At 56.1% G+C, this 55,610-nt stretch carries 55 protein-coding genes, 1 pseudogene and 1 riboswitch (1 of these 57 running past the window's edge); of the genes and pseudogenes, 29 read left to right on the forward strand and 27 right to left on the reverse strand.

Annotated features, from left to right (window positions below; genetic code table 11):
* The 4 genes and pseudogenes from Q4501_RS13810 to Q4501_RS13825 form a co-directional block, all read right to left on the reverse strand.
* Positions 1-329 (reverse strand): annotated as a pseudogene (locus Q4501_RS13810) (energy transducer TonB); the annotation flags it as partial.
* Positions 326-736 (reverse strand): biopolymer transporter ExbD, encoded by a 411-nt coding sequence (locus Q4501_RS13815; protein ID WP_303596850.1) that lies wholly within the window; start codon positions 734-736, stop codon positions 326-328. The pseudogene Q4501_RS13810 and the gene Q4501_RS13815, both read right to left, overlap by 4 nt.
* On the reverse strand, positions 733-1,128 hold the full coding sequence (locus Q4501_RS13820) for a biopolymer transporter ExbD (protein ID WP_303596851.1): 396 nt from the start codon (positions 1,126-1,128) through the stop codon (positions 733-735). Before Q4501_RS13820 ends, Q4501_RS13815 begins: the two co-directional genes overlap by 4 nt.
* Entirely contained in the window at positions 1,115-1,933 is an 819-nt protein-coding gene (locus Q4501_RS13825) for a MotA/TolQ/ExbB proton channel family protein (protein ID WP_303596852.1), read from the reverse strand. Before Q4501_RS13825 ends, Q4501_RS13820 begins: the two co-directional genes overlap by 14 nt.
* Positions 1,934-2,249: 316 nt before the next feature.
* Here Q4501_RS13825 and Q4501_RS13830 point away from each other — a divergent pair, with 316 nt between their 5' ends.
* Positions 2,250-4,484, forward strand: a complete 2,235-nt coding sequence (locus Q4501_RS13830) for a diguanylate cyclase (RefSeq protein WP_303596853.1) — start codon at positions 2,250-2,252, stop codon at positions 4,482-4,484.
* A 17-nt stretch (positions 4,485-4,501) separates the two neighbouring features.
* Here the strand turns inward: Q4501_RS13830 and Q4501_RS13835 are convergent, their stop codons facing one another.
* Both Q4501_RS13835 and Q4501_RS13840 read right to left on the reverse strand, forming a co-directional pair.
* On the reverse strand, positions 4,502-5,269 hold the full coding sequence (locus tag Q4501_RS13835; protein ID WP_303596854.1) for a TSUP family transporter: 768 nt from the start codon (positions 5,267-5,269) through the stop codon (positions 4,502-4,504).
* Positions 5,260-6,399 (reverse strand): transglycosylase SLT domain-containing protein, encoded by a 1,140-nt coding sequence (locus Q4501_RS13840; protein ID WP_303596855.1) that lies wholly within the window; start codon positions 6,397-6,399, stop codon positions 5,260-5,262. The genes Q4501_RS13835 and Q4501_RS13840 overlap by 10 nt, the downstream gene beginning before the upstream one ends.
* Before the next feature lie 52 nt (positions 6,400-6,451).
* On the opposite strand from Q4501_RS13840, the gene Q4501_RS13845 reads away from it, so the two are divergent.
* The 5 genes from Q4501_RS13845 (at position 6,452) to Q4501_RS13865 (ending at position 11,526) form a co-directional block, all read left to right on the forward strand.
* Entirely contained in the window at positions 6,452-7,939 is a 1,488-nt protein-coding gene (locus Q4501_RS13845) for an amidase (RefSeq protein ID WP_303596856.1), read from the forward strand.
* Between the two features lie 147 nt (positions 7,940-8,086).
* On the forward strand, positions 8,087-8,719 hold the full coding sequence (locus tag Q4501_RS13850; RefSeq protein WP_303596857.1) for a hypothetical protein: 633 nt from the start codon (positions 8,087-8,089) through the stop codon (positions 8,717-8,719).
* A gap of 124 nt (positions 8,720-8,843) precedes the next feature.
* Positions 8,844-9,851 carry a methionine ABC transporter ATP-binding protein gene (locus Q4501_RS13855; protein ID WP_303596858.1) on the forward strand — a complete coding sequence of 336 codons (1,008 nt, stop codon included), beginning with the start codon at positions 8,844-8,846 and terminating at the stop codon, positions 9,849-9,851.
* A complete protein-coding gene (locus Q4501_RS13860; protein ID WP_100687464.1) occupies positions 9,851-10,516 on the forward strand; it encodes a methionine ABC transporter permease in 666 nt (221 codons plus the stop codon). The genes Q4501_RS13855 and Q4501_RS13860 overlap by 1 nt, the downstream gene beginning before the upstream one ends.
* 227 nt (positions 10,517-10,743) lie before the next feature.
* Entirely contained in the window at positions 10,744-11,526 is a 783-nt protein-coding gene (locus tag Q4501_RS13865) for a MetQ/NlpA family ABC transporter substrate-binding protein (RefSeq protein ID WP_303596859.1), read from the forward strand.
* 75 nt (positions 11,527-11,601) lie between these two features.
* Here Q4501_RS13865 and Q4501_RS13870 read toward each other — a convergent pair whose 3' ends face one another.
* Together Q4501_RS13870 and Q4501_RS13875 are read right to left on the reverse strand one after the other, a co-directional pair.
* Positions 11,602-12,255, reverse strand: coding sequence for a peroxiredoxin (locus Q4501_RS13870; protein ID WP_303596860.1), 654 nt, complete (start codon positions 12,253-12,255; stop codon positions 11,602-11,604).
* A 181-nt stretch (positions 12,256-12,436) separates the two neighbouring features.
* Positions 12,437-13,798 (reverse strand): sodium:alanine symporter family protein, encoded by a 1,362-nt coding sequence (locus Q4501_RS13875; protein ID WP_303596861.1) that lies wholly within the window; start codon positions 13,796-13,798, stop codon positions 12,437-12,439.
* 208 nt (positions 13,799-14,006) lie between these two features.
* Here Q4501_RS13875 and Q4501_RS13880 point away from each other — a divergent pair, with 208 nt between their 5' ends.
* Both Q4501_RS13880 and fghA read left to right on the forward strand, forming a co-directional pair.
* Positions 14,007-14,438, forward strand: a complete 432-nt coding sequence (locus Q4501_RS13880; protein WP_303596862.1) for a CBS domain-containing protein — start codon at positions 14,007-14,009, stop codon at positions 14,436-14,438.
* 65 nt (positions 14,439-14,503) lie between these two features.
* The gene (fghA, locus tag Q4501_RS13885) at positions 14,504-15,349 is read left to right on the forward strand and encodes an S-formylglutathione hydrolase (RefSeq protein ID WP_303596863.1); all 846 of its coding nucleotides are present in this window, start codon (positions 14,504-14,506) and stop codon (positions 15,347-15,349) included.
* 32 nt (positions 15,350-15,381) lie between these two features.
* Here the strand turns inward: fghA and Q4501_RS13890 are convergent, their stop codons facing one another.
* Entirely contained in the window at positions 15,382-16,512 is a 1,131-nt protein-coding gene (locus tag Q4501_RS13890; protein WP_303596864.1) for an HD-GYP domain-containing protein, read from the reverse strand.
* A 139-nt stretch (positions 16,513-16,651) separates the two neighbouring features.
* Here Q4501_RS13890 and Q4501_RS18525 point away from each other — a divergent pair, with 139 nt between their 5' ends.
* Complete coding sequence (locus Q4501_RS18525) at positions 16,652-17,077, forward strand: hypothetical protein (protein WP_368497738.1); 426 nt, start codon at positions 16,652-16,654, stop codon at positions 17,075-17,077.
* Positions 17,053-17,685, forward strand: coding sequence for a GGDEF domain-containing protein (locus Q4501_RS18530; RefSeq protein WP_368497740.1), 633 nt, complete (start codon positions 17,053-17,055; stop codon positions 17,683-17,685). Before Q4501_RS18525 ends, Q4501_RS18530 begins: the two co-directional genes overlap by 25 nt.
* Here the strand turns inward: Q4501_RS18530 and Q4501_RS13900 are convergent.
* Positions 17,682-19,079: an MATE family efflux transporter gene (locus Q4501_RS13900; RefSeq protein ID WP_303596865.1), complete on the reverse strand. Its 1,398-nt coding sequence runs from the start codon at positions 19,077-19,079 to the stop codon at positions 17,682-17,684. The genes Q4501_RS18530 and Q4501_RS13900 overlap by 4 nt on opposite strands.
* Positions 19,080-19,251: 172 nt before the next feature.
* On the opposite strand from Q4501_RS13900, the gene Q4501_RS13905 reads away from it, so the two are divergent.
* Together Q4501_RS13905 and Q4501_RS13910 are read left to right on the forward strand one after the other, a co-directional pair.
* A complete protein-coding gene (locus Q4501_RS13905; RefSeq protein ID WP_303596866.1) occupies positions 19,252-20,169 on the forward strand; it encodes a carboxylate/amino acid/amine transporter in 918 nt (305 codons plus the stop codon).
* Between the two features lie 62 nt (positions 20,170-20,231).
* On the forward strand, positions 20,232-21,629 hold the full coding sequence (locus Q4501_RS13910; protein ID WP_303596867.1) for a sodium-dependent transporter: 1,398 nt from the start codon (positions 20,232-20,234) through the stop codon (positions 21,627-21,629).
* Positions 21,630-21,704: 75 nt separating this feature from the next.
* On the opposite strand, the gene Q4501_RS13915 is transcribed toward Q4501_RS13910, so the two are convergent.
* The gene (locus tag Q4501_RS13915) at positions 21,705-22,304 is read right to left on the reverse strand and encodes a hypothetical protein (protein WP_303596868.1); all 600 of its coding nucleotides are present in this window, start codon (positions 22,302-22,304) and stop codon (positions 21,705-21,707) included.
* Between the two features lie 210 nt (positions 22,305-22,514).
* Here Q4501_RS13915 and Q4501_RS13920 point away from each other — a divergent pair, with 210 nt between their 5' ends.
* From Q4501_RS13920 to msrB, 3 genes are all read left to right on the forward strand, one after another.
* Positions 22,515-23,216 (forward strand): response regulator transcription factor, encoded by a 702-nt coding sequence (locus Q4501_RS13920; RefSeq protein ID WP_303596869.1) that lies wholly within the window; start codon positions 22,515-22,517, stop codon positions 23,214-23,216.
* A 3-nt stretch (positions 23,217-23,219) separates the two neighbouring features.
* Positions 23,220-24,725, forward strand: a complete 1,506-nt coding sequence (locus Q4501_RS13925) for an ATP-binding protein (RefSeq protein WP_303596870.1) — start codon at positions 23,220-23,222, stop codon at positions 24,723-24,725.
* A 78-nt stretch (positions 24,726-24,803) separates the two neighbouring features.
* Positions 24,804-26,000: a peptide-methionine (R)-S-oxide reductase MsrB gene (gene msrB / locus Q4501_RS13930; RefSeq protein ID WP_303596871.1), complete on the forward strand. Its 1,197-nt coding sequence runs from the start codon at positions 24,804-24,806 to the stop codon at positions 25,998-26,000.
* A gap of 19 nt (positions 26,001-26,019) precedes the next feature.
* Here msrB and Q4501_RS13935 read toward each other — a convergent pair whose 3' ends face one another.
* Together Q4501_RS13935 and Q4501_RS13940 are read right to left on the reverse strand one after the other, a co-directional pair.
* The gene (locus Q4501_RS13935) at positions 26,020-26,748 is read right to left on the reverse strand and encodes a 3'-5' exonuclease (protein ID WP_303596872.1); all 729 of its coding nucleotides are present in this window, start codon (positions 26,746-26,748) and stop codon (positions 26,020-26,022) included.
* Entirely contained in the window at positions 26,741-28,615 is a 1,875-nt protein-coding gene (locus Q4501_RS13940) for a DUF294 nucleotidyltransferase-like domain-containing protein (protein ID WP_303596873.1), read from the reverse strand. Before Q4501_RS13940 ends, Q4501_RS13935 begins: the two co-directional genes overlap by 8 nt.
* A 225-nt stretch (positions 28,616-28,840) precedes the next feature.
* Here Q4501_RS13940 and cobU point away from each other — a divergent pair, with 225 nt between their 5' ends.
* Complete coding sequence (cobU, locus tag Q4501_RS13945; RefSeq protein ID WP_303596874.1) at positions 28,841-29,356, forward strand: bifunctional adenosylcobinamide kinase/adenosylcobinamide-phosphate guanylyltransferase; 516 nt, start codon at positions 28,841-28,843, stop codon at positions 29,354-29,356.
* On the opposite strand, the gene Q4501_RS13950 is transcribed toward cobU, so the two are convergent.
* Together Q4501_RS13950 and cobT are read right to left on the reverse strand one after the other, a co-directional pair.
* Entirely contained in the window at positions 29,337-29,960 is a 624-nt protein-coding gene (locus Q4501_RS13950; RefSeq protein ID WP_303596875.1) for a histidine phosphatase family protein, read from the reverse strand. The genes cobU and Q4501_RS13950 overlap by 20 nt on opposite strands.
* 14 nt (positions 29,961-29,974) lie before the next feature.
* The gene (gene cobT, locus Q4501_RS13955; protein WP_303596876.1) at positions 29,975-31,045 is read right to left on the reverse strand and encodes a nicotinate-nucleotide--dimethylbenzimidazole phosphoribosyltransferase; all 1,071 of its coding nucleotides are present in this window, start codon (positions 31,043-31,045) and stop codon (positions 29,975-29,977) included.
* 155 nt (positions 31,046-31,200) lie between these two features.
* On the opposite strand from cobT, the gene cbiB reads away from it, so the two are divergent.
* The 10 genes from cbiB to bluB all read left to right on the forward strand — a co-directional run bounded on the left by cbiB (position 31,201) and on the right by bluB (position 42,239).
* The gene (cbiB, locus tag Q4501_RS13960) at positions 31,201-32,154 is read left to right on the forward strand and encodes an adenosylcobinamide-phosphate synthase CbiB (RefSeq protein WP_303596877.1); all 954 of its coding nucleotides are present in this window, start codon (positions 31,201-31,203) and stop codon (positions 32,152-32,154) included.
* Positions 32,145-33,161: a threonine-phosphate decarboxylase CobD gene (gene cobD, locus Q4501_RS13965; protein ID WP_303596878.1), complete on the forward strand. Its 1,017-nt coding sequence runs from the start codon at positions 32,145-32,147 to the stop codon at positions 33,159-33,161. The genes cbiB and cobD overlap by 10 nt, the downstream gene beginning before the upstream one ends.
* A 35-nt stretch (positions 33,162-33,196) precedes the next feature.
* Positions 33,197-33,407: riboswitch (cobalamin riboswitch) on the forward strand.
* 162 nt (positions 33,408-33,569) lie between these two features.
* Positions 33,570-35,390 (forward strand): TonB-dependent receptor, encoded by a 1,821-nt coding sequence (locus Q4501_RS13970; RefSeq protein WP_303596879.1) that lies wholly within the window; start codon positions 33,570-33,572, stop codon positions 35,388-35,390.
* Positions 35,391-35,413: 23 nt separating this feature from the next.
* Entirely contained in the window at positions 35,414-36,313 is a 900-nt protein-coding gene (locus tag Q4501_RS13975; protein ID WP_303596880.1) for a cobalamin-binding protein, read from the forward strand.
* Between the two features lie 33 nt (positions 36,314-36,346).
* A complete protein-coding gene (locus Q4501_RS13980) occupies positions 36,347-37,306 on the forward strand; it encodes an iron ABC transporter permease (protein WP_303596881.1) in 960 nt (319 codons plus the stop codon).
* Positions 37,306-38,088, forward strand: coding sequence for an ABC transporter ATP-binding protein (locus Q4501_RS13985; RefSeq protein ID WP_303596882.1), 783 nt, complete (start codon positions 37,306-37,308; stop codon positions 38,086-38,088). Before Q4501_RS13980 ends, Q4501_RS13985 begins: the two co-directional genes overlap by 1 nt.
* Positions 38,089-38,100: 12 nt before the next feature.
* Entirely contained in the window at positions 38,101-39,429 is a 1,329-nt protein-coding gene (locus tag Q4501_RS13990; RefSeq protein ID WP_303596883.1) for a cobyrinate a,c-diamide synthase, read from the forward strand.
* On the forward strand, positions 39,422-40,033 hold the full coding sequence (cobO, locus tag Q4501_RS13995) for a cob(I)yrinic acid a,c-diamide adenosyltransferase (RefSeq protein WP_303596884.1): 612 nt from the start codon (positions 39,422-39,424) through the stop codon (positions 40,031-40,033). Before Q4501_RS13990 ends, cobO begins: the two co-directional genes overlap by 8 nt.
* Positions 40,034-40,035: 2 nt before the next feature.
* Positions 40,036-41,544 (forward strand): cobyric acid synthase, encoded by a 1,509-nt coding sequence (locus Q4501_RS14000; protein ID WP_303596885.1) that lies wholly within the window; start codon positions 40,036-40,038, stop codon positions 41,542-41,544.
* Positions 41,541-42,239 (forward strand): 5,6-dimethylbenzimidazole synthase, encoded by a 699-nt coding sequence (gene bluB, locus Q4501_RS14005; RefSeq protein WP_303596886.1) that lies wholly within the window; start codon positions 41,541-41,543, stop codon positions 42,237-42,239. Before Q4501_RS14000 ends, bluB begins: the two co-directional genes overlap by 4 nt.
* 13 nt (positions 42,240-42,252) lie before the next feature.
* Here bluB and Q4501_RS14010 read toward each other — a convergent pair whose 3' ends face one another.
* Positions 42,253-43,668 (reverse strand): ATP-binding protein, encoded by a 1,416-nt coding sequence (locus Q4501_RS14010; protein ID WP_303596887.1) that lies wholly within the window; start codon positions 43,666-43,668, stop codon positions 42,253-42,255.
* Positions 43,659-44,345 (reverse strand): response regulator transcription factor, encoded by a 687-nt coding sequence (locus Q4501_RS14015; RefSeq protein ID WP_303596888.1) that lies wholly within the window; start codon positions 44,343-44,345, stop codon positions 43,659-43,661. The genes Q4501_RS14010 and Q4501_RS14015 overlap by 10 nt, the downstream gene beginning before the upstream one ends.
* 233 nt (positions 44,346-44,578) lie before the next feature.
* Here Q4501_RS14015 and Q4501_RS14020 point away from each other — a divergent pair, with 233 nt between their 5' ends.
* The 3 genes from Q4501_RS14020 to Q4501_RS14030 are packed head-to-tail and all read left to right on the forward strand — an operon-like array spanning position 44,579 to position 48,213.
* Positions 44,579-45,289: a thermostable hemolysin gene (locus Q4501_RS14020; RefSeq protein ID WP_303596889.1), complete on the forward strand. Its 711-nt coding sequence runs from the start codon at positions 44,579-44,581 to the stop codon at positions 45,287-45,289.
* Entirely contained in the window at positions 45,273-47,444 is a 2,172-nt protein-coding gene (locus Q4501_RS14025; RefSeq protein ID WP_303596890.1) for an AMP-binding protein, read from the forward strand. The genes Q4501_RS14020 and Q4501_RS14025 overlap by 17 nt, the downstream gene beginning before the upstream one ends.
* Positions 47,431-48,213 carry an SDR family oxidoreductase gene (locus Q4501_RS14030; RefSeq protein WP_303596891.1) on the forward strand — a complete coding sequence of 261 codons (783 nt, stop codon included), beginning with the start codon at positions 47,431-47,433 and terminating at the stop codon, positions 48,211-48,213. Before Q4501_RS14025 ends, Q4501_RS14030 begins: the two co-directional genes overlap by 14 nt.
* Here the strand turns inward: Q4501_RS14030 and Q4501_RS14035 are convergent.
* The 10 genes in view from Q4501_RS14035 to arcC are tightly spaced (at most 19 nt apart) and all read right to left on the reverse strand, a layout consistent with a single transcriptional unit that may run on beyond the window.
* Positions 48,208-49,137, reverse strand: coding sequence for a F0F1 ATP synthase subunit gamma (locus Q4501_RS14035; RefSeq protein ID WP_303596892.1), 930 nt, complete (start codon positions 49,135-49,137; stop codon positions 48,208-48,210). The genes Q4501_RS14030 and Q4501_RS14035 overlap by 6 nt on opposite strands.
* Positions 49,121-50,644: a F0F1 ATP synthase subunit alpha gene (locus tag Q4501_RS14040; RefSeq protein ID WP_303596893.1), complete on the reverse strand. Its 1,524-nt coding sequence runs from the start codon at positions 50,642-50,644 to the stop codon at positions 49,121-49,123. The genes Q4501_RS14035 and Q4501_RS14040 overlap by 17 nt, the downstream gene beginning before the upstream one ends.
* A gap of 19 nt (positions 50,645-50,663) precedes the next feature.
* Positions 50,664-51,434, reverse strand: coding sequence for a F0F1 ATP synthase subunit B (locus Q4501_RS14045; protein WP_303596894.1), 771 nt, complete (start codon positions 51,432-51,434; stop codon positions 50,664-50,666).
* Between the two features lie 8 nt (positions 51,435-51,442).
* Positions 51,443-51,721 carry a F0F1 ATP synthase subunit C gene (locus Q4501_RS14050; protein WP_303596895.1) on the reverse strand — a complete coding sequence of 93 codons (279 nt, stop codon included), beginning with the start codon at positions 51,719-51,721 and terminating at the stop codon, positions 51,443-51,445.
* The gene (locus tag Q4501_RS14055) at positions 51,718-52,416 is read right to left on the reverse strand and encodes a F0F1 ATP synthase subunit A (RefSeq protein WP_303596896.1); all 699 of its coding nucleotides are present in this window, start codon (positions 52,414-52,416) and stop codon (positions 51,718-51,720) included. Before Q4501_RS14055 ends, Q4501_RS14050 begins: the two co-directional genes overlap by 4 nt.
* The gene (locus tag Q4501_RS14060) at positions 52,416-52,730 is read right to left on the reverse strand and encodes an ATP synthase subunit I (RefSeq protein ID WP_303596897.1); all 315 of its coding nucleotides are present in this window, start codon (positions 52,728-52,730) and stop codon (positions 52,416-52,418) included. Before Q4501_RS14060 ends, Q4501_RS14055 begins: the two co-directional genes overlap by 1 nt.
* Positions 52,727-53,023, reverse strand: coding sequence for an AtpZ/AtpI family protein (locus tag Q4501_RS14065; RefSeq protein ID WP_303597166.1), 297 nt, complete (start codon positions 53,021-53,023; stop codon positions 52,727-52,729). Before Q4501_RS14065 ends, Q4501_RS14060 begins: the two co-directional genes overlap by 4 nt.
* 2 nt (positions 53,024-53,025) lie before the next feature.
* On the reverse strand, positions 53,026-53,436 hold the full coding sequence (locus Q4501_RS14070; RefSeq protein ID WP_303596898.1) for an ATPase: 411 nt from the start codon (positions 53,434-53,436) through the stop codon (positions 53,026-53,028).
* Positions 53,433-54,845 carry a F0F1 ATP synthase subunit beta gene (gene atpD, locus Q4501_RS14075; protein WP_303596899.1) on the reverse strand — a complete coding sequence of 471 codons (1,413 nt, stop codon included), beginning with the start codon at positions 54,843-54,845 and terminating at the stop codon, positions 53,433-53,435. Before atpD ends, Q4501_RS14070 begins: the two co-directional genes overlap by 4 nt.
* Positions 54,846-54,863: 18 nt before the next feature.
* Positions 54,864-55,610, reverse strand: the 3' portion of a protein-coding gene (gene arcC, locus Q4501_RS14080) for a carbamate kinase (RefSeq protein WP_303596900.1). Its footprint extends 177 nt past the window's final position; the window shows 747 of its 924 coding nt (coding positions 178-924); its start codon lies off the right edge, out of view; it ends in the stop codon at positions 54,864-54,866.

Genomic DNA, 55,610 nt, shown 5'->3' on the forward strand with positions numbered 1-55,610 from the left:
TCTGGCTCTGGCTCTGGCTCTGGCTCTGGCTCTGGCTCTGGCTCTGGCTCTGGCTCTGGCTCTGGCTCTGGCTCTGGAGTGGGTGTTGGCTGGGTTTCAGGTTTTGGTTCTGGCTTTTTTTCCTGCACAGCTTCAGCTTTCTCTGCAGGCGCAGGCGCTGTTTTTCCTGCAAGCGAGATCTTGATAGCGGGCGCGGTATTGACTGCCGCATTGCCTAACTGGTGAATCTCCAGGGGTTTGTCGGGTATGGCGGCCAGAAGAATACCGGCACTGAGCACGATGGCGATTGCCAGCAGTCCCAGGCGCGCAGCGCGTCCGGTATCCTTCACGTTTCTGGCTCCGTAAGCAGCATTATTTCGTCGAAACCGCCCTGCTCCAACTTACGCAACAGAGCCTCAAGGTCGGCCATGGCAATGGTGCTGGCCGCAGCGATCTTCAGTGGGTTCTGTGCGTCTGGTTCTGGCAGATGTTGTAGCAGTGTTTGCGCATCCAGTGTTTCACCGCCTGCTCGCCAGCGGCCCTGTGCGTCCACGAACAGGTCGGCATGGGGCGATTGCTGCTCGGCACTCGCAGGCGTAGCCGGTAGGTCAGGCAAAGGATCGTCTGCAAGCTGCCCGGCAACTATGAAAAACATCAACAACAGGAAAACCAGATTGATGAGCGGCAGGAGAGCATCCTCCACCCGTTCCATCAAAGACTTGCCAGACGTGGAAGGCGGTGGAACCAGTTCGATCATGGTGTTTCTTCGGTCGCCCGTTTCCAGTGGGTTTGAATGCCATTGCGGGACAGCTCACCCAGCGTTGATGTGAACAGACTCAACTGAGTTCCGGGTGCGGTGGTGAGGTTTACCTCGGAGATGCCGGCGCTGCGAAGTTGAGGCAGTATTTGGCCAATTGGAAGCGCGAGCTCCTGCCACTCTATTTCGCCACCTTCTGTGACGATCAGCAGAGGTAAGGGTTCGCCTGTTACCGTGCTTCGACCATCTGTGTTATTGGCAAGTTCCAGGTGATCCACGGGTAGCAGCCGGCTGGTCAGCATAAAAAACACCAGCAGGATGAACACCACGTCAATCAGCGGTGTTATGCGAATGGGTATTGGCCTGTTGGGCCGAGGTTCAACCAGTTGCATGGGCGAAACGTTGACTGCTATGGGTTTCAAACTCTTTCTGGTCTTGTGATTCTGATCGTTGTCGTTTGGCTGTTGCCTGAACTGGCGCGCCGACTGCAGCTTCACCGGTAGGTTCTTGCTGGTCCATAAACGCTTCCGGTGCCGTACTCAGTACCGAAACCAGAGTGCTGTTGACGAGTTTGTGAATGCGCCGCAATCGAAACTCTATCCAGGCAGCCAGAGCCGCGAATGGAATGGCAACAACAAGGCCAGCTGCCGTTGTGGTCAGGGCTTCGTAGATACCACCACTCAATTGAGATGCGTTTGCCCGACCTTCTGTGGCGGCCATGGCACTAAAGGCTTCCATCATGCCCATCACGGTTCCCAAGAGGCCAAGCAAGGGAGCAAGGGCCGCGATCACTTCAATGATTTTCAGTGGAGCCTCGAAGGGTTCTAACCCGTGCTGGGCGTCCCGCGCTGAAGTCTCACGAACCTGCCGATCGTCCTGGTTGTTCTGTCGCGCCTCAATGGTATTGGTTACGAGATGATGAAGCGGATTCAGCCTTGCCCAGCGGCTGGCTTGCTGGCGAACCACTTTCGGGTTTACCTCAGTGGGGTTCTGTTGCCAAAGCGTAATGATATTTTTAAGTTTTTTTGACAATCTGGGTGCACAGAGGGCGCCTAAAAGCACCACGTAGACAAATGTGATAAGACCCAGTACTGCCATGACAAGCAGGACCATCATTACCGGGCCACCCATGGCTAACAGTTGGCTGAGGGGGCCATCCGTCACCGTGGGACCGAGAGGCGCCAGAATATCGCTCATGATAGGTATCGCTCTTACTGAAAGTAGATATAAATAATAACGATTATCATTGTGTTTGCAAGTGCGTAATTATTCCGGTCGCGGGCTTCTGGTAAAGTTCATATTTCTGTAAAGCGCACTTTGCAAAAGCATTTGACCAGAAATCGGAGGTCTTACCATTTACACCTTTTCCCTGCGAAACGGAGCAATCCTCTTGTGTTGATTAACCGTTGGCTTGGCAGTCTGGTTAACCGGGCTGTGCTGCTGGTTGTGGGTGTTGTTGTTCTGACCGCATTACTGGTTGCACTTGCAGGCTCGCTCCTCAGCAGATCGGAGCTTGAGCAGCAGGCAGCAGGCAGCAAACCAGGTAACCACGATTGCTCAGCTGGTTGCGGTAGAGTTGGACGACAAACTGTCGCAGCGACTCGAAGCACTCAGTCATGTGGCCGAGGGGTTCACCATGAGCGAGACGGCTTTCGGGACGCGAGCGAAAATACTGGTGCGTCGCCAGACAGCGCTGCAGCATCTGTTCGATGGTGTTTATCTGATTGATTCAAAGGGAAAAGTGATCGCGGAGTATCCGGAGATTTTCAACCTTGTCGGAACGGATGTCAGTAGTCGTCCATATTTCCTCAAGGCTTCCGGACAGCTTACCCCGATTATCAGTGAACCCTACCGTTCACACTATCAAGGCAAGCCCGCCGTGATGGTGGCCGCCCCTATATTCGATCACAATCAGCGCTTTATCGGAATGATCGGGGGAGCCATTGCGCTCGCCGGAGAGCACCTTATTGAGGAGTTTTCTGGTGTTCGCATTGGGAAAACCGGTTATCTGGCGATCGTGGCCCGTAATGGAACCGTTCTTGCCAATGGTCGCACAGGTGAAGTGATGCAACCGATAAGAAGCGCCAACCCGGTGCTCCAGGACGCTTTGGGTGGATTTGAGGGTACGGCCCAAACCCGCGACATTGACGGCGAAAGTATCATTCTGTCGGTGCAACAAATGGCAGAAGTACCCTGGTTCGTTGCAGCGGTCTGGCCGGCCCGCGAAGCCTATGCACCAGCGACTCGCACCAAAGATGCCTTTCTCTGGATTTTGCTGGCGGTAATTCTGCTCGTTGTCCCTGTTGTCATGTGGCGCTTTCGGCGCCTGCTGGCGCCGCTGCAAGAACTTGGGCAACAGGTGCATGAGCGGCATCTGGGTGTAAGAACCAGCCCGGTGGGTGGCTCAGGTGGTTCGGAGATCCGCCAGGTTGCTGACATATTCAACATGGTTATGGATGAGCGTGAGGATGTTCTGAGTTCTCTCGCCGAGCGAGAGGCATTTTTCCGTTCGCTCACCCGTGGTGCACCTATTGGTATCGTGCAGGCCGATGTTCTGGGCCGCATCGAGTTTGTAAATCCTGTTTTCGAACGTATTCTCGGGTTGAAAATGGCCGAGCTGAGTGGAACCCACCTGTTTGACTGTGTTTCGGATGTAGACCGTGATGCTGTTATAACAGGCTGGCAACACTCGCTTGAGCATCAGGAGGTATTTCGTGACCGTTTCAGGCTGCAGGGGCCAAATAGCCAAAGGCCAGTCTGGTGCCAAGTAATGACTGCGGCCCTTGAAACGCCGGAAAAAGTCATGGGTACCATCACTATTGTCCGCGATATTTCCCATGAGCTGGAAGTTGAAGAAGCGCTTCGTGACGAGCAGCAGAGAGCGGAAAACATACTGGGGGTGATGCAGGATGGTGTGTTGATGGCAGATACTGGAGGTGTTATCCGTTATGCCAACCACGCTGCGAGCCGCTTTCTCGGTTCTGATGGGGAATACCTGGGAAAAAATGTGTTTGAGCTGGTAGGCATTGATCACGAGGAGCAGTCGCTCACCCATGAGTGGTTTCTTGAGCGTGATGATCTCGATAGCCTTTACATTACTCTCCGCAACCGGAATGGCGAGGCGTTTGATGTCGATCTCAGCATGATTCACATCCGCCAGGGCAGGCATAATGAGCGGCTGGTGTTTGTGCTTCGGGACGACACGGAACGCAGGCGGGAGGAAGAGCGGCTTTCCTGGGAAGCTACCCATGACAGCCTGACGCAACTACTGAATCGTCGTGCTTTTAACGCTTCGCTCAATAAGTGCCTGAGCGAATCGGCGCATCAGGAAGTAAGCTCTGTGTTGATGCTCATTGATCTCGACTACTTCAAACCGGTGAATGATGAGGGCGGGCATCTGCTCGGCGACGAATTGCTGCGGCGCCTCGCTGAACTGTTCAAGGAGCCGGTGCGCCAGTCTGACACCGTTGCCCGGCTGGGTGGTGACGAATTTGGTATCATCCTCCCTGCCTGTGGTTTGGCCCGGGCAAAAACTCTTGCCGAAGGTATCCGTGCCGGTGTTGAAGCCCTTAAGCTAGAGCAGGATGGCCGCATGTTTGGAGTTACGGCCAGTATTGGTATGACGGAACTGCTTGCCGTGGATCGCGAACCCAAAAGCGTTATTGCCCGGGCCGATGAGGCTGCTTACCTTGCCAAAGCAAATGGCCGGAACCGGGTTGAAGTGGTGCTTGCGACAGAGCAGACGTAGCGATAAAAGTCGGGTATTCAGGTCCACCCGGTTGCTGCCGCGCTTGCTTGCCACAACAAGCGCAGAGCGAGCAAGGTAAGTACAATATTCAGGGCTTTGCTGAACCAGCGGTTGTTGAGCCGGTTCAGAAGGCGCAGACCAATCCAGGTGCCGGCAAAACCGCATGCTGTCATGGCGAGTATAAACACCAGCCAATCTGTAAAGACAAAACCCGTCACACCGAACACCAGGGCTTTGGGCGCATGCTGCAAAACCATCGCTGTGGCAAAGGTTGCGACGGTGCGGAAGCGATCCACATGAATCTGCTTAATGAATGCGGCCACCAACGGGCCTGTAGCCCCCACGAAAAGGCTGACAAAGCTGGTGAGTGTGGATGCAATAAATATCCCGGCAGAACCGAAAGCTCCTTTGGGCAGAGCCGGCCCCCAGCACAGATAGAGCACGAATACCGCTATGGTCAGCTGCCAAAGGTAGGCGGGCAGGCTTACCAATAACCAGGCTCCTGTTGCTGCGCCCAGGATAACGCCAGGTATGAAAGCTGCAATGGTCCGCCAATCGATATGCCTCCACGTCAGTATCGCCCGGCCGCCGTTGGAGCCCAGTTGAATCATGCCATGAACGGGAACGATTGCTGCCGCCGGCATCCATGTAGCCATCAGGATCAGCAGAAGAACGCCTCCGCCGGCGCCCAGGCTGGCGGTAATCATCGATGTGATAACAGAGCTTGCCAGTAGGAAAAGTGCCACTGAAAAGCTCAGGCTTTCCGGGAGCAGAGCTATTTCCACGCGCAGAATTCCGTGGGTTTGAGCTGTGGCGTTCGGCACAAGGCTTCGGTTGCCAATTGTACGTCGGCTACATAATACAGCGACGCCAGCCCCAGCCTGTCCCGGCCCAGGTTGTGAAACACCATGCCAAACGCTATATCGCCGGCGGTAAAACGTTCGTGGTTGGCGGCAAAATATTCTGCTGGTTTGGCCAGAATCTCGTCATCAAGAAGCGCCTGAACGCGGCCTGCACCGCCGTGGTAGGCCTGAACCAGCAACAGTACAAACAGCTCATGGCGCTTGCTTTCCGGCAGGTGACCAAAACGTTCGTCGAAAATCGGCTGCAGGTTGCGGGCATTCTGATGCATCAGGCGCAGCGCGCAATCCATTTGCGCCAGCCGGTGCCAGTAGTTCTGGGGTTTTATTTGGCAGTCATTCAATGCGGAGGGCGAAAGCTGGAGAATGCCCTTTGCGTTTGCTTGAGAGTGCGCTCTTGCCTGTCCGCCGCTTTCAATCAGGATTTGCCCGGCCAGGTACCTGGGTAAAACCGCTGGCAGAGTAAAGCGGTTTTGCTCGCTTCGGCGTTGGACAATATACATTAGCGCATCGTGCAGTGAGCCTGGCTGTTCGCGACTTGCGAAGGAAAGGTCATCCCAGGCGCCCCAGACAAGATCCGTGCCTTGAGCGCCCAGGTAGCGGCCGACGGAGAGGTCCAGATTGACATGAGGCTGGTCACAGGCGAGAGCAAACGGATAGCCATTGGTATCGGCGTCGCCGGCAATCCATTCCTCCGTGCGCCCTTTTTCGTGCAGTGACTGGCGGGTATCGTTCAGGCGCTTCTGGGTGGTTGCGCGATCGGCGCCGTCACTGATCCAGCCCAGGAACTGCCCACGCATGTCGAACAGAATATGGCGTTCAGGGCTGGAGCAATAACCCGATTCTCTCAGAACCCAGCGCCGTATGGTGAGAATGTTCTGATAAACGCCCTGGCTTACCCAGTAAGGCGAGCCCCGTACTATGGCTGTCCAGCCTGAGGTTTGATCACTTTCAATCCCGGCTTGATTCTCTTCAGCCAGCACTGGTGCTTGCACCAAAGTGGTCAGGGTGAAAGTCAGAACAAGCTGGCGTAAGCTTGCGAATCTTGAGCTCATAAGCGACGTGTCCGTGGTATCCCGGGCATCACAATAACAAATGGACGCTACTATGAAGCAATCTGAGTATCTTCATTACGATGCCACGGCGTTGGCTGATCTCATACGCCGAGGCGAAGTGACCTCCAGGGAAGTATGCGAGGCTGCGGTGGAACGGGCAACCTCTGTAAACAGTTCACTTAACGCAATCTGCTTCCCCCAGTTCTCCGAGGCTTTGGCGCAGGGTTTTCCTGAGCAGGGTGCGTTCGCCGGTGTTCCTATGCTGCTCAAGGACCTGGCGCAAGAACAGGCTGGCCGACCCTCTACTCTGGGTAGCCGTAGCTTTAAAAACAACATAGCGCCCCAGGATTCAGAATTTGTGCGCCGTGCTCGTGAAGGTGGGCTGGTTTTTCTGGGACGGACAGCAACACCGGAATTTGGCCTCAAGGCCATTACGGAATCGGAGTTGTGGGGGCCGTCGCGGAACCCCTGGAGTACGGATCTTACCCCTGGAGGATCAAGTGGTGGTTCCGGTGCTGCAGCCGCCGCGGGTATCGTGCCTATGGCCGGCGCTAACGATGGCGGGGGCTCTATCCGAATACCGGCAGCATACAATGGATTGTTTGGGCTCAAGCCATCTCGCGGTCGTATTTCTAGCGGCCCCTTGATGGGAGAGTCCTGGACCGGTGCTTCTACGGATCATGTGGTCACCCGCACGGTGCGTGACAGCGCCGGAATGCTGGATGTGCTTAGCGGTAATGCCTGCGGTGATCCGTTTGTTATCCCAGGGCCCGGTTCCGCATACTCTGATCTCATGCAGAAATCACCAGGTAGCCTGAAAATCGGTGTGTTTACATCGTCTCCGTTCGATACCGAGGTAGCTCCTGAGTGTATCGCCGGTGTTGAAGAAACGGCGAGGATTCTGGAAAACCTGGGGCACAAGGTTGAGTATGCGCGGCCGGAATTCGACGGCATGGCATTAGCCCGCTGTTATCTCGGTCTCTACTTTGGTGAAGTGTCTGCCCTGATGGCGAAAGCCAAAGCGCAGTTTGGTGCCGTTGACAGCGATTTCGAATTGGACACCCGTCTGCTCGGCATGCTGGGTAACAGCATGCCGCTGTCAGACTACGTGCTTCGCCGCCAGCAGTGGAACGAATTTGCGCGGGCGCTGGGGGCATTTTTCAGGGGATACGATCTCTACCTTTGTCCGACTACCGGTCAGATGCCAGCCCGCATTGGTGAGCTGGAGACTCCGTCTCACCTGAAGCTGGCAGCAAAGCTGATGCTTGGCCTCAAGGCCGGGAAAATGCTTCACCGCAGTGGTCAGGTGGATCAGATGGCTATGGAGAGCCTGGCCCGGACGCCATTTACCCAATTGGCCAATCTTACCGGAACCCCAGCCATGTCGGTGCCCTTGCACTGGACCGCCGGGGGGCTTCCGGTCGGCGTGCAGCTGGGTGCTCCGCATGGTGGTGAGGGCGTATTGCTGCAACTGGCGGCGCAGCTGGAGGAAGCAGCGCCCTGGTTTGGTTATTACGAGCGACTTGATAATGCCTTTTAGACTGCGAACGGATAACGGGCATTTAACGGGTTGTGATCCGTTGATGTCAGGCTCACGTTTATCTTTGTATGCTTAACAGGCTATGCTGTGTATCAGGGAGACCATCTTCCTGATATATCCTGATGGCATCGAGGAGGCGAGCGTATTATGAACCAACCGATGGCAATCGATGAACTGGTATCAGTAGCACAGGCAGAAGCCATGGGAGAGCTTGATGCTCCGATGATGGCGATTGTTCTGGCCGATGAACAAAGCTATGACTTGCCCATCAACTCACTTGAAACCGATGCCGACAAGGCGCGCTGGGGGTTGATCCTCCGTGCTGCCCGCGAGCATGTAGAAGCGGACGCTGTGGCGGTTCTCTATCCCGCCTGGACAACTATCCGGCACAAAAAGAAAGAGGTCGCTGAAGATGACGGCTCTGAAGCTTCTGAAGACAGTCCTGGAATGTCGTCAGACAGCACCGGAGATGAGCCCAATGAGCCGATAGACACCTTGTTTGTGCAGCTTCATACCCGGGATCACGTCTACTGGCGTGGATTTGAGCAGATCCGGGATCCGAAGCATCAGCGCATCATAGGCTTTCGCCGCATCAAAGCCCTGTCTACGGATTACAAGCGTGATGAAGAGCCGTCGGTCGCATCCTGGCTCAGTACATTGTTTGAGCCTTTGCCGGAGCATGGTGAAGAATCAGACGTTGATCTTGAACTGGCCGATCTTCTCGAAGAGCCGGAGGTAAGTGCTGCGTTGTATCCACGGCAACTGCGGGCGTTGCACTGAGGGCTTTACGCCTGTAGCGAACCAGCATGGCGGGTGCGGGGTGTAGGGAAAACCCGGATTCGGGTTTGGCAGGCGAATAGTCTATAATCGCCGGCCTTAATCCTGCACCCACAAGGCGCTGACCGTGATTGTATTTGACCAGGTACAGAAGTCGTATCAGGTGGGCGGCCGGGAGATCCCCGCGCTGTACCCGACCGATATGACCATCGAAACCGGCGAGGTATTCGGTATTGTCGGGCATTCCGGGGCGGGAAAATCCACCCTGGTGCGCCTGATTAATCTGTTGGAGCCGCCCACCGGCGGCAGCATTCTGATTGATGATGAGAACATCACCCGGTATAGCGCAGCGGAACTTCGAGCGTTTCGCCGTAAAGTCGGGATGATATTCCAGCATTTTAACCTGTTATCTTCAAAAACCGTGTCGGATAACATCGCCTTCCCGATGAAGCTGGCGGGTATCTATTCCAAAGCGGAAATCCGGGATCGTGTGCAAGAACTGCTGGCCCGCGTCAGCCTCACGGATCATGCTGACAAATACCCTTCTCAACTTTCCGGTGGCCAGAAGCAACGCGTTGGTATTGCCCGCGCGTTGGCCTGCAGGCCGACAATTCTACTGTGTGACGAAGCCACCAGTGCCCTGGATCCACAAACCACCCAGTCAGTGTTGCGATTGTTGGCGGAGATCAACAAGGAGCTGGGCCTCACAATTGTACTCATCACCCATGAGATGGACGTGGTGCGCCGGGTGTGCGACCGGGTTGCGGTGATGGACGGTGGCCGTGTGGTAGAAATGGGCGCTGTGAGCGATGTCTTCCTTCACCCGAAGCACCCTACCACCCGGGATTTCGTATTCGAAAGTGAAAACACTGACAGCGACGAGCGCCAGCAAGACCTGCAAAAGGCTAATGGTCGTATCCTGCGCCTGACGTTCAAGGGAGATTCGACCTACCAGCCATTACTGGGCAGCGTTGCACGGGCATCGGGCGTGGATTTCAGCATCCTCTCAGGGCGTATTGATCATATCAAAGATACGCCCTATGGCCAGTTGACCCTGTCGTTGGTGGGCGGGGATCTGGAGGTTGCCATGAGTGCGCTTGATGCGGCCGATGTTCACGTGGAGGTGCTGCGCTGATGGAAGCTTTATTGAGTAACGTGGACTGGCCAGAGATCGGCATAGCGAGCTGGGATACCCTGGTGATGGTGGGTATGTCTCTGCTGTTCAGTGTTCTGGCGGGCCTGCCGATTGGTGTTTTGCTGTTCCTGACTGGCAAGCGCCAGTTGCTGGAACAGCCGGTAGCTTACGCCGTGCTCTCATTTGTCGTGAACGTGCTACGTTCGGTGCCGTTTATCATCCTTTTGATTGTGATGATCCCGTTCACCGTGATGCTGATCGGCACGTCTCTTGGCGTTGCAGGTGCCATTCCTCCACTGGTGGCCGGCGGTGCACCCTTCTTTGCCAGGTTGGTGGAGACATCCCTGCGGGAAGTTGACCGGGGCATTATTGAAGCCACGCAAGCCATGGGCGCCAACGTGCGCCAGATCATTTTTGGTGCCTTGCTGCCGGAGGCGCTTCCGGGCATCATCGCTGGCATTACGGTCACTGCGATTACGCTGGTTTCCTATGCTGCTATGTCTGGCGTTATTGGCGGTGGCGGTCTGGGTGACCTGGCCATCCGTTTTGGTTATCAGCGGTTTCAGACCGATGTGATGGTCATCACTGTGGCTCTGTTGGTGATCTTCGTACAAGTGTTGCAGATGGTGGGTGACCGTCTGGTGCTTTATTTCAGCCGTAAGTAGTTCAGTTTTGGGTAGGCCACGTGATGGTACAACCCTCAGAAGACACGTCAGAAATGAGCTTGGGTGACGGCGTGCTTCCCGAAAACGTGGAGCGCCAGGGATGGCGCGACCGAGCCCTACATGGATGTATTTACGGGCGTTTTTCGGGAAGCACGCCGTCACCCGAGCGGATGCCATGAACAATTCTGCTTTAAATAACCGAGTGACCACGAACAGGAGAGAATTAGATGAACCTCAAAAAAGCCTTGGTAGCACTGGCTGCTGCATCCGTTTTTTCCGCTGCGGTATCCGCTGAGAAGCTGTCCGTTGCTGCAACGCCGGTTCCCCACGCAGAACTGCTGGAATTCGTGAAGCCGAAGCTGGCGGAACAGGGTGTAGAGCTGGAAGTCAAAGTCTTCACCGACTACATCCAGCCCAACATCCAGGTGGATCAGAAGGGTATGGATGCCAACTTTTTCCAGCACCAGCCGTACCTGGATGAGTTCAATGACGGCCGTGGCACCAACCTGGTTACGGTCACCGGCGTTCACGTTGAGCCGTTTGGCGCCTATTCCAACAAGATTGACTCTCTGGACGACCTGAAAGAAGGCGCAGTCATCGCCATTCCGAACGACCCCACCAATGGTGGGCGGGCCCTTCTGCTGCTTCAGAAAGCTGGCGTAATCACCCTTAAGGAAGGCAGCAAAATCACTGCAACGCCTCGTGATATCGCTGACAACCCGAAAGATCTCGACTTCAAGGAACTGGAAGCTGCAACATTACCGCGGATTCTTGGCCAGGTAGATGTGGCGCTCATCAACACCAACTACGCTCTGGAAGCCGGCCTGAATCCGTCTGAGGATGCGCTGATCATCGAAGGTTCCGAGTCTCCGTATGTGAACATTCTGGTCGCCCGTCCTGACAACAAGGACAGCGAGGCCATGAAGAAACTGGCGAAGGCACTGAAGTCTGATGAGGTTCGTGAGTTCATCAAGAAGCAATACGAAGGCGCTGTCGTTCCAGCATTCTGATAAGAACGAAAGCCAAAAAAATGCCGGACAGCTTAAGCTGCCCGGCATTTTTTATTCCGCAATCAGAACTGGTGATTAATCACCGCTCCAGTTGGCTGTGGGGTCCGGTGTCATCCGCAGGTAGGATTTCACCTTCTTGTAGCCTTTCGGGAAGCGCTGCTTGATCTCATCTTCGTCCTGAAGTGACGGCACGATAACAACGTCACCACCGCGTTCCCAGTTGCCGGGAGTCGCGACCTTGTGTTCGTCGGTTAGTTGCAGGGAATCGATCACTCGCAAAACTTCATTGAAGTTACGACCGGTGCTGGCCGGGTAAGTGATGATCAGGCGAACTTTCTTGTTCGGATCAATCACAAATAGTGAACGTACAGTCAGTGTGCTATCCGCGTTGGGATGGATCATGTCGTACAGCTCGGCGACCTTGCCGTCATGGTCGGCTATGATCGGGAAGTTGACTGCGCAACCCTGGGTTTCGTTGATGTCCTTGATCCACTCGTGGTGGGAGTCAACCGGATCAACGCTCAGTGCGATGGCTTTAACGTTACGCTGTGCAAACTCCTCTTTGAGCTTGGCTGTCAGCCCAAGTTCTGTGGTGCACACCGGAGTGAAGTCTGCAGGGTGGGAGAACAGCACACCCCAGCCGTTTCCTAACCACTCGTGAAAGGAAATCTTTCCTTCACTGGAGTCCTGTTCGAAATCTGGTGCGGTATCGCCTAGACGTAAACTCATATTCGCTCTCCTTCGATGCTGCTTTTTAAAGCGTTGTTCGAAATTCCGGCAAGCAAACTGCCGAACCCATTTACTGAGTGTATACGAGAATCATTGGTGCCGGAGGATGGGATTACAAGGGTCAGTTGATTCATCTCATCCGGCACCGGCCTGTTACCCTCGCTGGCGTCTCAGGGTTCCTTTAACGGCCCACCGCCTTTTTCTGCTCAAAGTGCTCCTTGGTCAGCGTGAATACCACAGGGCTGAGGAGTAAGAGAGCAATCAGGTTTGGTAGTGCCATCATGGCGTTGAGTGTGTCGGCTATAAGCCAGATCAGGCCCAGGTTTACGGTTGCACCAACGGGGATGGCAAGAATCCAGGCAACCCGATAAGGCACGATGGCTTTCACCCCGAACAGAAACTCGACGCTCCTCTCGCCGTAGAATGACCAGCCCAGCAAGGTGGTAAAGGCAAAGACGGCCAGGGCTATTGCCACCACATAATCGCCAACCCCCGGAAGTGCTTCAGAGAACGCCATCGAAGTGAGTGCCGCGCCGGATTCGCCAGACGTCCAGACGCCGGAGGTAATGATAACCAGACCGGTGATCGTACAAATGATGATGGTGTCAATGAAGGTCCCCAGCATAGCCACCATGCCCTGGTTTATCGGGTTTTTGGTTTGTGCTGCAGCATGAGCGATAGGGGCGGAGCCGAGGCCGGCTTCGTTGGAAAAGACGCCCCGGGCCACGCCAAACCTTATGGCCGCCCACACCGCTGCACCGGCAAAACCACCCTCTGCGGCTATCGGACTGAAGGCATGTTTGAAGATCAGTTCAAACGCGGCAGGGATATCGGCAAAATTAAGTGCCAGAACAACCAGGCCTGCGAGCAGATATGACAGCGCCATTAGCGGTACCAGTGCACTTGCTACCTGCCCGATACGGCGAATGCCTCCAATCAGTACCAGGCCCACCAGAACCATCAGGACGACGCCAGAGAGCCAGTGTGGCAGACCAAATGTCGCTTCCATGACATCTGCGACTGAATTGGCCTGAACAGTATTACCAATCCCGAACCCTGCAATGGCTGCAAAAATGGCAAAGAGCACGCCCAGCCAGGCCCATTTTTTGCCAAGACCGTTGCGAATGTAATACATGGGGCCGCCGACATAAGAGCCGCGCTCATCTACCTCGCGGAAGCGCACAGCGAGGACCGCTTCGGAGTATTTTGTTGCCATACCCACCAGGGCGGTCAACCACATCCAGAACAGGGCGCCTGGCCCGCCGAGGAAGACGGCCGTCGCTACGCCGGCAATATTGCCTGTTCCGACTGTTGCAGACAGAGCTGTCATCAGCGCCTGAAACGGCGGGATGTCGCCATCAGATTCTGCATCTGCCGCGCTGCGGCCTTTCCACATCTGGCGGAAGCCAGCACCTAGCTTGAGTATTGGCATAAGTTTCAGGCCGAGACTTAAAAACAGCCCTACACCAAGAATAAGCACCAGCATGGGCGGCCCCCAGACCAGCCCGTTGATCGTGCCTATAATGTTTTCAATGGCTTCCATGGGAGCCCCCTTGTGTATGCCATGGTTTAAAGATGTGACTCTGCCCCGAAGGGCTATAACCGGCTGAGTTTAGTCGGATATTGCTGTCTGTAAACTGTCAGCTGATGAAAATTGAGGATTAGGCGCCTATTGCCTATGTTTACAGTAAGGTAGAGGATATAGCGCCGCTTGGTGCTGTTGGATCAACCAGAAAGGTGAGGAGTTACTGATGAGTGCGCTCAAAGTTTCTGATGTCATGTCCAATCATATTGAGCCGGTTCGATGCGGGACGCCGCTCACCGAGGTAGTCAAGGCGCTGCTGGAGCATCACATCTCCGGGCTGCCGGTAGTCGATGCAAATCGACGTTTGCTGGGTTTTGTTTCTGAACAGGACTGTATCCACTCACTGCTGGTGAGCAATTATCACTGCGAGGGCGACCCGGTTGTAGACGATGTCATGTTTCGTGAACCTTTGGCGATTTCTCCTGACATGGCCATTGTTGACCTCGCCCAGAAGCTTGGGTCTGGCAAGCCAAAAGTGTATCCGGTTGTGGATCATGGAAAGCTCATTGGTATTGTCACTCGCACGGCTGTGCTGGCCGAGCTGGCCCGCATCGGTTGTGGGCTTGAGCTTTCGAAGCGCAAAGGCGAAGACGACTGATCAGATTGCATTCGCAACTCGTACATCCAGGCCGCATTTTTAAGGCGCACTTTAAAGGGGACACTATGGAGTTATTATCCACTAACGTCAGTTTTGACGGGGAGCATCGCCGCTACCGACATAGATCTGCGGTGCTTGAGTGCACGATGGAATTTGCCGTGTATCTGCCCCCGGCTGCGGTGGGGCCGAACCCACAAAAAGTACCGGCGCTCTGGTGGCTATCCGGGCTGACATGCACGGATCAGAATTTCATGGAGAAAGCCGGTGCCCAGAAGAAGGCAGCGGAACTGGGCATGGCCATTATTTGCCCGGATACCAGCCCGCGTGGTGTTAACCTGCCGGGAGAAGATGACAGCTATGATTTTGGAAGCGGGGCCGGATTCTATATCAATGCCACCCAGCAGCCCTGGGCGCCCCACTACCGAATGTACGACTACGTGGTTAAAGAGCTTCCGCAACTGGTTGAAAGTGAGCTCCCACTAACCGGCAAGCGCTGCATCAGCGGTCACTCCATGGGTGGCCATGGCGCATTGATATGCACGCTCCGCAATCCAGGTCGCTATGTGTCTGTTTCAGCATTTGCGCCTATTGCCCATCCAACCGTTTGCCCCTGGGGGCAAAAGGCATTCGAAGGGTACCTCGGGGGTGATTCGGCGAGCTGGGAAGAGTGGGATGCTACTTTGCTGATTCCGAAAGCCGGTGAGCGCTTGCCTCTGTTGATCGACCAGGGAACGGCAGACGGTTTTCTGGAAAGCCAGCTTAATCCGGAAGCGTTGGTAAAAGCGTGTGAAATGCATAATCATCCCATCAACCTGCGGATGCGAAAAGGCTACGATCACAGCTATTTCTTTATAGCCTCATTTATTGATGAACATCTCGCTCACCACGCCAAGGCGCTGGGCCTGGTCTGAGCGATTCATCGGGCTAATTGGGTGAACCCGGTTCAGTCCGGGAAGCCCCAGATCCGGCTGAAGTTCATCGACGGCATGATATCAGGCTCTTCCAGCGCCATGATGTTGAACCCCGGTATGCTGGTATCACGCTCCTGACGGGTGTCGCAGCTGGCTCCCGAAGAATCCAGGACAACCTGCGCAAAAGGCCCCAGCGTGCGCAATGGCCTGCGGGTGATCACGCAGACTTCGTTGTTTTCCAGCCGCACCAGAGTTCCGGGCGGGTACTCGCCCAGAATATGCAGAAGAGCTTTAGGAAGTGCTGGCCGGAAACTGCCATCTGCCAGGTTCGCGATCAGTTTGCGCGCGGCTGTAACGTTCATTCGCTTGCGGTAAGCGCGTTTTGTGATCATGGCTACGTAGCGTTCCGCCAGCGCGAGGATTTCCGCCTCGGGCCGGATATCTGCACCGCTCAGGCCGTCCGGATAACCGCTGCCATCCGCCTGCTCATGGTGTTGAGCGATGATCGTAAACAACAGCTCGTTCTCAATACCTACCGCTCTCAACGCGCGGATGCTCCTTTCGGGATGCTTGCGAATAACGTCCCTCTGTTCCTTGCTGAGCACTTTGTTGAAGGCATTGAGCTTGTCGGCTACGGGTACCAGGGCAAGGTTTGCGCTCAGGGCGGCTTCTGTCAATAAGGGGATACGTTGTTCATCAAGCCCGAACTGACGGGCGATCAGCTGGCAGAGAATGGCGTAAAAAATGATCTGCTCATGGATGGTGGGGCCGACAGAGTAGAGGTGTATCAGGGCCAGGCTTGAATCCGGCGCACTTTTACAGGCCTGCTCCAGAGTATGTGCCAGATCCTGTATGTGTTTGCGTGCTTCCGGCTCGCCATTGGCTATAGTCGCCAGGGTTTTCTCCAGCGCGTGAAGATAACCCGGGTAGCTGGTAAACGGGTTGCATTCTGTCTCGTCCCCGGATACCTCGTTGTCTGCCTCAGGTAACTCAATAGTCCGCGGCTTGAAAAGACCACGCTCAAAAAGCTGTTCGAGCTGTGAATCGGTCTGAATCACATAGCCCTGGCACAGCAGCACGTTACCTTCGGCGTCATACACGTCCCATGGCAATGGACGGCCTATGGTTAGGGCGCCGGGGGCTATTCGAACGAGGTCACTCAAAATCTGATTCCTGCATGGCGAATGTGTACAGTTTTATTACACTTTAATAGTGTGTTGTTAAAAATGGTAGCCTGCGGCGATTATCGGGCCGCTTTGTACTATGCTTGCGTTTTACACACTGTGTTGTCGGACAATTCACATGTTGAGCCGCCTTAAAACCGATTTCCAGTTATCAATTATTACGCTGCTTGGTATCGCCGCTTTTCTTGGTATCACTCCGTTTGTCGTGCTGCGGTTCGTTCAGGGAAACATTGTCGCAGGCATTGTGGATATTCTCATCCTTGTATGTATTGCCGGGGGTATGTTGTTCGCCTGGATAACCGGCGAAACCCGGCGCGTAGGCTTCGTCATTGCCTGGGCTGTGTGTTTGGGAGCAGTGGCTGCAGGAGCCGTTGGTAGTGCAGATTTTTTCTGGCTTTATCCCTGTTTGATGGTGTCGTTTTTCCTTGTTGGCCCCCGTGCTGCCGTTTTAGTGAGCCTGTCAGCCATTGTGACTGCAATAACGATTCGGAGCGATGGCTTCCGGTCCCTGGACCACCTGTGGTCGTTTTTACAACAACGGTGATGACCTGTATCTGTGCCTATGTGTTTGCGGTTCGCAACGAATATCATCGGAAAAATCTTGAGCTGTTAGCAACGGTTGATCCGTTGACGGGTGTGAAGAACCGACGCTCTATGGACGAAGGGCTACAAATGGCTCTGGCTGACGCGTTGCGTACGAACAGGTCTTATGGGTTGGTCATGATGGATCTTGATCACTTTAAAAGGATCAACGATGAGTACGGTCACAGCGTTGGTGATGAAGTGCTTCTTGACCTGGTTTCTCTCATTCAGAAACGGATACGCAATACGGACCAGCTGTATCGTTACGGCGGAGAAGAGTTTGTTTTATTGCTTTCTGGCGTGGATCCAGATGGCCTGGAACTCATCGCCCGCAACCTGCATAAAATCATTCGCCAGCAACTGAGGTTGAGGTGTCACGACAGCAAGATAACGGCTTCATTCGGAGCGGCTCTACTCCGGCGTAATGAAAGTGCAGAGGCCTGGTTGGAACGGGCAGATGCCGCACTCTATGAAGCCAAGCGGTCCGGCCGCGACCGGATCGTGTTTTCGGGTGCTGTGCCTGCGCAGGATACGAGTTCGCCTGCTGGCAGCTCCGGGTTAGCCAACTAGCTCGCTACTGTTGCGCGCGGACGATAACGAAACAGTCTCCATCCCAGCAACATGCTGGCCGACGCCAGGCCCCCGGTAAGCCCTATCCAGAATCCCGCAGCTCCCATAGCCGGGGCAATAACATCGGTAAACGTCAGAATATAGCCGAGCGGCAAGCCCACGCCCCAGAATGAGAACAACATGATCAACAAAGGGATGCCTGTATCCTTGTAGCCTCTCAGGGCGCTGATGCAGGTAACCTGGATAACATCGGCAACCTGGAAAAATGCCGCAAACATCAACAAGCGAATGGTCACTGCCTGTACATCTGTATCGCTGGTGTAGAGGGCCGCAATGCCCTGTGAGAAAACGAACAGGAGAGTTGCAAACACCAGAGCCGTAGCGGAGGCCAGAATCAGCGAGCTGCGGGAAATCAGTCGTGCCGTATCCGGCGCACCCGCACCAATAAGGAAGCTGACTCTCAAAGTAAGCGCCATGCCGATACTCAGCGGCAGCATGAACAGCAAAGACACCACGTTCAGTGCGATCTGGTGCCCTGCTACGACGATAGGACCCAGTGGCGCGAGAAACAACGCGATCACAGCGAACACGCTGGCTTCCACAAAAATCGTAACGCCAATGGGAATGCCAATGCTCAGAATATAGCGAATCAGGGTTGAATTGGGCTTTGCCCAGTCTGCAATCAGGTGGAATTTTTTATAGAGCTGGCTCCGGCTGAGGTAGGTCAGCAGCGCTATCGCGGCAACTCCGTTCGAAACTGATGTTGCCCAGCCACAACCAATACCGCCCATGGCCGGCAGCCCGAGCTTGCCGTAAATGAAGATATAGTTCATCGGCAGGTTAATCAGCGTGCTCAGTACCGAGAACGCCATAATGACGCGGGTATGCCCTAGCCCATCGGTAAGCCCGCGCAGGGCGGTCATGAGCAGCAGGGCTGGAATGCCCCATGCAAAAGCGTTCAGGTAACCCTGGGTTATACCGGCAGTGTTGGCTTCGAGTTTGAGCCCTTCCAGAACCGGGTGGACGTTTGTCAGCAATAGGATCATTACAACAGAGCCAACACCGGCGAGGTATAAGCCTTGCCAGGTAGCCGGCATTATTTTTTCTGGCGTACGTGCGCCGTTGTAACCGGAAATGATCGGCTGCAGTGCCCCGAGCATGCCCATAAAAAACAGGAATAATGGCATCCAGAGACTGCTGCCAATGCCTACGCCCGCCAGATCCTCGGCGCTGGCGTGGCCAGCCATCACCGTATCGATAACGCCGTTGGCCATCTGGGCTATCTGAGCTATCAAAATTGGTCCGCCCAGTATCGCCAGCGTCTTCCATTCGGTTAGTGTCCGCGAGACGAGAGACGTACGTACTTCCGGCAGTGGCTGGTGGGTTTCGTCCATAAAGCGTTGATCCGAAGGGCTGGAGCCAATAGATATTCAAGGATGAATTGCAGGCACGGCATTCTACCTGAACGTGAGAGGCATCGTTATAGGGGGTTGTCGCGCAAAGACGCTGAAACTCCCTTTAAAACCCGCTAAAGTACACGCCCGATTCATACAGATGGCAGTCAATATGGGACTCCTGGTTTTTGTAACAGTACTCTGGGCTTTTTCCTTCAGCCTGATTGGCGAGTTTCTTGCCGGTCAGGTCGACAGCGATTTCGCGGTACTCAGCCGGGTGTTACTGGCAACGTTGATATTCTTGCCGTTTACCCGCTGGCGGGGCGTGCCAGGAGGGCTGAAGCTGGGTGTGCTGGTAACAGGCATGTTGCAGTTCGGTATCACGTATCTGTGCCTCTATCGCTCGTTCAGCTACCTGACGGTGCCGGAAGTCCTGCTGTTCACCATATTCACCCCCCTCTACGTAACTCTGCTTGACGATGCCCTGTCTCGCCGGTTCTCCCCTGTTGCTCTGATTGCAGCTGCAATAGCGACGCTCGGTGCCGGTATCATTCGCTACGACGGGCTCAGCGAGGATTTCATTACTGGCTTCCTGCTGTTGCAGGTTGCAAATTTCACCTTTGCGGCGGGTCAGGTGGGCTACAAGCATGTAATGCAGCGTTTCCCGGTTGATCTCCCCGCGTATCGCACCTTCGGTTACTTCTTCATGGGGGCACTGACCATTGCTTTGCCTTCCTTTATCGTGTTCGGAAACGCCGAGCGCCTGCCGGCGACCGCGTTGCAGTGGGGCATTCTGACCTGGCTGGGCCTGGCAGCGTCCGGGCTCGGGCTCTTCCTATGGAATCGTGGTGCCTGCCGTGTGGATGCCGGCACACTCGCTATAATGAATAACGCCCTGGTGCCCGCCGGATTGTTGGTAAACCTGCTTATATGGAATCGCGATGCGGACCTGGTGAGGCTTGCAGTGGGCGGGGGCGTTATCGCTCTGTCCCTGTGGTTCAACGCACGCTTGCATCCGCGGGCCCGGCTGGCCGGTACTGGCATCCCGGAGCCAGTGCTGGCAGAATCGCCCCCTAATCGCCGGGGCTAGTGGCGGATCCGTCACACCGGCTCTCTTTTAAGCTTCCTTAGCCGAAAGCACAGGAACACAACATGACTCAGCTTAACCCGGCCTCGGGTAACGATACCGGGGCCGCTCGCGGCCTCTGGTCTTCCCGCTTTGCATTTATCCTCGCAGCAACCGGATCCGCCGTTGGCCTCGGCAACATATGGAAATTTCCTTATGTCACGGGCGAGAATGGCGGCGGCGCCTTTGTTCTGGTTTACCTGCTGTGTATTGCTATTATCGGTGTGCCGATCATGATGGCCGAGATTTTCGTGGGTCGCAGCGGCCGTCACAACCCGATTGGCAGCATGCGTCTGGTTGCCGAGCGTAACCTCAGTTCGCCGGCCTGGCGTATTCCCGCCGTCATCGGGATGATCGCAGCGTTTGCAATACTTTCCTTCTATTCCGTTATTGGTGGCTGGGCCGCTTCTTACATAGGCCACGCGGCCATGGGCGACTTCACCGGCGGTAATGGGGACTCCATCGGCGAGCTGTTCAGTGGTTTGCTGGCCAGCCCGAAGCAACTTCTGGCATGGCACACTTTGTTTATGGCTTTAGTTGTGCTGGTGGTATCCCGCGGCCTGAAAGGCGGCCTGGAGCGCGCTGTGACAATTCTGATGCCGGCGCTTTTTCTACTGCTGCTTATTGCAGTTGGCTACGCCACCACCACTGGCCATTTCAGCGAAGCTGTAAGTTTTCTGTTTACGCCAAACTTTGAGGCGCTGACCATCAACGGTGTGCTGATTGCTTTGGGTCATGCGTTTTTTACGCTCAGCCTGGGCATGGCCATTATGATGGCGTATGGCTCATACCTTGGTCGTGACGTGCCCGTAGGACGCACAGCGGTGAGCATTGCGTTGATGGATACGGTTGTTGCTTTGTTGGCGGGCCTGGCGATTTTTCCGGTGGTTTTTGCCAACGGTCTTGAAGCCAGTGCCGGGCCTGGGCTGATTTTCCAGACCTTGCCATTGGCGTTCGGTAATATGCCCATGGGCAGCCTGTTCGGCACGCTTTTCTTTGTGTTGTTGTTGTTTGCTGCCTGGACTTCCGGCATATCCTTGCTTGAACCCGTAGTGGAATGGGTTGAGGAAAACACCAGCCTGGAGCGCTCGGGCAGTGCCATTGTTGTTGGTGTGCTTTGCTGGCTTCTGGGTATTGCCTCTATCCTGTCGCTGAACGTCTGGTCTGGTTTCGCACCACTCGACATGTTCGCGCGTTTTGAAGGCAAGACGATTTTTGACTTGCTGGACTTCTTTACGGCCAACATCCTGTTGCCTTTGTCCGGTTTGCTGACAGCGATCTTTGTTGGCTGGTTTGTTGCCAAAGAATCCCTGAAAGCTGACGTGAAACTGAGCGAGGGTGCGTTCACCTTGTGGCTGTACTTGTTGCGCTTCGTTACTCCGGTAGCGGTTGTGATTGTGTTTGTTTATAACTTGCTAGCGTAAAAGCTGTGGAAAAAAGAAAGCCCGGATGGTCATAATTCCTTCCGGGCTTTTTTGTGCATGAAGCCTGCGTAGAAATCAGTCTTCGTCATCTTCTGCGATAGCTCGCAGAGCCTCCAGGTGAGGCTTCACGGCTTCAATGTCGGCCGAGGGAGCCGCGCTGGCCTGCTGTGTCATCCCGAGGGCGGCCTGCATTGACGCTCGCATCTGGGCCTTTTGCTGCGCGCTCATGTGAGGGCTGTTCTCGATCTCAGCCATGGCGCTTTCCATTTCTTTTTCGATTGCGGGATTCTGGCCTGCCATTTCAATCGCTATCCAGGCGCCGTAAATACGATCACCTGTGGCCGCCCACTCGTCGAGGTTATTGAAGCCGTGATCCTGGACCAGGTCTTCCAGGCGATCGTATGCCTCCTCGCCTTTTAACTCTTCAATGGACGATGAGAAAATTTTCGAAAAATCCGGTGCTTCATTGTCCTGAAGGGTTTCGTCGTCCTGTCGGTCGTCCAGATCTTCAAATTCTGGCTCCAGAGCCTGAGCTTTTTCCAGGGTCGTTATGAAGGAGCGGATTTCTTTATCGGTCAGGTTTTCAGCGTGGGCACTGAACGATATCAGAGACAACATGAATGCCAGCACGGTGATAAGCTGGCGGTAATAAGAGTTGGGCTGTTGAGGGTTCATAGAGCTCTCCTTGATGGTGGGTTTCCGGTTCCGTCCGCCCGGAATAGTTAATAGCCTAGGCCCAAATACAGGTACTGCCAAGCCATAGGCTCCGGCTTTTCTCTGGTAACTTTCCTGTGTGACAGATTCGTGAAGTTTTCGCGTTAGACTGCAGGGCAAAACCCCACCATGATGGGGGGCGAATAGCCCAGACAAGCAAGCCGGAGAGCCATGACAAGAACGGTATTAATTATTGAGGATAACCCTGGGATCGGGGAGCTGGTCAGCATGCAAGTCAAGGATCTGAGTATGCAGCCGGTTTTGGTCGACCGGGGAGATGATGGCCTTGAGCGATTTAAAAAGGGCGACATTGATCTGGTTATTCTTGACCTTATGCTGCCGGGGATGGATGGCCTTTCAGTGTGCCGGGAAATCCGTGCGACTCCGGGCTATGTTCCAGTGCTTATGCTGACAGCGAAAAGCACAGAGCTGGACCGGGTGCTTGGCCTCGAAATGGGCGCAGATGATTACCTGACCAAGCCCTTCAGCGTTGCCGAACTGGCAGCCCGCATCAAAGCCCTGTTTCGTCGAGTTGATGCGCTTTCTACCCGCGTAAACGAGCAAGTGAAAGCAGAGGAGGTGGAAGTGGGCGGGCTCAGGATAGACCCTGACCGACGCCGGGTGTTTGTTCATGGTAGCGAAGCGGAGCTCACTGCCCGTGAATTCGACTTGCTCTGGCACTTTGCCTGCAATCGGGGACGTGTATTCAGTCGCGCACAGTTGCTGGACGCCGTATGGGGTTACAACCATGAGGGCTACGAGCACACAGTGAATACCCACATCAATCGTCTACGCAACAAGATTGAAACCAATCCGGCCGATCCCCGTTATGTGCAGACGGTGTGGGGAGTCGGTTACCGGTTTCTGGACTGAACTATGGCACGCCCCCTGTTTCAAACCCTGTATGCACGGCTGGCCCTCGGCCTGTTCCTGCTGCTCGTGACTGTTGGCGGACTATTTACCGTGCTGAGTCTTTACTCGGTGCGGGAGTATAGCGCGGCGGTGAACCAGGCGCTCAACCGCGACCTGGCCAGCCATCTGGTTTCTGATCGCAACCTGGTTACCGGCGGCAGGATTAATCATAGCGAGCTGGAGCGCCTGTTTGAACTCTATATGACCATCAATCCCAGCATCGAAATCTATTTGCTGGACCAGGAAGGGCTCATTCTTTCCTATTCTGCCAACCCGGCCAAAATCAAGCGTAAGCACGTATCTTTGGAGCCTATTCACAGGCTCCTGGAAAATCCGCAAGCTTACCCTCTGCAAGGCGACGACCCGCGAAGCCATGATCGACGCAAAGTCTTTTCTGTAACCCCGGTACCCAATGCGGAGAATCCCACGGGTTATCTGTATGTTGTGCTTCGGGGTGAAGAATATGATTTCGTAGAAAGCATGGTCCACAGTGATCGTCTCATGCAGATGGGCGGTGGCGCTCTGGGAATCAGCCTTTTCGTGGGGTTGCTGGCGGGGCTGGTATTCTTTCGACTGCTTACACGACGTCTGTCCCGGCTGACCGCTCGTGTGGAGGCTTTTGAAGCGGAAGCAAAAGGGGCCATGAATACTGGTGACGCAGAGGACAACGGTGTTGCCGGGGATGACGTGGATTATTTGGCTGCCAGGTTTGATCAGATGGCTGCCCGCATTGCCGGCCAACTGGAGTTGCTGAAAGACAAAGATCACCAGCGCCGCCAACTGGTGGCCCAGGTGTCCCACGATTTACGCACTCCTTTGGCATCCATTCAGGGGTATCTGGAAACGCTGGGTATGAAACAGCAGGAGCTGAGCCCTGAGGAACGCCGGCGTTTTCTGAATGTGGCGTTGGCTGAAACTTTGCGTCTCAGCAAGCTTGTGGACGAACTTTTTGAACTGGCAGCTTTGGATGCTCGTGAGCGGCAACCCTTTGCGGAGCCGTTCATGCCGGCGGAACTTCTGCACGATGTAGTGCAAAAGCACCGGCCGAAGGCAGAACAGGCGGGCGTTACCCTGAGTATTGTTAGCGTGCAACCTGCGATGGTACTCGCAGATATCGCCATGACCGAGCGGGTTCTGGATAATCTGATAGGTAACGCGATTGATCACTCACCGAAGGACGCCAAGGTCGAACTGAGTGTGTCGGCAGATAGCGATGGTGTCGAAATCTGTGTTCGTGATGGCGGGGAAGGCATTGCCTCAGCGGACATTGAGCATGTTTTTGATCCGTTCTATCAGGCGCCTGGTGCCATCCGTAACGGACATGCCGGGCTGGGCCTTGCTATTGCCCGCCGGATGGCGGAATTGCAGCGAGGGAAAGTCTCTGTTGAAAGTCAGCCGGGGGCCGGCGCCAGGTTCAGTTTCTGGCTGCCTTTGGCAGATTCGACGGCAAAAGAATCCACGGCGTTATAGATTCGTAAGAATTAAGGAACGTTTTGGTGAAATCACGGCGATAGCATGGCTTATGTTATTTCTGTCAGGAGAGTTGTTATGAACCGAAAAATACTCGCTATGGTCACCGCGCTGCTTGTTGCGGTTACCGGCGCTTTCTATGCCGCCGTTGCCACAGCCGAAAAGACCGCGGTTGCCACCAACGAATACGCGCCTTCAGACCCTGGCCTGAAAGTCGCCACCTTCGCCGGGGGTTGTTTCTGGTGTGTGGAAGCTGGTTACGAAAAGATTCCAGGCGTGGTGGAGGCTGTCTCTGGATATGCAGGGGGAGATGAGTCCGATCCAAGCTATCAGCAGGTCGCTTCAGGCAGCACGGGGCACACCGAAGCGGTGCAGGTTTACTATGACCCGAAAGAAATCACTTACGAGGGTTTGCTGCAAGGCCTCTGGCGGATGATGAACCCGACGGATGCAAATGGTCAGTTTGTCGACCGTGGGAAGCAGTATCGCCCTGCGATTTTCTACCACAACGCTGAACAGGAGCGTATGGCAGAAGCGGCTAAAAAAGAACTGCAGGCCTCAGGTGTATACGAAAACCCGGTGGTGATCGAAATTACGCCATTGAAGACTTTCTATGCGGCTGAGGGGTATCACCAGGATTACTACAAGAAAAATCCGGTGCGCTACAAGATCTACACGTTCAATTCCGGCCGTTATCAGTTCATTGAAGATGTGTATGGTGAGGATTACGAGCTCGACTTCAGTCAGTTCAAGCCAGCGGCCAAAGCTGACGATAACGCTGGTATGGCAGAGGGAGAGCAGGCAGGGATGAAAGGCTTTGATCCGCAAACCTTCGTCAAGCCGGATGCAGAGACCCTGAAACAGCGTTTGACCAATACGCAGTATGAAATAACGCAGAACGACGGCACCGAGCGAGCGTTCAATAATCCCTACTGGGATAACAAACGCCCGGGCATTTACGTGGATATTGTATCGGGCGAACCGCTGTTTTCCTCCCGTGACAAGTATAAGTCCGGAACCGGCTGGCCGAGCTTTACCCGCCCGCTGAGCTCAGACATGGTCGTGGAAAAGGATGATACCAAGTTCTTCATGACGCGTACCGAGATACGCAGTCGCTTTGCCGATTCGCACCTGGGCCACGTGTTCAACGATGGCCCGGCGCCCACCGGTCTGCGCTATTGCATGAATTCAGCCGCAATGAAATTCATCCCTTTGGAAGACATGGCTGAAGCAGGCTACGGTGACTGGATTGCTCAGGTGAAGGGCGAGCAATAAGCCTGGCAGATTCGGGGCCTCAGAGCCACAAATCGCCAATAGGCGTTTGCGGGCTGAAGTGATGACGTATCTGGGCCTGCAGCAGTTCCGCCGTGGCAATGGCATCAATCAGCGCGTTATGGGCAGCGTAATGAGGCAGCCCATAACGCGTCCTGCTGTCGGCCAGGCGAATAGATATCGGTTTTTCACCAATCAGACGTTTGAAGAATGAAGGCTGCCGGTTCGGGTGCAGGTGCGCTTCAATGGCCATGGTATCGATTACCGGAAAACGTATGCCTTCATTCAGGCGGTACTGCAGCGCGACATTCAGGAACGGCCGTTCAATATGGCGGAAATGTACCACGGGAATACGGCCATTCAGGCTGGCAAAGACGTCATCAAGTATCTCTGACAGGTCCGGTGCTTCTTCTATGTCGGCGTGGGTGATGCCATGAAAGGTAACCGACACCTGGTGTAATGGTAATCTGGGGCAGACAACCCAGTGCCTGGCCTGGCTAAGGTCAATGGCATCCAGCGTAAAGGGCACCAGCCCAATACTGACAATAGAGTGTCCTTCCGGGTCTAGGCCGGTGGTTTCAAAGTCCAGCGCCACCAAGGGTACTTCCGAGACATGTGTGTCGGGAGACACACAGCCGGCTTCGTAAAAAGCCTTCAGTACGCTTGCCTTGGCACGGTTTGCCAGGGCATGGTATTGCGCCGGCCACGGCAGGCGTTTGATCTCATCGGGCACGGTTGGCACTTCAGACATGCCGTGCCACCTGGGTGTTGTAACGGAACCTTAAAAACTTCTGGGCGTTGCTGACAACCTGGAAAGCATCCTTAAGATGGCTGCGCTCAAATGGCGACAGGTCTTCTGGTCTCACGTTGTTATCCGGTTCTTCGCCTGCCTCCAGCGACAGCGCCTGATGGCGAATACGAACAATAGAGATAAACTCCAGTGCGTCTCGCAGGTTGCCCAGATCGTCTTCAACAATAAGTTTGGTTTTGCTGATACTTTTCAGCCGCTCAAAGGAATTCTGTGCCCGGGATCCACAGGCCAGAGCGTGAATTCGGATAAGGTCAGACAGTGGAGCTGTGCCCCGACGCTTCAGGTTGAAGGTCTTCTGATGCTTGCCGTCTTCCTCGAGCACAAACGTGCGGAAAAAGCCTAGCGGCGGTGTTCGGTTGAGTGCATTGCGCGCCATGAGGGTCAGGAAAAGCTGGCTCTTGCTTGCCTTGTCTGCAACCAGAGTTTTGAGCTCTTCAGCAAATTTCGTATGGCCATGAATGCCGTCCAGATCGAAGAAGATGTTGCTGTTGAGCAGGGCTTCTGCCTTGGGGTTATCAATCCAGTCAGTAAAGTAATTGCGCCAAACCTTCAATGGCTGGCGCCATTTCGGGTTGGTGGCCATGATATCTCCGGTGCAGTAGGTATAGCCGCACTCCGCCAGACCATCGGACACAAACTTCGCCAGCGCCAGAAAGTACTCATCGTGCTCTTCCGGCACGAAACTGTCGTCAAGAATCATGGCATTGTCCTGGTCTGTTACCACCAGCTGCTCGTCCCTCGCCATGGAACCCAGTGCCATGAAGCAATACGGGATGGGTGGTGGGCCCAGTTCTTCCTCGCCCAACTCCAGCAGGCGTTGAGTAAAGCTGCGCCCAATGCCGGCCATGGCGCTGCCAATCATGTGCGAGTTGGCATCTTCATTCACCATGCGAACGAAGCTGTCACGTACATCATGGCTGATCTTTTTCAGGCCTTTTACATGCTGCTGGTGGTAGATATTACTTACCAGGTACAGGCTGCTTTGGCTTTCGTACTTCACAATGTCCGCAAGCGCTACCACACCACGCACTTCATGGCCGTCCACCACCGGGAGATGGTGCACATTGTTATGCAACATGGTCAGCATGGCTTCAAAAATATAGCTACTGGCACGTATGGTAATCAGCCCTTCAGACATGATTTCGCTGATCGGTGTTTCTGAGGGAAGCGCTTCGGTCACGGCCCGGGTACGAAGATCACGGTCAGTGATGATGCCCGCCAGGCGCGCGTTTTCACCCTCGCCATCCATTAACAGCAGAGCCGATACACCGTTATCTGTCATTATGCGCGCAGCTTCCTGCAGTCGCACGGTTGTTGGGGCAGACACGGTTTTTCTGGAAATCAGGCGGGTTACGCGGGACGTCATCAGTTCGTTGGATTTCTCTCTGCGCGAGAGTGCAGAGCGCAAGCGGCTGCGATCTTCAATTTCCACAAAGTCTGCAAAGTTTTCGTCGTTTTCAAACAGATAATGAAAGGTATCCGCTGGAATGCGGTAAAGCAGGGTATCTTCCAGTGCCTTTGCCGGGAACCGCACCTTCCGCTGCATCAGCAGGCCGAACTGGCCGAAGATCTCCCCTTCCCCTATTCGGTTATAGAGCTCACCGGACCGGCGAAAAATTTCCACAGCACCGCTGCGCACATAATACATGTAGGTGCTGGCCTGCCCGGTTTCCAGTATCTGGGTCCCCGCACGTACATAGCTGATTTCAATACTGGCCGTGAGCTGATTGACCAGCTCCTCCGGCATGTCGTCAAACGGCGAATGCTGGACAAGGTGGTTACGGATGTCGATCAGTTCAGGCTGCATGCGGTCTCCCAGGTGGAATAGAAAATGCCTTCGCAAAACTATAGCAGAAACCCGAGGTTGGGCGGTGGAGCCTCAGTCAAAAGACGGTATCATCTCAAGGCTGGTCTGGTGCCGGTCAGTCACTTCGGCGCGGGTCAGGTCATGGTCTTGCCTGTGGGGCGCTTTTGCTTTGCGGCGCAGTCACCGGTTAGCATTCTTTTTTGGCTCTAAGAGAAACACGCGAACATGCATACCCTGGTTCTTGGCGGCATCCGTTCCGGTAAGACTGCACTTGCAGAGAAGTTGGCGTCCGACTCAGATAGCACGGTGGTGTACCTTGCTACAGCAACTGCGGGCGACGAGGAAATGCGGGCGCGTATTCAACGTCACCAGCAACAGCGCCCGCCTGCCTGGGGACTGGAGGAGGAGCCTCTGGCCCTGGCCGGGGTTCTTGGCCGCCATGCACAAGCCCCTGACGCGCCCTGCCTCCTGGTGGACTGCATGAGTCTTTGGGTAAGCAACCTGCTGCACGCGGGAGCGGAAACATTTGCCCGGGAGAGGACAGCGTTTTTGGAACAGGTGAGCAGCTATCCCGGTGACCTGGTGATCGTCAGTAACGAAGTCGGATTGGGCACTATCGGGATGGACCCACTTACTCGCCGCTTTGCTGACGAGCTGGGTTGGTTGAATCAGGCGCTGGCAACGCTGAGTGGCAAGGTGGTGATGAGTATCGCTGGCTTGCCTATGGTTTTAAAGCCGTGAAGACTCCGTGTGCCACGAGGCTCTGAAACCGCCCGTGGACCGAGGTGTTGACCTGAATCCTGCTGCGACAGGCATAAGGCGTCGTCAGCCCGGAGAACGCATGTTCCAGCGGAATGTTCATAGCGTCAGCAACGATCATCCGTATCACGCCACCGTGGCAAACAATCAGAATGTTCTGGCCGGCAAGCGCCTGCTGCCAGTGGTGCCAGCACTCTACAACACGCTCGTTGAAGTCCGTTACCCGCTCACCACCCGGGGGTGTGTTGGTAACCGGGTTAGCCCAGAACTGGCTGAGCTTCTCTCCATCGCTGGCCATTACTTCATCTGCGGTGCGGCCTTCCCATTCCCCGAAACTGATTTCCCGGAGGCGTTCGTCAGTGTGCAGTGGGATCTGCAGGCGGTTCGCCAGTTCCCGTGCAAAGTGAGCGCAGCGCTGCATGGGTGAGGTGAGAACTGCATCCCAGCGGTCGGCTCCGGTAATGGCGCCGCGCATTTGCGCCCATCCAGTGTCGCTCAGGGGGTCGTCTTTGCTACCACGGTACATGGGGCCGCCCTCGGGTTCGCCGTGGCGAAGGAGGTCGAATACCGTTGTGCTATCAACCATAGTGACTGTCCTTTTTATTGCTGCTCTTTATCGCTGACCCCAGCGTCTGCAAAGCTGGCCATGTTGTTGTGCAGCTCACAGGCAATTCTCAGAAGAGGAACGGCAACGGCAGCTCCGCTACCTTCGCCAAGGCGCATTCCGAGATCAAGCAGGGGCTCCGCCTTCAGAGCATCCAGAACAGCCTGGTGGCCGGGTTCGGCAGAGCGGTGGGCGAATAGCAGCCATGAACGGACGCCGGGTTGCTGGTTGACCGCAACCAAAGCGGCAACCGAAGCAATGTAGCCATCTATCAACACTGGAATAGATCGCGCCGCGCATCCGGCGATGGCACCCGCCAAAGCTGCAATCTCAAAACCACCAAAAGCTTTGAGTACAGCGATCGCATCCTGGCCATCGTCATCGTTATCGTGGCGTTGAATAGCAAGGATGATGACTTCAGCTTTGTGACGGACACCGGCCAAATCCAGACCCGTACCTGGCCCGGTCAGCTTCATCGGGTTCTTTTCCATCAGCGCGCAGGCAACGGCCGTTGCCGAAGCCGTATTCCCTATGCCCATTTCACCACCAATAAACAGTTGGCAGCCGTTATCTGCAGCTCTTTGTGCCGTGGCGTCACCGTGGTTCAGGGCGGCGCTGGCCTGCTCAGCAGTCATTGCATCGATTACCGAAAAGTTACGAGTACAAGGCGCAATGTGAGCATCTATCACACCGGGTAAACCGGGAGGCACGTCCGAGACTGTGCCAAGATTGACAACTTCGAGCTCCGCGCCCAGCGATTTTGCCAGCACACTGATGGCGGCGCCACCACGGGCAAAGTTGGCAATCATTTGTGCCGTAACCGCCTGAGGATATGCTGAAACTCCCTCCTCACAGATACCGTGATCGCCTGCAAACACGCTGATCTGGACACGATCAAGCGCTGGAGTGGCTGTGCCCTGAAGGCCGGCGAGCTGAATCGCCGCGTTTTCCAGCTTGCCCAGTGAACCGGCGGGCTTGGTTAGCATGCTTTGCCGCTGTGCGGCCTGCTCAAAGAAACGCGCCTCGGGTTGCCGGGGAGGGGTGGTCCAACTGCTGGGAAACGACATTACACATACCTTTATGCATCAAAGTACCGTAAATCAGGGTCTGCTTACGGTTAGCGGGGCTTGGGTTCATTGGAGTAAGGTGTCGGATGATACTCCGACCGGGTGCAATGAGGTAGGCTTGAGGGCTTAACCTTCTCTTTGTCCCTGGAAAATCTGTGTTGTTTGCTCCTTTCGTAGTCTGTGTGTTGGCTCTTGCTCTTGACCGTATGCTGGGCGAGCCTCGCCGCCTGCACCCGGTTGTCGGGTTCGGGCGCCTGGCGGCGGTTGTTGAAAAGACGCTTAATGTCACACCCGGCACACCCCGTCGTAGCCTGTGGGCAGGCTGTTTAGCGGTGCTTGTGCTAACGGGGCCGGTGTTGTGCCTGGCGGTCTGGGCGACCGTGGTACTAGATGGTTTGTTGCTTTTGCTGGCTCAGGCAGGCGCGCTCTGGCTGGCTATGTCGCTTCGCGGGCTGGCTGAGCATGGCCGGGCGGTAGCCGAGCCACTGCATGAGGGCGATCTTGCCGGAGCACGTGAGCAGGTCAGCCGCATTGTCAGCCGGCAGGCAAGCGCACTTGATGAACAAGGTGTAGCCGCCGCAGCCACTGAGTCCATGCTGGAGAATGGGGCAGATGCAGTGTTTGCCAGCCTGTTCTGGTTTGTTGTTGCGGGAATTCCCGGTGTTGTCATGCATCGAATGGTGAATACGCTGGATGCCATGTGGGGATATCGCAACCCGCGGTTTCTGTATTTTGGTCGGGCGGCCGCGCGACTGGATGACGTGATGGGATGGGTTCCGGCAAGGCTGACAGCCTTCACGTATACGGTGTTGGGCAATCGTAAGCTGGCCTGGTGGTGCTGGCGCAATCAGGCGCCACAATGGGATAGCCCCAATGCGGGACCCGTTATGGCTGCGGGCGCTGGGGCACTGAATGTCCGGCTTGGCGGACCATCACCCTATCCGGGTGGCATGAAACAACGCCCGATTCTGGGCGGTGGGCAAGACGCGAGCCCGGCAAGCGTTGAGTCAGCCATCAAATTGGTGAGCCACGGTATCTGGCTCTGGCTTGGTATTTTGCTCGCCGCTACAGTGCTTGTCTTTTTAGTGGTGTGGGTAAAATGGTGTTAGACCACGGTGGGCGGTTGAACGAAGCCGCAAAACGCTGGGGCATTCCCCGTTCAGAGTGGCTTGATTTGTCCACCGGCATAAACCCGGTTGGCTGGCCAGTGCCTGACATACCGGCTGAGGTGTGGCAAAGGCTGCCCGAAGCCGATGACGGGCTGGAGGAAGTTATCCGCGAGTGGTCTGGTGCGTCGCCCTCAGCAGCCTGCGTGCCAGTGCCTGGCAGCCAGGCGGCTATTATGGCTTTACCGGGATTGCGTAACCCCTGCCGTGTCGGCATTCCCGAACCTGGTTACCGTGAGCACGGGTATAACTGGCGCAACGCCGGTCATACGACCATACCCATCGGGCCCGAACAGACCCGCTGTGGCCTTTCAGGTTGCGATGATCGCTGGCTTGACCAGGTCGACGTACTGGTCTGGATTAATCCCAATAACCCTACCGGAAAAATTATTCCTCCCTCCACATTGCTACGCTGGCACCAGCGGTTGCAAAAGCGAGGTGGCTGGCTGGTTGTCGATGAGGCATTTATGGATGCCACGCCGGCGTTCAGTCTCTGTACCCAGGCCGGACGGCCGGGTTTGATCGTTCTTCGTTCGCTTGGAAAGTTTTTTGGCCTGGCGGGGGTACGGGCGGGTTTTGTTCTTGCGGATGACTGGATTGCGGGCAACCTGAGGCAGGCACTTGGACCCTGGGCTCTTAGTGGCCCGGCGCGGTATGTGATGCGCCAGGCCTTGCGGGATAGAGGCTGGCAAAACAAGGCGCGCGTCAGCTTGCAACAGAATATGGGTAGGCTGAGGGAAGTGCTGCAGGAAGCCAGGCTCACTCTTGTGGGTGGCACCGTTCTGTTTCAGACGGTTCGTGCAGACAATCCAGTGATCCTGGCAGATCAACTGGCTGCACAGGCGGTGCTGGTCCGGGTTCTTGACCAACCGGGGATGCTCCGGTTTGGCGCGCTTGCCAATGAGAAACAATTGAGACAACTCATGGGCGCTCTTGCGGTCAGTACCTGAGATTAGTCATTGACCAGACATTAACGCGTTGTTAGCCTTTGAGCTCGTTTGTAGGTGCTGTTGTAGCGCAATCATCGTCGCTGCCGCAGTGAAACGGGAAGCCGGTTAAAGTCCGGCACTGCCCCCGCAACGGTAAGTGAGAGAGCGGCGAAGAGAGATGCCACTGTGCGCAAGCATGGGAAGGTTACGCTGCTCGGTTGTATAAACTCACGAGTCCGGAGACCGGCCTGTAAACACACCGAGCGCTGCGGAGGGCAGTTACGGTGGGTAAACACCGGCCTGTTTTACGGGATTTCCCCACCTTAGAAAAGCTTCACTCTGGTCATCTGCCAGAATTAGCTCCCCCCTTTGCAGAGCACCTAACAATTGGCCATGCGGGTGCGCGTGGCGAGTCTGTGAGTGCATTTAATGAAAGTTTCCCTGTCAGTTGCCAGTGTTCTGGTATTCCCTTTTGCATTTAGTCCCCTCTCGATTGCGGTTGCGCAAGAAACCCAGTCTTCTCAGTTAGATCCGATTGTTGTCACAGCAACCCTTGGCCCCAGGACGGTCGGCGAGAGTCTTGCCTCCGTTACCGTGGTTGATGAAGAAGAAATTCGGTCCAAAGCTCCTGCCGAGTTTTCCGATCTGCTGCGCGCTCAGCCAGGCATCAGCGTGACCGGTAACGGTTCTTTCGGAAAGACAACAAGTGTGTATACCCGTGGCGTCCAGAATGCCGGTACCGTTTTACTTGTTGATGGCGTGAAACTGCATTCTGCAACGGGCGGCGGTGCGCCATGGCAGTATTTCCCCACAGAGCTCATTGAACGAGTGGAAATTGTGCGGGGCCCCCGCAGCTCGCTCTATGGAGCAGATGCCATGGGTGGTGTGGTGCAGGCGTTCACACTGGATCCCGAACAGGGTAAGCGAGGCTGGGTTGAGGCGGGTGCAGGAAACTTTGATACCCAAAAGGTCAGTGCCGGTGCTTCTGCTTCGGTCGGCAATACACGCTTCAGCCTGAGCGGCCTGCATAAGGAAAGCGACGGCACAGCGATTGTTGAAAACGGCGAAGACAAGGGTTTTCGCAATACCGCCGGGCTTGGCCGGGTAGTGCACGCTCTGGATAACGGCGGTGAAGCGAGCATCATGCTGCTGCAATCTGAAGGGAACACCGAGTACGAGGGCGGCAACATTGATTACATGATCCGCACTATTGGTCTTGGGCTGATGACACCGCTGAGTGAAAGCTGGCAAATGGGTATTCAGTTCGCGGAATCCCGCGATGAATCGGAGTCGTTCAGCACCTATGGTGAAAGCACCTATAACACCCGATTGCGAGAGGCCCGGTGGGATAATACCTTTTCTTTCGATGTCCATGAGCTGGTTGTAGGCGCTGAGCTGCAGCAGGATGAAGTTAGCAGTTCACAAAACTATAGTGAAACCTCGAGAACAAATACGGCACTGTTCAGCCAGTTGCGTCTGAATTTTGGCCCGGTGGATGCGCAGCTGAGCCTTCGCGGCGACGACAATGAAGCCTACGGAACCAATGAAACCGGAGGGGTGGCGCTCGGTTATAAAATGGACCGATCTCATCGCCTGCGTGCGAGCTATGGCACCGCGTTCAGGGCCCCCACATTTAATGACCTCTACTGGCCTCTGTCATTCAATTACCAGGGCAATCCCGACCTGGAGCCGGAGGAGTCCGAAAGCTATGAGCTTGGTGCCAGCGGTAACTATCAACGATGGTTTTGGGATCTTGCCTTGTATCAGATGGATGTCGACAACCTGATTGGTTCCGGGCAGATCGGGGGTGTTGATACACGGGTGAACGTGGATGAGGCGAGAATTCGTGGAGCAGAGTTTGGCGGCGGTTATGAATATAACGGCTGGCGTGCAGCGGTGGCACTCACTTATATGGACCCTGAAGACCGTGATACCGGCAACCAACTGGCCCGCCGCACCAAACAATCGGCCCGTATTGACCTGGACAAGGCCGTCAATAACTTTGCGTTTGGCGGCTCTGTGGTCGCCGAAGGACATCGCTATGATGATGCCGCCAATACAGACCGACTGGCCGGGTTTGGAACTATTGACCTGCGCGCCGGCTGGGATTTCGCACCCAACTGGAATACCCGCCTGACGCTCGCCAATGTGCTGGATAAGGAATACTCGACCGCCAGATATTTTGATGGTCGGAAATACATCGCTGCAGGTCGAACAGCCATGCTGTCGGTTCGTTACGACATACAGTAAACCTCGAAGGCAGGAGTATGTGTGTGAGTGTTCACCGGCAGAGTATCAGAGTTGCACTGGGCTTTTTGATCGTGTTCGTTGTGCAGACTCTGTCGGCCGGCGAGGTACAACGATGCGCTATTGATGACATGGGCAAGGAACTCTGCCTCCCTGCCCCTGCTCAGCGCATAATCACTTTGTCTCCGGGGGCGACGGAGCTGACATTTGCGGCCGGTGCCGGTGCCAAGGTGGTTGCGGTCGTTAATTACAGCGATTACCCCCCGGAAGCTCTCAAATTGCCCTTGGTTGGCAGCCACACCCGGGTGGATATGGAGGCGCTGCTCGCGCTCAAGCCAGACCTGGTTGTCACTTGGGTAACAGGAAACCCACCGGCACAGATTGAGCTGCTAGGAGAATTGGGTATTCCCATGTTTGCGATCGAGCCTCGCACTTTCGAAGGGGTTTCCAGTGTTATTGAACGGCTTGCCACCCTGGCGGGAACTGAACAGGCGGGCCTGGCTGAAGCCGAGCGTTTTCGCGTGGGTATTGCCGCTTTGTCAGAGCAGTACCGTAATGCAGAACCAATACCTGTTTTCTATCAGGTCTGGGAGCAGCCTTTGATGACCATCAACAACGATCACCTGATTGGTAAGGTGCTTCAGTTGTGTGGTGGTGTAAATGTATTCGGCGAAATGCCGCGGCTGGTTCCCCGAATCAGTTCTGAGGTTGTGCTGCAGGCCGATCCCCACGCCATTCTCACTGGAAGTGTTGAGGGTGTCAGTGATGGTCAGCTGGATAGCTGGAAGCAGTATTCGGAGCTGACCGCCGTGAAAAAGAAGAATCTCTTTTTTGTGCCGGCCTCACCCATTTCACGGCCTACGCCCAGATTGCTTGAGGCCACCAGAATTGTTTGTGACTACCTGGATAGTGCACGTGAGCATTGATAACACAGAGATGAACCGTCAGGTAGCTGAGCAATGATCCGTCCGTTGCTGAGTCTCGGATTTCTGGCATTGGTTGCCGTTGTGCTGGCTTTGGGCCTGGGCAGCGTCACTGTCCCGCTGCCTGAGATCTGGCAGGTCATGCAGGGTGAAGGCAGTGCGCTGAACCGCGCACTGTTATTGGAGCTGCGCCTGCCTCGCACTCTTGCGGCGTTTGCTACCGGCGGCTTGCTGGCTGTGGCTGGCGCGCTGATGCAGGTGCTGTTGCGTAACCCGCTGGCTGACCCCTATGTGCTCGGGCTATCTGGTGGCGCGGCGGTAGGTGCGCTGCTGGCCATGCTGGCGGGAATGGGGACAATCCTGATATCAGGGTCGGCCTTTGCTGGCGCCTTGCTGGCAACCCTTCTGGTCTTCGGCCTCGCCCATGGTACTGGCAGTTGGACGCCTTCCCGACTTCTGCTGACTGGTGTGGTTGTGGCGGCTGGCTGGGGTGCCGTGATTACGCTTATGCTGGCAATCACGCCCTCATACAAACTCCCGGGTATGCTTTACTGGTTGATGGGTGATGTCTCATATGCCCGCACGCCCTGGCCTGCATTGATTGTTCTGGTTTTATCCATTGTGCTGATTATGCCGCTTGCGCGTAACCTGAATGTACTTGCGCGTGGGCCTATGCAGGCCGCAGCGCTCGGCGTCTCAGTACGCCCGCTGGAATGGACGATTTATCTTCTTGCCAGCCTGCTGACGGCTACCGCGGTGACCACCGCTGGCAGCATCGGGTTCGTAGGCCTGATTGTCCCCCATATGCTCCGGCTGGTTCTTGGTAATGACCAGCGGATTATTCTGCCGGCCAGTGCCCTGGCAGGAGGGACCTTGCTGGTGCTGGCAGACACGCTTGCACGAACAGTGATTGCTCCGGAGCAGTTGCCTGTTGGTGTAATCACCGCGTTGTTGGGCGTGCCTACATTCCTTTATCTGTTGCACCGGAGCCGATGATGAGCAGGCTGCGCAGTCGCGATCTCGTCATTAATGTACCGGGCCGATCAGATGGGTATTCTCTGAACCTGAACATCGAACCCGGCCAGACCTGGGGTGTGCTCGGCCCTAACGGAGCCGGGAAAACGACATTGTTGCATACACTTGCAGGTCTGCTACCCGCCCGCCATGGTGAGGTGGTACTTGATGACACCCTTCTGAAAGATCTGAAGCGCCGGGATATTGCTCGACAGATGGGGCTGGTTTTCCAGGAACGCCAGGATAGTTTTCCCGCCACCGTGATGGAAACAGCTCTCATTGGCCGTCACCCATGGTTGTCGCCATGGGAGAGCGAACAGGGTGAAGATCAGGCTCTGGCGGAGCAGGCATTGACAGCACTGGAGGTCGACCATCTGTCCGATCGCTTGCTGACCACTTTGTCTGGAGGTGAGCGTCAGCGTGTTGCTATCGCCACGCTGATGACCCAGAACCCGGATATATGGCTGTTGGATGAGCCCACCAACCATCTGGACCTGCATCATCAGGTCAAGGTGATGAATCTGCTTCAGGACCAGGCTCAATCCGGAAAAGCAGTATTTATGTGCCTGCACGACCTCAACCTGGCAGCTCGATGGTGCAGTCATGTTCTGCTTCTATACACCAACGGGGATGCCTGCTGGGGCCCCGCAGATTCAATGCTGGAACCGTCTGCACTGGAGAAATTGTATAACCAGAAACTCATCACCGTGGAGGCCGATGGCGCACCGCTATTCGTACCTGTGCGTTCCGGGTCGAACCTCTGAAATGGTTAATCTATGACTGTATCCATACCGGCCGTAATGATTACCGCCCCTGCCTCCGGGCAGGGTAAATCCATGGTAACGGCCGCTCTGGCCCGGCTGCACCGGAACGCCGGTCGCAGGGTGCGCGTGTTCAAGCATGGTCCGGATTATCTCGATCCGATGATGCTTGAGGTGGCATCAGGCCAGCCGGTCTACCAGTTGCACCCCTGGATGACCGGCGAACACGAATGTCGCTGGCGCGTGGCGGAAGCCGCCCGTGAGGCTGACCTGATTCTGATTGAAGGGGCGATGGGGCTGTTTGATGGCGATCCGTCCAGTGCTGACCTTGCCAAACTGCTGGGTATTCCTGCGTTGCCAGTGATTGACGCCGGCGGTATGGCGCAGACCTTTGGCGCACTGGTACTGGGACTGGCCCATTTTGATCCCGAACTGTCGGTGTATCAGGTGATCGCCAACAAAATCGGCAGCCCCCGCCATGGCGCTATGTTGAAAGAAGGCCTGCCTCAGGGCATCAGTTTGCTGGGGGCCATTCCCCGGAGCGAGGCAATGCAGATTCCGGACAGGCACCTGGGCCTGTTGCAACCGGCTGAACTGGGCAACCTTGACCAGCAGCTTGATGCGGCGGCTGCGGTGCTCGAAGCTGCGGGCCTTGGTGAGTTACCCAAGGCTGTTACGATCGCCCCGGTTGAACCAGTCAAACCAGAGGCTTTGCTCAAAGGTGTGCGCATTGCGATTGCCCGTGATCTTGCCTTCAGCTTTATCTATCGTGCGAACACAGACCTGCTGACGGCGATGGGTGCGGAGCTGCAGTATTTTTCGCCGCTGGCGGATTCGCAGCTACCGCTGGCAGACGCCCTTTGGCTCCCTGGTGGTTATCCTGAACTTCATGGCAGCACTCTGGCCAACAATACCGCTATGGCTGAAGCGATCCGTGGGTTCTATGATGCTGGCAAGCCGATACTTGCAGAGTGCGGCGGTCTGATGGCTTGTGCTGAAGAGTTGTCCGATAAAGACGGCGTTGTGCACAGAATGCTGGGGTTGATCCCGGGCCGCTCGAATATGGAAAAACGCCTGCAGGGCATAGGCCTGCAAAGCCTGACCACCCGCGAAGGTGAGCTCCGTGGGCATACCTTCCATCGCTCATCACTGGATACGTCCTGGCGACCGGTCGCTCATGCCTGGAAACAGGCAGGCACGAGTGGTGAGGCGGTATTCCGTGAAAAAGGTCTCGTGGCCAGCTACTTCCACGGTTATTTCCCATCGGCTCCTGCCCTTGTTGCTGCATTGTTCAGAGGCCAGCCGCTGACATTTCACAATGACACGGAGAAGACTCATGCGTGAACGCGCAAAAGACCCCGAACGCCATGCCAAACGTATGGCGGCCAAGCAAAAAATCATGCAGGAACGTATCGCCAGTGCCCAGAACGAACAGGGTGTTTTGCTGGTATTGACCGGTCCCGGTAAAGGCAAGAGCAGTTCCGGCTTCGGCATGGTTGCCCGTGCGCTTGGCCATGGTATGAAAGTCGGCGTTGTGCAATTTATCAAAGGTGCCTTCAGTACCGGTGAAGAAGCCTTCTTCCGGGATCTGCCCAATGTGGATTACCACGTGATGGGTCAGGGCTACACGTGGGAAACCCAGGACCGCGAACAGGATGTGGCGTCTGCCAATGCTGCCTGGGATATTGTTGCCGGCATGTTGAAAGACGACAGTTATGATCTGATTTTGCTGGACGAGCTGAACATTGCGCTGAAATACGACTACATAGATCTGGATCGTGTGCTGGATGATCTGCAGGGCAGGCCCGCTATGCAACACGTGGTCGTCACCGGACGAAATGCGCCCCAGGAACTGATCGACATCGCAGATACCGTCACCGAAATGGGCGTTGTGAAGCATGCCTTCAAGGATCAGGGCATCAAGGCTCAGAAGGGCGTCGAGCTTTAATCATGACCACGCTGATGATCCAGGGCACCACATCCGACGCCGGTAAAACCACCGTAGTTGCCGCCCTGTGTCGTTGGCTTGCCCGGCAGGGTGTGTCGGTGGCGCCATTCAAACCGCAGAATATGGCCCTGAACAGCGCGGTTACAGTGGATGGAGGGGAAATAGGCCGCTCCACGGCGTTGCAGGCACTGGCGTGTGGCCTTGAGCCTCACAGCGATATGAACCCTGTATTGCTGAAGCCGCAAAGCGATTGTGGCGCCCAGGTAATTCTGCGCGGGCAGGTACACGGCAATATGGACGCGCTGGATTATCATGCGTACAAAGCCGAGGCCAAGGTTGCGGTCATGGACGCCTGGCATGCACTCAGTGAACGCTATGATGTGATCATTGCTGAAGGTGCTGGCAGCCCTGCAGAAATTAACCTGCGTACCAACGACATTGCCAACATGGGCTTTGCAGAAGCGGCCGATTGCCCGGTGTTGTTGGTCGGGGATATAGACCGGGGCGGTGTGTTTGCCCAGTTGGTGGGTACGCTGGAGCTGATTTCCGCCAGTGAGCAGGAGCGTACAAAAGGTTTCATTGTTAATCGCTTTCGCGGTGATATCAGCTTGCTGGAACCAGGCCTGGAGTGGCTCACTGAACGCACCGGCAAGCCAGTGGTTGGCGTGCTGCCTTACCTTCATGGCCTCATCGTGGATTCTGAAGACAGCATTGGTATCTCTGGCACCTGCGAAGCCGAATCGCTGAATGTGATTGTGCCGGTGCTGCCGCGCATCAGTAATCACAATGATTTTGACCCCTTGCGCCTGCATCCCGGCGTAAATCTCCGGTTCATCGGCCCCGATCAACCCATCCCTGCTGCCGATCTGATTATCCTGCCCGGCAGTAAAAGTACCCGCACTGATCTGGCTTTCCTCAATGCTCAGGGCTGGGTGCAGGCTATTCACAAACACTTGCGCTACGGCGGCAAGGTTTTTGGTATTTGCGGTGGTTTTCAGATGCTGGGTGAGCGTGTTGACGACCCGGGTGGGCTGGAAGGCCAGAAGGGCACAACGGAAGGCCTGGGGTTGCTGGAAATGACCACCACCATGATTGCTGGTAAACATCTGAGAAATGTTAGTGGCACCCTGACCCTCCGGGCGGGTGACCCCCGCGGCAGGAGTGCGGTTTTCAAAGGCTACGAAATGCACAACGGTGTGAGCCATGGCGCGGCTCTAGCACATCCGTTGGGCCTGATGGCTGGCAACAACGAAGGTGCAATCAGCGCCGATGGCCAGGTGGCCGGCACCTATGTGCATGGAGTATTTGACGAGCCGGCGGCGTGTGAAGCATTGCTGCAATGGGCCGGGCTGAACCGCTCAGGCGCCGCTGTAGACTACCAGCAGCACCGTCTTACCCAGCTTGACCGGTTGGCGGACCAGGTTGAACACTATCTGGATACAGACTGGTTGTGCGGGCTGCTGGGCGTAAAAGAAGCATCAACTAATTCCGGCCATGGAAAGCGGTCATGAGTGATCCTAACCGTCCTTTCAGCGAAGACGAGCGTAGTGGGCTTTACCGCGCTATTTTTGAACGCCGTGATGTTCGCTCCGAGTTTCTGCCTGATCCCATTCCCCGGCCTGTGCTGGCGCGCCTGCTGAAAGCGGCGCACCACGCGCCGTCGGTGGGTTTTATGCAGCCATGGGATTTTATCCTGATTGACAGCCTGGACGTGCGTCAGCAAGTGCTGGCCAGCTATAACCAGGAAAATGCCAAAGCCGCTAATAACTACGGTGGTGAACGTCAGCGAACCTATCTCAGTCTGAAATTACAGGGCATTGTCGAAAGCCCTATGAACCTGTGTATTACCTGTGACCGCAACCGGGGCGGCAGCCATGTTCTGGGACGTAACTCCATAGTGGATACGGACCTTTTCAGTACCTGTCTGGCTGTTCAGAACTTGTGGCTGGCGGCGCGGGCGGAAGGTATCGGCGTGGGCTGGGTGAGCATTCTCGACCAGAGCACACTGGCGCGGATTCTGAAACTGCCGGATAACGTCTACCCATTGGCCTATTTATGTCTTGGCTATGTCAGCGAGTTTGCTGATCAGCCGGAGCTGGAAACCCGGGGCTGGCGTTCGCGGATGCCTTTGAATGAACTGATGCATGGCAACCTTTGGGGCCAGTCGCTGGACGACAACACCCTTCTGGACGCGCTGAAGCCATAGAGCCCGGTTTAGTCTAAGGTTCACTGATGCAAGGCATAGTGTGTGCCGGCAGCCACAGACTGACACAGAGTCCGGTTTGCCCGTCAGGCCGGGCATCCAGGGTCAGTTGGCCGCCGTGTAGTTCCGCAATCCGCCGTGCAATTGCCAGCCCAAGCCCTGCACCGCCGCCATGCCGCTGGTCGAGGCGAACAAAGCGGCTAAGTGCCCTTTCCCTATCCTCTGTTGCAATGCCTGGCCCCTGATCGCACACAGTAACGTGATAACCGTTACCGGAGGCCTCCAGGCGAGTTTCTATCAGAGTGTGCTGCGGGCTGTACTGAATGGCGTTGGCCAACAGAGATCGCATCAGGGTATTGATCAGGGCGTCATGGCAACTCACCAGAGCCTGGCCAGCATCGTTATGCAGTAGTGGCTCCATATGTTTTTTCAGCGCCAGGGGGGTCACATCCGCAATACTTTGTTCGATGATCCCGGCCAGGTCGTGGTTTTGGGGTGAAAAGCCGGCGCCTGAGTCTACCCGGTTCAGCAGCAACATTTGCTCCACCAGATGTGTCATGCGGTCAACCGATTGAATCAGGGGCTGGAATTGCTGCGGATCTTTGTCCCAGGCTTTTTCCAGATTCAGTCGCAAAGCTGCCAGCGGTGTTCGCAGTTCATGGGCTGCATCGGCCGAAAATCGGCGCTCCCGTTCCAGGGCCAGATTCAGTCGCTTGAGCAGGCTATTCACGGCTTGTACCAGACCGGCCACTTCCTTTGGTGCCTGTCTGTCATCCAGGGGATGAATACGTTCCGGAGCCATATGGCGTATAGGCCGCTCCAACCGACGCAGGGGGCGGAACCCGATATGAATGGCAGCACTGGCGGCCAGCAGCAGGAGCGGCAAGGCAACCAACAAAGGCAGAACGTTGCCCAGGGCCAGCTCCTGGCTCAGTTCCCCGCGAATATCTTCCCGCTGAGCGGTTCTGATCCAGAAACCTGTAGCGGGATCCTGAAGCGTGAACGTCCGCCAGTTGTACCCCTGGGATTCGGCCCATGAGTAGCCTGGCGTCAGGCCTTCGGTGTCATCGGCCTTAAGTGTGTCCAGCAGAGGCGTGCGGCCGGGCGTCCAGACCTCAAAGGCCAGCTTCTTTTCGTATTTGTGTCCCGCGCCGCCGGGCAGAATTTCGTCATTGTCTGCATCAGACTCAACGTCCTTGTCGAGTGGCAGCGCCAGTGTTTCAGTGAGGGTTTGCGATAACAGCTCGAGCGATTGTGTGTCTGCAAGGTGGCGAACCAGCCCCTGGACAATCCGTGTACTCTGCGCCAGTTCGGCGTCGAACAGCTCTTCCAGTTCATGATTGCTTTCAATATAGCTCCAGGCTGCGGCTATCAGGGCAAATAGCAGAACCGTGGAAGTAACCAGCAGTGTGAGAGTGCGGGTCAGGGACATTCCGGAGCTCCACAAGCTGCCTGGCTGTCCAGCAGATACCCAACGCCGCGGATGGTGCGGATTGTGGTTTTGCCGATTCTGCGCCGGAGATGGTGGATATGCACTTCCAGGGCGTTGCTTTCAGCTCCAGGCTCCCAGCCATAGAGCTGTTCTTCCAGACGCCGGCGAGTGGCCACCTGGTCGGGATGACGCATCATGTACTGGAGGATCTGGAATTCACTGCGGGGTAAGGTGTCTGTCGTCGAGCCGGTGGTGAGCTGGGCGGAAGCCGGGTTCAGCGTAAGCTGGCCTACGATCAGTTCGTCGCTGGTTGCCGAAGATCTGCGACGGGTAACGGCACGGATCCGGGCTTTGAGTTCGGCCATGGCAAACGGCTTGGTTACGTAATCGTCTGCACCAGCATCCAGGCCCTGCAGTTTTTCTTCCAGCTCAGCGCGGGCGGTCAGGATGATAATGGGCAGTTGATTGCCTTGTTGTCGGGTCTGCCGAACAATCTCAAGGCCATCGACCCGTGGCAGGGTTAAATCCAGTATGGCCAGATCAAAATGATCGTCTGCCAGGGCATTCAGCGCCTGTTGACCATCATCCAGCCAATCCACAGTGTGTTGATCGCCCCGCAGCATATCCAGCATGGTGCTGCCCAGCAGCTGATCGTCTTCTACCAATAATATGCGCATCAAGCGGGATCCGTGTTGTGGGAAGCCTGTGCAAATTCACACTCTTCTAACTGTATTCTACAGCGGCTTTCTTAAGCCACCCTTAACGGGTGCTCGCAATCGGTGATCGTGGGGAACCTTAACGCCGACTTAAGAATTCTCTCCCCGGAACTTAAGCCTGACTTAAGGATTGTGCCCTAACCTGATTGCTCACTATATCGGGTACCCCGCCCGAAAGCTGTTGGAGAGCACATATGACCGACCCGCTAACAATGTCTACCTGTTGCCCACCGGATTCACCGGAGCTGGTTCCGGCTCTTCGCTGTGCCGGGCGCTGGCTTAGCGAAATCACCCCCGACACGGCATTGGCGGCTGCGGTTACGGATTTTATCCGGCGGCGGTTTCTGCAGGCCTATGGAGCTGAGCCCTCGCTGCGGATTCCGCGGTTGTTGGCTCTGACATCTGCTCAAGGAGCGCTGTTGGCGGCGGTAGGCGTTCGCAATGCGGATCGCGAACGTCTGTTTCTTGAAGATTACCTGTCGGTTCCGGTCGAAACTGTAATGCCGGTGGCGGATATTGCGCGTCATCAGATAGCAGAGATTGCCCATCTGGCGGGTGTTGAGGCCGGTGTCAGCCGCTACCTGTTTGCGTCACTGACGGTATGGTTGCAGCGCGCGGGTTACGTATGGGTGGTCTGCACTGGCACCGGCCAGTTGCGAAACAGTTTTCATCGCATGGGGATTGCTACGCGAGTGTTGGCTGAAGCGAACCCGGAGGACCTACCCGATGGCGGCGCCGGTTGGGGCCGCTACTACGATCAGCAACCGATGGTGTTGGCTATCAAAGTGGCGGACAGCCTCAGTGCTTTGCGGCAGACGGGGTTTTTACGGCGAATTCACCCAGCGTCCTCTGGCACAGGTTCGGATTTTTTAAAGCAGGGAGGCGCTTATGGACGCCTTGCCTGAGTTGCTCAAGCGCCAGACACTGACGCACCCGTCGCGCATTGCTTTGCGCGGGCGGGACGCGGCATTGAGTTATCAACAGATGATGCAGATGGCAGAGGCGGTCGCCGAGCAGCTCAGCCTGCGTGGCATAAAGCGTGTCGGTGTCTGCGGCGACAACAGCCTGGCCTGGATTCTGGCTGACCTCGCCTGCTTGTTAGCGGGTATTGTTTGTGTCCCGGTACCGGTGTTCTTCTCGGAATCCCAGACCACCCATCTTATCAAGCAGGCGGGGCTGGACGGTTTGTTGCGCAGTGACGAAGTCAGTGAATACGAGCTGTTGGGCCACGGCGTCTGGTTGCGCACCCTGCCCGTTGCCGCAGAAGTACCCGGGATGCCGGTCGGCACAGCGAAAATCACGTTTACTTCCGGCAGTACCGGAACGCCAAAAGGTGTGTGCCTGTCGGTCAGTCAGATGACGGCAACTACGCTCGCTTTACAAGAACGGCTGGCGGGCGTCGAATTGCAAGCGCACCTGTGCATCCTGCCACTGGCGACATTGCTGGAGAATATTGCAGGAGTCTATTTGCCCCTGCTCATGGGCGCCACCGTCAGGGTTGAGCCACTGGAGAGTCTGGGCATGAGCGGCAGCAGTGGTCTGAACCTGAGCAAACTGGTTGAAGGTGTTAATCGAAACCGCCCGCATTCATTGATTCTGGTTCCAGAGTTGGCGATGGCACTTGTTGGTGCCGCAGAGAGGGGCCAGCTTGACGCTGATTCGTTGCGGTTTCTGGCGGTTGGTGGCGGTCGGGTGTCGCCAGAGCTTCTGGCTCGTGGCCGGGCTGCCGGATTACCCCTTTACGAGGGGTACGGACTCTCGGAGTGCAGTTCTGTCGTGGCATTGAACGTGCCAGGCGCTGACTGTGACGGCAGCGTGGGCAGACCCCTGTCACACATTGATATCAGGGTGGGCTCTGACAGCCATATCCTGGTTCGTGGTAATACTCACCTGGGCTATCTTGGCGATGACCATGAACAGGCTGAATGGCTGGACACCGGTGACCTGGGCGCACTCCGCCCGGAAGGCTTTCTTTCGATCGATGGCCGTTCGAAGAACCTGCTGATCACCAGTTTTGGTCGCAATATAAGCCCCGAGTGGCTGGAAAGCGAACTGGTGCAGGGTTTGGGGGTTCCGCAAGCTGTGGTGTTCGGCGATGGCGAACCTCAGCCAGCGGCAATGATTACGGTAACCGATGGGCGCTCACCTGCAGCCCTTGCAGGTCCGTTAAAAGCGCTCAACCAACGTTTGCCGGACTATGCACGCCTGGCCGCGGTGTATATCCGTCGTCAACGGTTGAACTCCTCCGAGGGCTTCATCACGGCGAATGGCCGCCCGGTGCGGGCACGTATTCAAGAACAGTTGCCAACTCTGGTGGCACAGGCGTTTCCATTATTCCTTTCGACATCATGTACCAATCAGCCAGGAGAACTAAAAATGGCCTTTTTTGACAGACTGCAGCAGGAAACCGCACAAGCACGTGCTCATGTAACCGGTGCGCCGGTTGTTAGTGCAATCAGGGATGGTTTTTTCAGTCTTGAATCGTACACCTGGTTCCTGACACAGGCTTTTCATCACGTTAAGCACACGGTGCCTTTGATGATGGCCTGCGGCGCCAGGCTGCCCCAGCGAACGGAGTTCGTCCGTAAAGCGTTGGTCGAATACATCGATGAAGAGTACGGCCACCAGGAGTGGATACTGAATGATCTGGCGGCCTGTGGTGCCAATAAGGAAGCGATTCGTGAGGGCAAGCCGGATCTCTCCATCGAGCTCATGGTGGCCTACTTGTACGATCAGATTAGTCGAGGTAATCCGGTGGCATTCTTTGGCATGGTTCAGGTACTTGAGGGTACTTCGATTGAGCTGGCCACACCTTTGGGCGAGCAGATTCAGAAGCTCCTGGGGCTTCCAAACCAGGCGTTCAGTTACCTGTACTCTCACGGTGCACTCGATCAGGACCATTTCGAGTTTTTCCGAAACCTCATGGATGGCATCACCGAACCGGATGATCAACAGGCGATTATAGATGCCGCGCGAGTGGTCTATCGGCTATACGGCGATATGTTGCACAAGATCCCGTTGCCTAGCCGTCGTCAGGAGCATTGTCATGAGGCTGCATGATCGTGTTTTCCTCCTGTTGGGCGGAACCGGCGGGATTGGCAAGGCCCTGGCCGAATCGCTGCTTCAGGAGGGAAACCGTATTATCGTGGTTTCCCGACACCCGGAGCGCATCAGTCGTCGGGAAGGGATAGTCCCCGTATACCTGGACCTAGCCGCGGCCGATCTGGCGTCACAGTTGGTGCGTCTGACAGAGGCTTACCCGGATATTGACGGGGTGATCCATTGCGCCGGCCAGAATTGCTTTGCCGGGCTGGCGGTAATGTCGGTGGATGAACTCGATGCCCAACTTAATGTAAACCTGCGCTCTGCCGTGCTGGCCGCCAGGCATTTCGCACCCAGGTTTGAGAAGGCGGGCAGCGGCGATCTGGTATTTGTGGGTTCGACTTTTGGTAGTATCGGATTCCCTGGATACACCGCCTACTGTGCCACCAAGTTTGGCCTTCGGGGGTTTACTGAGGCTTTGCGCCGGGAACTGGCGGATACCGCCGTTCAGGTAGTCTATGTAGCGCCGCGTGCGACAAATACTGAGATGAATCCGGAGGCAGTAAATGCGCTGAATCGCGCACTGGGGAATCGCGTTGATAAACCTCAGGCGGTGGCAGCGGCCATTCTCAAGGCTATGAAGCGTGATGAACGCCGTCGGTTCCTTGGCTGGCCGGAAAAATTGTTTGTGGTCATTAACGGCATATTGCCGCGTATTGTTGATAAAGCCATGCTGAAACAGTTGCCGCTGGTTCGGCGTTTTCTCAATGCAAAACCCGCGTCATGATTTGCGGGGTTTTGACGCTGTCCTGGCAGGCTGCAAGGCTTCTGGGCGTCGTTTTTTTTGCAAGGCCTCGAACCCTATGATCACATCCATCAGTTCGTTAGTGATTTCAGTTTGTCTTACGGATCTCAGTTCGCCTTTTACATCCTCGATACGCTCATCCACCGACTGTTCCGCCTGCTGCATAAGGGCCAGCCGAGCGGCGTTTTCGGTCACCATGGCTTCTGCGGAAGCGCGGAAAACACTGGCGAAAATATGGCTGCGAATCAGTGATGACAGCAGGGCTTCAGCCTCCATGGTGTAATCCGGAAGCGAGCGGGAATTCCAGTATTTCTCGCGCTGTAACAGCCCAGGCTCCAGAGGCAGGAGCCGAAGTGTGACGGGTTCGCGCGCGCCGTGCTCGCCGCGCTGGGTAAACGCGAGGGTAACACCCAGTTGATACAGAGGTTGGCCCCGGCTGAAGCGATCTATACGAGTCACAATGTCACCAGCCAGGCGGCCAATACCGTCGGCAGACGCTGGCGGAAGCAGTACGGCGTCGGGTGTCAGGCCCTGATCATCGAGAGCATCATTCATTTGTGCCCCAATGCAGAGCAGGCGATGCTTGGTGGAAGCTTGTAATTGGCTGTTCTGCCTGACCACTGCCGCCAGAATCTCGTTGTAATTGCCACAGAGTCCGTGGTCGGATCCGAAAACGATAAACAGATGCTCAAGAGCCTCAACCTGTCGTAGGCGAATCTCACCAGTTCGGTAGGCGAACGCCTCTAACCCCTGAAGAATGGTCTGATGATAGGCTTCGATCGAGCGGGCAGCGTGTTCATAAGGAGTCGCGTTGATGGCCGACAAGGTCTTCATGGTGTGAACTATGCCGCGAATACTGGTCAGTGTGTTGCTGTGACGAGACAGGGTTTCAAGCGTCTGAGCCATGGCTGACCTCGCGTGCGGTACGGATAATCAAGGCCCGGTCTTCTTCGCTCAGCCCCCTGTTTTCGCCGATGCGCTCGTCGATTATCTGTAATTGTTTTTGCGCAACGGCGCGGATGCGGGTCATGGCATCGGCCAGCTGCCCTTCCGACATTGCATCGAAAAGGCCTTCCATAGCTGCAATCAGAACAGCCAGTTGCTCGGCGGCAGGCATGGGGTCGCGCTCAGCCTGGCGGAGCGCATTGCGCACAGCGGCGCCACGGACCAGACGGGCGCGCGTGGCATCGTCCAGACGTGTTCCAAAGCGCGCAAAGTCTTCCAGCTCCTCAAATTGCGACAGGGTAACTCGCAGATTGCCGGCTACTTCGCGTAACGCGCGGGTCTGGGCTTTACCGCCTACCCGAGAGACGGACAGGCCAAGATCAACGGCAGGGAACTGGTTTTTGCGTACCAGCCGCGGCGACAGATAGATCTGGCCATCGGTAATGGAGATGAGGTTGGTCGGGATATAGGCCGACAGGTTCTCTGCCTGGGTTTCAACTACGGGCAAAGCGGTAATCGAGCCGCCGCCAGCCTCCTGAGTAAACTGGCCGGCACGCTCCAGCAAACGGGCATGAACGTAGAAAATATCGCCGGGGAAAGCTTCACGCCCTGGTGGCCGCCTTAACAGTAACGACAGTTCCCGGTAGGAGCGGGCGTGATGTGTCAGGTCATCAAAAATCACCAGCACGTCCCGGCCCTGATCAGAAAAGTACTCCGCCATGGCCATGGCGGCATAGGGCGCGATGTAGGCCAGACCGGGTGTTTCTTCATCGCCTGCAGACATAACCACACTGCGGGCCAGCATCTTGCCTTTTTTCAAGGCACCGATTGCCCGGGAGACTGAATCACCACGCTGGCCAATGGCACAGTAGATACAGGTGACGTCTGAACGTGCCTGGTTGAGTATGGTGTCTATGGCGATGGAGGTTTTCCCGGTCTGGCGGTCCCCGATGATCAGCTCGCGTTGACCCAGACCAACAGGCACAGCAGCATCGATGGCTTTGATACCGGTTGCCAGCGGGCGGAAGATGGCCGAGCGGCTGAGAATGCCCGGAGCTTCTGCTTCAATAGGATGCTCGGCGACCGCCGCAACAGGCCCCAGGCCGTCCCTTGGTCGGCCCATGGCATCAATTACACGGCCCAGTAGTGCAGGGCCAACCGGAACGCTCACGACCTTTCGGGTGCGGCGTACATCTTCACCCAGGGTAATAAGCTCTGACGGCCCGAGCAGGATCACGCCCAGCCGGCCTGGCTCAAGGTCCAGGGCAATGCCGCGCACGCCGCATTCAAACACCAGGAGTTCATCTGCCAGTGCACGGGCGAGGCCGGTGACGACCGCAACGCCGTCGCCCACTTCGGTGACTGTGCCAACTTCAGTCAGTACCGGTGCGGGCGCAGGTGTTGCGAGCAGGGCTTCCCGCCAGGCGTCAAAGGGTTCAGTTGCAGGCAGTTCAGAACGGTTTTTCATCGTACTTTATCTATCCCTCTCAGGTGTCACCTGGCTGAACCCGGCCAGACGCGCCGGCGGCGAGACGTTCACTTAATAGTGCATCAAATGCCTCAGTGTAGCTGTCGACCGTCCAGGCTATCTGGGCGCTGCCGACTCGCAGAACCAGGCCCGGTGCCTGTTGCGGGTTAGTTCCGAAGCGCAGCGTTATGGCTGGCAGTAAACTCTTGATGTCGGCCTGTAACTGCTGTTGTGCGGCCTCCGGCAAGGGAGCGCGTGTGGTGGCTACGGCTTCCTTGCTGTCACCGGCAGCGTCTGACAGTTCGTGGGCTATGGGGCGCAAACGTGCGCTGATATGGCGAGCAATGGCTTCTTCCAGTGATTCATCCGCAAGATCACGAAGGGCTTTTCGGGTCAGCTCCAACAAGGTTTCCTCACCGGCACGCTGCAGTTGTGCGATGAACTTCTGGCGCTCGCGCTCAAGGTGTTTGTGCCAGTCCTTCTGCTCTTGCTCAAGCTTGAAACGTGCATCGGCCAGCAGGGCATCACGCTGGTTTTCCGATTCCCGCAGTGCCCGTTCGACTACTGCGTTCTGGTCAGATAACAGCTTTTTGCGCTGCTGTTGGAAGTCTGCTTCAGCCGCCTGCGCCTTTTTCCTGGCCTCCCCTGCTTCGGCCATGCTGCGGGTGATCTCGGCTTCACGGGCATCAATACCATCAAGAATTGGACGGTAGAGAAAGCGTTTCAGTAGCCAGACCAGAACCAGAAAGTTAGCGATCTGTGCAATAACGGTAACCCAGTCGATAGACATGATTGGTACTAACCTCCTGGGGTAACCTGCACGGCGGCCCAGAACGGGTTGGCGAAAATCAGAATCATGGCGACAACAAAGCAGTAGATGGCCGTGGATTCGATCATTGCCAGACTCACGAACAGGGTTCGGGACAGAGTGGGCGCGGCATCCGGTTGTTGGGCCATGGCGGCGATTGCAGCAGCGGCGGCCCGGCCTTCGCCGAGAGCCGGGCCGAGAGCGCCGAAGGAAACGGTCAGGCCAGCCGTAAAAATGGACATGGCGGCAATAATGGCGAGATCTGTCATGGTTTATCCTCGTGTTTTGGCGATGAAGGCGTGGGCTCTGCGGTAGCAGATGAAATGTAAACGGTGGCGAGCATGGCGAAGATATATGCCTGAATCATTCCGGTCAGTAGCCCGAGCATGTCCATGGCCACGGGAAAGAAAAATGGTGCGATGGTCAGAAGAATGGCGGCGATAACGGCACCACTCATTATGTTGCCGTACAGGCGGATAGCCAGAGATATACCCCGGGAGAACTCGCCGATGATATTGAATGGCAGCATGATAACGGAGGGCTGGATAAAGGTTTTCAGGTAGCTTCCCAGCCCGCCCGAGGCAATGCCGAATACCGGTACGGCGACCAGCACTGACAGAGCCAGAGCTGCGGTTGTGGATAAGGATGACGTGGGCGGCGAAAACCCCGGTATCACCAGCATCAGGTTTGATAGGGCAATAAACAGGAACAATGTGCCGGAAAAATACATAACATGTCGTGCGGAGTTTCGGGTAACTTCCTCAATCTGACCCTGAATGAGCTTAACAATCACTTCCAGGGCGGTGCGCCAACGGTTGGGTGGCACGTCAGGTCGCAGGTTTCGGGTAACCAGCATGGAAGTGCCTACCAGAAGTGCCATAACAATCCAGGTGTTGACGATGGTGGCGTTGATTTTCCATCCTGCAAGAGTAAAAACAACGACCTCATCCGGTGTCAGTTGCATCAGGTACTCTCCTGTTCAGTGGTGACCGACGACCTGCCCGTTCTGGCCCAAAGCACAGCGATCAGTCGTATCAGGAAAAAAGCAAGTGCGTAGCCGGCTATGGCCCAGTTACTTCCGGCCATTGCAGTTATCCAGAAGCCAAGGGCCAGAAGCATCGCAATTCGGCCGAAGGCACTGATCATCAGCCAGGTTGCGGGGCTTCCAGAGTTCAGGGCATGTCGCATGCCCCAGGCGAGTCCCGCAAAGAACAGGGCGCTGACCGGAGCCCCCACGGAGAACCCCAATAATACTGCGTGCCAGTCGACTGTTATCACTGTTCGTCACCTTTCTGGTCAGGCCCTTCTTTGTTTATCCAGCTCCAGGAGATAATGGCGCCGACCACGACGCCGCCGAGAATCAGCGCAATGGGCCAGGAAAATTCCTGCGGAGCTACCCGGTTCAGCCATAGACCCAGGAATGCGCCGCCCACTGTCGGCACGGCAACCGACCAGCCAACGATGCCGAACGCTCCCAGGCCCCGCAGAGGGCTGGCGCCCGGGGAATTGCGTGCTTGCTTCATGCGCTCGGCACTGCGGCGGATGTGCTCTGCTGAACGGTCGTTTTTCATACTCACACCGTTGGTTTCCGCAAATCGCCAAAGTGCCGGACAATGCCGGCTTCCAGCCGGGACAGCGCTGATCGGGCCACACGTTCTTCCTCATCCACTTCGACGAACGCTGCCTGTATGGTTTCGTTCAGTGAATTGAGGTCCTCACCCTGAACACCGCGCCTTATGGCAATATTCACGCTATGGCCTTTTTTCACCAGCACACCTTCGTCAATGCCAAAAAACAACTCTTCGCCGCCGGCTGTTGTAAGAATGAGCACGGAGGGCACCAGTGCGGTTACGAAGTCGATATGATTTGGAAGTATCCCGAAGGCGCCGTTCTCTGCGGTGGCAAAGAGTTCCTTTACTGTGCCTTCAAATAATGTGCGGGTGGGTAGTTGCAGTGCTACCTGCATGCTGTCGGCAAGACTCATGATTTTGCCTCCAGATCCTTAAGCGAACCGATCATATAGTAGTCGGTTTCGTTATCAGTGAATTCAGTCTGGTTCAGAATGGTCTCGCAGCCATCGAGAGTATCTTTGATGGACACGCGTTTGCCGCCGGTGCCGGTGAAAGAGCCAGTGGTAAAAAACGGCTGGGTAAGAAAACGCTCGAGCCGCCTCGCCCTGGCTACGGTGGCCCGGTCAGCCGCCGAGAGTTCCTCCATGCCCAGCATGGCAATGATATCGCGCAGATCCTCATACTCTGCAAGAGTACGCCTTACTGCCCGGGCGATATCGTAATGGCGCTGGCCGACGACCGCTGGTGTCAGCATCACAGAGGCGGAGCCGAGCGGGTCGACTGCCGGATAAAGGCCTTCGCTGGCGCGCTTGCGAGACAGCACGACTGAGGCAGAAAGGTGCGAGAAAATATGCGCCGCCGCCGGGTCGGTGAAATCATCGGCAGGCACGTAGACTGCCTGGATGGAGGTGATCGCGCCACTTCGGGTCGAGGTGATGCGTTCCTCCAGGGAGGCCAGTTCGGTGGCAAGGGTCGGTTGGTAGCCAACCCGCGAAGGCATGCGCCCCATCAGGCCGGAAACCTCGGAGCCCGCCTGCACGAAACGAAAAATATTGTCGATCAGAAGCAGTACGTCCTGTTTCTGATCATCACGGAAATACTCTGCCATGGTGAGCGCGGTTTTGCCCACCAGAAAACGGACGCCCGGGGCTTCGTTCATCTGCCCGAACAGCATGACGGTCTTGTCTCGCACACCCGCGTCACCCATCTCCCGGTAGAGTTCCTCTGCTTCCCGGGAACGTTCGCCAATGCCACAGAACAGGCTCACGCCCTGATAGTGCTGAACCGTGTTGTTGATCAGCTCTGTAATCAGAACGGTTTTCCCGACCCCCGCGCCGCCGAAAAGGCCGGTTTTACCGCCGCGCTCAATGGGCGAAAGCAAATCAATGGCCTTGATTCCGGTTTCGAGAATGTCGCTATGGACAACGCGGTCTTCCAGTGCAGGAGGGGGTTGATGGATCGAGCGCCTTACCGTCGCTGCAGGGGCCGGCTTGTCATCAATGGGTTCGCCAAACACATTAAGCATGCGGCCCAGCACGGTATCGCCTACCGGAACCTGAATAGGCGCACCTGTGGCCTGCACAGGCATTCCTAACCCCAGTCCGCGCACGGGCGCCAGGGCCATGCAGCGCACTGCGCCGTTGTCGAGTAGTGAGGTAACCTCCAGGTCCAGCTTGCCGGCGCGGACGAGGTCGTGGATGCGGGGGGCTGTGCCGGGAAACAGCACGTCGACGACCCCCCCGCGAATGCTCACAACCTGGCCGACACCATGACTGCCAGTTTCGGGTATGGGGTTCGCATCGTTAAAGACCAGGTCGGACATACGAATGTGCCTGAATAGTCATGAGCCTTCAGTGGCTGTTCTGGAAACCAGTGTACCTGCGCGCCCATCAAGAATGGCAAGGGCATCCTGTAGTCGACCAATGCCGCTGATACCTCCAGTTTCCGCGAAATCAGCCGCTGCCGTCACCTTTGGCCCCATGGAACCGGCCGGCATATCGAGCCTCCGCGCCTGATCTGGCGTGATTTGGCGAATCGGGACCGCGGCTTGTGTTTGCAAGTCACTGTAAACCGCATCTACATCAGTCAGAAGTAACAGTGCGTCGGCGCTTAACTGGCGTGCAAGCAGGGCGCTGGCCGCATCTTTATCGATAACAGCCTCTACACCCGTCATACTGCCGTCATCGCGGCGCAGCACCGGGATGCCGCCACCGCCGGTACAGATCACAATCACATTCTGATCCAGCAGCAATTTCAGCACGCGCATATCCGGAATTTCTTTGGGAGCAGGCGATGGCACGACTCTGCGCCATTTATCGCCGTCGGCTGCAATCTGCCAACCGGCAACGGCAGCTTTGGCCTCTGCTTCCTTTCTAGTATAGACGGGGCCAATAAATTTGGACGGCCTGGCAAATGCCGGATCATCTCGGTCAACCACCACCTGGGTAAGCAGAGTCGCCACAGGGCGATCATGTCCAAGGGCGTTTTCTATTTCCTGTTCGATCATATAACCGATCATGCCGCCGCTCTCTGCCCCAAGCACATCCAGAGGGTAGGCCTCCTCCGGCTTGTAGGCCGCACCTTGCAA

The organism is Marinobacter sp. 2_MG-2023, from assembly GCF_030546935.1.
GTDB lineage: Bacteria > Pseudomonadota > Gammaproteobacteria > Pseudomonadales > Oleiphilaceae > Marinobacter.

What these genes read in the sequence shown, in the direction of transcription:
- Q4501_RS13815 (WP_303596850.1), bottom strand. Translation starts at nt 736, where the DNA reads ATGATCGAACTGGTTCCACCGCCTTCCACGTCTGGCAAGTCTTTGATG.
- Q4501_RS13820 (WP_303596851.1), bottom strand. Translation starts at nt 1,128, where the DNA reads ATGCAACTGGTTGAACCTCGGCCCAACAGGCCAATACCCATTCGCATA.
- Q4501_RS13825 (WP_303596852.1), bottom strand. Translation starts at nt 1,933, where the DNA reads ATGAGCGATATTCTGGCGCCTCTCGGTCCCACGGTGACGGATGGCCCC.
- Q4501_RS13840 (WP_303596855.1), bottom strand. Translation starts at nt 6,399, where the DNA reads ATGAGCTCAAGATTCGCAAGCTTACGCCAGCTTGTTCTGACTTTCACC.
- Q4501_RS13845 (WP_303596856.1), top strand. Translation starts at nt 6,452, where the DNA reads ATGAAGCAATCTGAGTATCTTCATTACGATGCCACGGCGTTGGCTGAT.
- Q4501_RS13850 (WP_303596857.1), top strand. Translation starts at nt 8,087, where the DNA reads ATGAACCAACCGATGGCAATCGATGAACTGGTATCAGTAGCACAGGCA.
- Q4501_RS13860 (WP_100687464.1), top strand. Translation starts at nt 9,851, where the DNA reads ATGGAAGCTTTATTGAGTAACGTGGACTGGCCAGAGATCGGCATAGCG.
- Q4501_RS13865 (WP_303596859.1), top strand. Translation starts at nt 10,744, where the DNA reads ATGAACCTCAAAAAAGCCTTGGTAGCACTGGCTGCTGCATCCGTTTTT.
- Q4501_RS13870 (WP_303596860.1), bottom strand. Translation starts at nt 12,255, where the DNA reads ATGAGTTTACGTCTAGGCGATACCGCACCAGATTTCGAACAGGACTCC.
- Q4501_RS13875 (WP_303596861.1), bottom strand. Translation starts at nt 13,798, where the DNA reads ATGGAAGCCATTGAAAACATTATAGGCACGATCAACGGGCTGGTCTGG.
- Q4501_RS13880 (WP_303596862.1), top strand. Translation starts at nt 14,007, where the DNA reads ATGAGTGCGCTCAAAGTTTCTGATGTCATGTCCAATCATATTGAGCCG.
- fghA (WP_303596863.1), top strand. Translation starts at nt 14,504, where the DNA reads ATGGAGTTATTATCCACTAACGTCAGTTTTGACGGGGAGCATCGCCGC.
- Q4501_RS18525 (WP_368497738.1), top strand. Translation starts at nt 16,652, where the DNA reads ATGTTGAGCCGCCTTAAAACCGATTTCCAGTTATCAATTATTACGCTG.
- Q4501_RS13900 (WP_303596865.1), bottom strand. Translation starts at nt 19,079, where the DNA reads ATGGACGAAACCCACCAGCCACTGCCGGAAGTACGTACGTCTCTCGTC.
- Q4501_RS13905 (WP_303596866.1), top strand. Translation starts at nt 19,252, where the DNA reads ATGGGACTCCTGGTTTTTGTAACAGTACTCTGGGCTTTTTCCTTCAGC.
- Q4501_RS13910 (WP_303596867.1), top strand. Translation starts at nt 20,232, where the DNA reads ATGACTCAGCTTAACCCGGCCTCGGGTAACGATACCGGGGCCGCTCGC.
- Q4501_RS13915 (WP_303596868.1), bottom strand. Translation starts at nt 22,304, where the DNA reads ATGAACCCTCAACAGCCCAACTCTTATTACCGCCAGCTTATCACCGTG.
- Q4501_RS13920 (WP_303596869.1), top strand. Translation starts at nt 22,515, where the DNA reads ATGACAAGAACGGTATTAATTATTGAGGATAACCCTGGGATCGGGGAG.
- Q4501_RS13925 (WP_303596870.1), top strand. Translation starts at nt 23,220, where the DNA reads ATGGCACGCCCCCTGTTTCAAACCCTGTATGCACGGCTGGCCCTCGGC.
- msrB (WP_303596871.1), top strand. Translation starts at nt 24,804, where the DNA reads ATGAACCGAAAAATACTCGCTATGGTCACCGCGCTGCTTGTTGCGGTT.
- Q4501_RS13935 (WP_303596872.1), bottom strand. Translation starts at nt 26,748, where the DNA reads ATGTCTGAAGTGCCAACCGTGCCCGATGAGATCAAACGCCTGCCGTGG.
- Q4501_RS13940 (WP_303596873.1), bottom strand. Translation starts at nt 28,615, where the DNA reads ATGCAGCCTGAACTGATCGACATCCGTAACCACCTTGTCCAGCATTCG.
- cobU (WP_303596874.1), top strand. Translation starts at nt 28,841, where the DNA reads ATGCATACCCTGGTTCTTGGCGGCATCCGTTCCGGTAAGACTGCACTT.
- Q4501_RS13950 (WP_303596875.1), bottom strand. Translation starts at nt 29,960, where the DNA reads ATGGTTGATAGCACAACGGTATTCGACCTCCTTCGCCACGGCGAACCC.
- cobT (WP_303596876.1), bottom strand. Translation starts at nt 31,045, where the DNA reads ATGTCGTTTCCCAGCAGTTGGACCACCCCTCCCCGGCAACCCGAGGCG.
- cobD (WP_303596878.1), top strand. Translation starts at nt 32,145, where the DNA reads ATGGTGTTAGACCACGGTGGGCGGTTGAACGAAGCCGCAAAACGCTGG.
- Q4501_RS13970 (WP_303596879.1), top strand. Translation starts at nt 33,570, where the DNA reads ATGAAAGTTTCCCTGTCAGTTGCCAGTGTTCTGGTATTCCCTTTTGCA.
- Q4501_RS13980 (WP_303596881.1), top strand. Translation starts at nt 36,347, where the DNA reads ATGATCCGTCCGTTGCTGAGTCTCGGATTTCTGGCATTGGTTGCCGTT.
- Q4501_RS13985 (WP_303596882.1), top strand. Translation starts at nt 37,306, where the DNA reads ATGAGCAGGCTGCGCAGTCGCGATCTCGTCATTAATGTACCGGGCCGA.
- Q4501_RS13990 (WP_303596883.1), top strand. Translation starts at nt 38,101, where the DNA reads ATGACTGTATCCATACCGGCCGTAATGATTACCGCCCCTGCCTCCGGG.
- cobO (WP_303596884.1), top strand. Translation starts at nt 39,422, where the DNA reads ATGCGTGAACGCGCAAAAGACCCCGAACGCCATGCCAAACGTATGGCG.
- Q4501_RS14000 (WP_303596885.1), top strand. Translation starts at nt 40,036, where the DNA reads ATGACCACGCTGATGATCCAGGGCACCACATCCGACGCCGGTAAAACC.
- bluB (WP_303596886.1), top strand. Translation starts at nt 41,541, where the DNA reads ATGAGTGATCCTAACCGTCCTTTCAGCGAAGACGAGCGTAGTGGGCTT.
- Q4501_RS14010 (WP_303596887.1), bottom strand. Translation starts at nt 43,668, where the DNA reads ATGTCCCTGACCCGCACTCTCACACTGCTGGTTACTTCCACGGTTCTG.
- Q4501_RS14015 (WP_303596888.1), bottom strand. Translation starts at nt 44,345, where the DNA reads ATGCGCATATTATTGGTAGAAGACGATCAGCTGCTGGGCAGCACCATG.
- Q4501_RS14020 (WP_303596889.1), top strand. Translation starts at nt 44,579, where the DNA reads ATGACCGACCCGCTAACAATGTCTACCTGTTGCCCACCGGATTCACCG.
- Q4501_RS14025 (WP_303596890.1), top strand. Translation starts at nt 45,273, where the DNA reads ATGGACGCCTTGCCTGAGTTGCTCAAGCGCCAGACACTGACGCACCCG.
- Q4501_RS14030 (WP_303596891.1), top strand. Translation starts at nt 47,431, where the DNA reads ATGAGGCTGCATGATCGTGTTTTCCTCCTGTTGGGCGGAACCGGCGGG.
- Q4501_RS14035 (WP_303596892.1), bottom strand. Translation starts at nt 49,137, where the DNA reads ATGGCTCAGACGCTTGAAACCCTGTCTCGTCACAGCAACACACTGACC.
- Q4501_RS14040 (WP_303596893.1), bottom strand. Translation starts at nt 50,644, where the DNA reads ATGAAAAACCGTTCTGAACTGCCTGCAACTGAACCCTTTGACGCCTGG.
- Q4501_RS14045 (WP_303596894.1), bottom strand. Translation starts at nt 51,434, where the DNA reads ATGTCTATCGACTGGGTTACCGTTATTGCACAGATCGCTAACTTTCTG.
- Q4501_RS14050 (WP_303596895.1), bottom strand. Translation starts at nt 51,721, where the DNA reads ATGACAGATCTCGCCATTATTGCCGCCATGTCCATTTTTACGGCTGGC.
- Q4501_RS14055 (WP_303596896.1), bottom strand. Translation starts at nt 52,416, where the DNA reads ATGCAACTGACACCGGATGAGGTCGTTGTTTTTACTCTTGCAGGATGG.
- Q4501_RS14065 (WP_303597166.1), bottom strand. Translation starts at nt 53,023, where the DNA reads ATGAAAAACGACCGTTCAGCAGAGCACATCCGCCGCAGTGCCGAGCGC.
- Q4501_RS14070 (WP_303596898.1), bottom strand. Translation starts at nt 53,436, where the DNA reads ATGAGTCTTGCCGACAGCATGCAGGTAGCACTGCAACTACCCACCCGC.
- atpD (WP_303596899.1), bottom strand. Translation starts at nt 54,845, where the DNA reads ATGTCCGACCTGGTCTTTAACGATGCGAACCCCATACCCGAAACTGGC.